Below are 57,671 nucleotides of genomic sequence, written 5' to 3'. Positions count from 1 at the left end.
TAATACGAAGTTTCTCTATGTCTCGCCCGAGCGCCTCCGGACAGACATTATGATCGTGCGCGCCAAGCTGATGAACGTGTGCCTGCTCGCCATCGACGAGGCGCATTGTATCTCGGCCTGGGGTTATGATTTCCGGCCTTCCTACCTGCTTATCGCGGAATTCAGAAAGCTTTTGCCCAAAGTGCCGGTCATGGCGCTCACCGCGACAGCTACCGAGGAAGTAAGGGCGGATATTCTCGACAAGCTCGAAATGCGCAATGCGAGGGTATTCAAACAGTCTTTCGCGCGGGCGAACCTCTCCTATTCGGCATTCGCGGAAGAAAGCAAAGAGCGAAAATTATTACAGATTTTGCGTAATGTGTCGGGAACGGCTATTGTATACGTTCGTACAAGAAAGCGCACAAAAGACCTGGCCGACTGGTTGAACCGACAGGGTATTTCTGCCACGAGCTACCATGCCGGCCTGCTTTTTAAAGACCGCTCCGACCGGCAAACTGCCTGGATCCAGAACCGCGTCCGGACGGTCGTGGCGACGAATGCATTCGGAATGGGAATCGACAAGCCGGATGTGCGCGCGGTGATCCATTTCGACCTCCCGGATAATCTCGAAGCCTATTATCAGGAGGCAGGACGCGCCGGAAGGGATGAGAAGAAGGCCTATGCAGTCGCGCTTTTCAATAAAATCGACCTGGAAGAGCTCACAGACAGTATCGAGCGGAAATATCCACCCATAGAAATGCTTCGTCGGGTGTACCAGGCTTTGGCCAACTATTACAAAATAGCGGTCGGTGCGGGTGAATTATCGGGATATGATTTTGATATACAGGAATTCGCGGGAATATTCGGCTTGCCGGTCAATGAAACGCATTATGCATTAAAATTGCTTGAAGAAGAGGGTTTTGTTCAGCTGAGCGAGAATTTCAGCGATGCTTCGAAAATCCATTTTCTCGTCGACAACCGACAATTGTACGACTTCCAGATACGCTACCAGGAGCTGGATTCGTTTATCAAACTACTCCTGAGAATGTACGGCGGGGAGCTTTTTAGGGAGTATGTACGCATTTCAGAAACAGAACTTGCACAGATCCATTTTGCTACCGTTCCTGAGATTCTGAGGAAGCTGAGATTCCTGGCCGAACGCGATGTTATCGACTACGAGCCCAGAAAAGACAAACCGCAGCTTACATTCCTGACACCGCGCTATGACTCCTCTTTACTGCCACTGAATATTTTTGAAATACAAAAAAGAAAGGACCGCGACCTTGGAAAGGCCCAGGCGGTAATCCGTTACGCGTCGCATACCCGAATCTGCCGGACCTTGCTTTTGCTTGAATATTTTCATGAATTCGATGCGCAGGAATGTGGTGTATGCGACATATGTATTCAAAACAAAAAGAATGAAACGATCCCGGACGCCGGCCTGGCCCTGCAAATCACCGATTTTTTGACCCGTGAGGGTCCGATGTTGCCTGCGGACCTCAGTCGTGCATTCGAGTACCTGCCAGGCGACGAGTTTCTGAAAACATTACAAGAACTAATCCAGGAGGAATCAATCCATTACAACGAACAAGGAATGTTGACCCCGACTAACAAAACTCAACTTTGAAAACCTCATTACTTACCACAGCACTATTCGTCCTGACGGCCCTTCAATGCGTTGTCGCCCAGCAGATTCCCGGTATGCAATTCAGTAACTACGGCGGCTTGTACCGGGCCAGCTACAATCCGTCGGTGCTCGGCGGGCCGCGTCATAAGTTTCAGATTAATGTCCTCACGCTCGGCGGAAGTATCAAATACCGCTACTTCCGCTTTATCGGGGAAAATTCGTTTTTATACCCCGTCCTCGCGCCGCATTCCACGAAGGAGCTTTATGGCCGCTCGCGTACCATGGGCTCGCTGACTTACAAAGACCCCATATTTCTGACAGGCGAAATTCGCTGGCCATCGGCTTCTTTTGCCTTGGGGAAGTACCACGGCGTAGCGGTGCAGCTGCGTACGCGTGGGTTTGTGCTCGGGCGAAACATTCCCGCCGCGATCGATAATTTGTATATGAAAAGGCTGGATACCGGCAGTACGCCACCACTTGCCAATGAGGCCTGGGGCGATTTCAGCCTTGTACAGCAGAGCTTTTCGGATCTGAGCTTTTCCTACGGAGCGCAATTGCTCGATATCGAGGGGCATAAATTCCGTGTTGGCGTTACTGTAAAGCGGGTTTTCGGGGCGCGGGTAGCTTATTTAAAGGGGAATGCCGATCGTTACAGCATTAACCCGGTCAAAGCCAGCGATCCGGAAATCAGTCAGCTGGAAATCGATAACCTTACCTATGAAAGCGGTTATAGCACGCCGAATCGCAAAATGGGTCTTGGTAATTTATTCGATTCCGGTAAGTATGGTTCGGGCTGGGGTTATGACCTGGGCTTTTCTTACGAAATCGGCTCGGTTTGGAAAGGCCGCAAGGAAGTTTACAACGACAGTCCCGACTACCTGTTGCGTCTGGCGGGTTCATTGACCGACGTTGGGTCTGTCAAATACAAGACATTGGATTCGAGGGTGGTGCGCGGAACGCATCATGACGTGGTGGTAGGTCAAAAAGAGCTTGAAACGATCAGCGACCGCGGGCCGGAGGGATTTATGAGTCTATTCCCCGGTGATTCCAGCGCTGCATTTGCCCAAAAAGCGAAATTACCTCAGGCTCTCAACCTGGAAGCTGACTTGCAGGTTTTCCACGGATTTTTTCTGAATCTTTCGCATACCAGCCGTTTGAAAAGCAGTGGTACTAACTCATTAGATATGTATGTGCCTAATACTTTTATCATTACGCCGCGCTTTGAGGATGAGGATTCGGGCCTATCGTTCCCGATCTCGTTCATTCAGGGAAATAACCGGCCGTCGATCGGCCTTGCAGGGCATTTTGGTCCGGTATTCCTCGGTTTCAGCAATGTAAACGGTCTCATGAAAAGCGGTGGCGCACGTGGAAGCATGATGTACATCGGTTTCACGGCGTGGAAAGCATCTCGAAAAAAAGACAAGGATTGATATGAAAACATCGTCTGCCCTACTCCTTTTTGCAGTTTTCTTCCCATTGATGCTGCAAGGGCAGCACGATCAACACGCCAATCACGCCGTGGTGGGTGATGTGGAGCCACAGCCTTTGCTGGCGCAGGCCATGCGTTTGCAGGAAGCGCTTTCTTTTTCGGGCAATGCATTGCAGGCGGCCGACGCTGTGAAGCTGAAAGCGCTGGAACGCGGGCCACTGTCGAAGGAAACGGCTGTGCAAATTCAGTCGATTCTCGATCATTATTGCCTGAATGTGGTGCATATCAACCCGGAAGGGAGGGTAAAAGTGGATCGTGGGGCGGCAAAAGCAGTACTGGTCCAGGGTGGGTGGACGGCGTTTCTGGTTAAAATCCACAATGAGGCAGGTATCACCGCCAAATTTGAAGCGACAAGCCCAAATGCGTTAAAACCCTATCACTCTCCTTCCTTCGAACACCGGGTCAAAAAAGAGCACGAGCTTACCGAAGGGCAGGTTGCAAACCGGTTTCTGGATATTCAGATCTATGCAGGAAGGCCATTACAGGCGAACTTGTCGGGTCTGAAACTCGAATATGCGGTGGTTCAGGTCTATTGCAAAGATGCGGGCAAGCGGGAAGCTGAAATCGGCTACAATGCCGGTCAGGGCTCGCAGGATATTGGTTTCAGGAATTCCACTCCTATTTTATTTGATGTAAAACCTGCGGTTAAGGTTAATTTCGATGTAAAAGACGACGATGGGACCGCCATTATGGCGTCTTTCCTCATTACCGACGGCCAGGAGCACGCTTCCGGCAAATTCAAAGGCATTTACCCGTTGCCATCGCGCCGCGTCGCGGCATTCGACGAATACCCCGATTTCTTTTTCCAGCCACAGATCTACCGCAAAAGCGGCGAACATGTGACATTGCCGCCGGGCAAATACAAGATCACGTACACTCGCGGGCCTGAATACATTCCGCAAACGAAAGAAATTACTGTTCCCGAAGGAAAAGAATCGATAAACATCTCATTCCAGCTGAAAAGGTGGATACAACTTGCAAAGCTCGGATGGTTCAGTGCCGATCACCACATTCACGCGGCGGGTTGCAGCCATTATGATAGTCCTACCGAAGGCGTTGATCCGAAAGAGATGTTCAGGCAGGTCCTGGGTGAGGATTTGAATATGGCGGCCAATTTGGCCTGGGGACCGAGCTGGTACCATCAGAAAACATTTTTTACCGCAAAAGATCACCCACTGTCAGGTAAGAAAACGGTCATGCGCAATGATGTCGAGGTTTCGGGCTTTCCGTCGTCGCATGCGGGGCACATTGTTTTGTTGAGGATTAAGGAAGACGATTACCCTGGTACCACCACCATTGAGCAATGGCCCAGCTGGACGGCTCCCGTGCTTTCCTGGGCCAAATCTCAGGACGGTGTGGTGGGTTATGCACATTCTGGTTGGGGTTTGGAGCCAATGGAGGCTACGAATAAGCTACCGAATTACATAACCCCGAAAATGGACGGTATCGGAGCCAACGAGTATGTAGTAACAGTCACCGACGGCCTGGTCGATTTTTTCAGCGCTGGCGACACGCCCGCGCCCTGGGAGCTCAATATGTATTACCACACGCTCAATTGCGGTTTCAAGACGAGGCTAAGCGGCGAAACGGACTTCCCTTGCATTACCGACGCACGCGTGGGCCAGGCGCGGAGCTATTTTAAACCCCAGAACGCCATGGATTATGATGGCTACGTGGACGCTATCCGGCTCGGCCGAAGCTATGTATCCGACGGCAAATCGCACATTATGGATTTCAAGGTAAACGGTGTGGAGGCAGGAACGGGCGAAAGTGAAGTTGTTCTGAAATCAGCGGGTGATGTAAAAGTGACGGCAAAACTGGCCGCTTACCTGCCGGAAAAGCAGGATAGTGTCGGCGGGAAAATTGCAAAAGCACCTATTACTGACAAGCCTTATTGGGATATCGAACGGTCAAGGGTCAAACAATCCCGGACGGTGCGTGCGGAGCTGGTATTCAACGGCGTGCCGGTGGATACCGTAACGATACAGGCGGACGGGAAGTTGAATGACATAGATTTTTCAACCAAAATTACCAGATCGGGCTGGCTGGTGGTACGCATTTATCCCAGTTCACATTCGAACCCGGTATTTGTAAAAATCAATAATCGGCCCATCGCCGAAAAGCAAAGTGCAGAATGGTGCCTTGCGGCTTTGGAACAATGCTGGAAAATGAAAGGGCCGAATATCCGTGCCGAGGAACGAAACGCGGCCACTACGGCTTATGAAAAAGCGCGGAAAGTATACCGTGAGCTGATAGCCGCGGCAGGCAAGTAGGCTTATTCAGGTGTGGTTTCGGCCTTTTTGGCGCGGAAGAGCCCTCCTATCCGGCTGAACATCCGTTTTTCAAACTCCCAGAAGAATGTGAATTTGCCCCAAATCCAACCCCAGGCAAGCAAAATAACCTGGTATAACGGCAGGATGATGAGGATATTGACGCCCCACCGGAGCCAGGCAGGTGAGTCGCCGGTCAGGCCGATTAATTCGAAAAGCCATCGTTTGACATAAAGGACCGAAAAACCGGTACACGCAAAAACGACCAGAATAATGAGTACATCCCACCCATTCCGGACGTTCCAGCGCTGTTTCAGTTTTTCGATCATCGGATGTTATTCGTGGAAGAAATCCAGGTGTTCGGGTTTGATCACCTCTTTATCCAAAGTTAAGAATTCTTCCCAAAAAGGATCGTTCGGAACACCGGCCCGGCAGATAACCGGCTCTTTTTTAACCGGATGCTCGAAATACAGTCGGCGTGCGTGCAAATTGATGCTGCCATCCGGATTGCCTTTGGGGTAACCATATTTGACATCCCCGCGGATGGGGCAGTTCATCGATGCCAGCTGAACGCGGATTTGGTGCGGCCTGCCGGTTACGGGCATCACTTCCAGCAAATGAAACTTGTTGATCTCTCCTATCCAGCGGTATGAAAGCTCGGCACGTTGCGATCCCGGAACCTCCTCGTCGTGGGCGGTGGTCACGTTGCGGGCTTCATTTTTGGTAAGCCAATGCACGAGTTTTCCTTTCTTTTCGGCAGGCTTGTTTTTTACAACTGCCCAATAAGTTTTCTGTACGTCGCGCTTACGGAAGATCTCGTTCATGCGTTCGAGCGCCTTCGACGTGCGCGCAAATACGACGAGCCCGCTGACGGGGCGGTCGAGACGGTGTACGGTGCCAAGGAAGACGGCACCGGGCTTGTTATATGCCTCTTTCACATAGTCCTTGACCATATCGAGCAGGCAAGTATCGCCGGTAACATCGGCCTGGACCAGGATGCCCGGTTCCTTATTGACGACGATCAGGTGATTATCTTCGTAAACAACCCGAAAAGGTTTTTTAGCCATACTATTAGTTTAATACTTTTTAAAAGGTCAGTATGATTCCGATTCGTTCGGGAATGATCTTCCTTTTACATCTGAAATATAATTGGTAATAGCGCTTGTCATGACGCCATTTAAATCGGCATAATGGCGCAAGAAGCGCGGTTTGAATTCCTTGTTAATGCCCAGTAAGTCGTGGATTACGAGCACCTGGCCATCTGCGTGAGGCCCGGCACCGATCCCGATTGTCGGGATTTGAATGCTTTCGGAAACCTGTTTCGTCAGCTTTGAAGGGATTTTTTCGAGTACTACTGAGAAGCAACCCACTTCTTCCAGTATTTTCGCGTCTTCGAGCAATTTCTGCGCCTCTGCTTCCTGTTTCGCACGGACAGTGTAAGTACCGAATTTGTAAATAGACTGCGGCGTAAGTCCCAAATGGCCCATTACAGGGACGCCTGCGCTCAAAATCCGCGTAATGGAGTCCTTTATTTCAAGCCCTCCTTCGAGCTTCACAGCATGCGCACCTGATTCTTTCATGATCCGGATCGCGGAGTTCAATGCCTCGCGGGAATTGCCCTGGTAGGAGCCGAACGGCAAATCCACGACAACCAGCGCCCGTTTCACCGCCCGCACCACCGAGGATGCGTGGTAGATCATCTGGTCAATCGTGATTGGCAGGGTCGTTTCGTGCCCGGCCATTACATTGGATGCTGAATCTCCCACCAGGATCAGCTCGACACCGGCAGCATCCACGATTCCCGCCATCGAATAGTCATAGGCGGTAAGGCAGGTTATTTTTTCGCCACGGTTTTTCATTTCCTGAATCACGTGGGTTGTAATGCGCTTAATATCAGCAGTATGTACAGACATGGTGGTTATCGGTAATGGTAATCGAAATTCGTCAATTTGACCGGTTTGGTCGAGTATTGTCAAGTGTGGTCAGGTATTGCCAGGGGTCGTCATGTTTTGTCGCGCTTTGCTGGTAGGAGACTTATGGGTATAATGCAAAACCCGCTGACTATAAATGACTATTTCTGACATTCCTGGTTTCTCTCCCCAGCGTTACCGGTGTATCAGCCAGTTTTCGGGGTTTAGCCTGGATGTGTTTTTCCAGACCTGAAATTGCAGTTCGGAGGTGCCGTCGCTGTCGGTGGCAACCCGGCCGATATTTTCGCGTGCTTTAACCTTTTGCCCTGCGCGCACCGCCACGCCGGTCATTTTAGCGTAAATCGTCATATAATTACCGTGCTGGATAGCCACCACACTGCCCATTCCGGGCAATTCGGTTACGTCGAGCACCGTTCCGTCGTACACCGACCGAACCGGCTCCCCGGCGGTCGTCTGAATGTCAATCCCCAGGTTATCCACCATCACACCTTTCAAAACGGCGTGCGGACGCTGCCCGAAATGGCTGGAAACAAAGCCTTTTACAGGCCATGGGAGGCGGTTTTGCGATGCTGTGAACGATGAGGCCAATGTGGTCTCCTCCTCACTCATACCACTTGATACGGCTGGCTCTTCCTCTACTTCTTTCGGGGCTTCAACCGCAGCCTCTCCTTTTTTCTCACGCTCGGCATTTTCCCGTGCGAGTCGCTCGCGTTCGGCTTTCCGACGCGCTTCCCGTTCTTCACGCTCACGACGTTCCCTTTCGAGGCGTTCGCGGCGCTCACGCTCGGCAATGCGGCGAATACTTGATTCCAAAAGATCGGTAGCGCGCTTATTTTCAGCTATTTGCTGCCTCAGTTCAACTTCCTTTTGAGAAAGCTCCTTAATGACCTCGTTCTGCTTTACTTTCAGGCCTTCCAGCTTGGTATTCTCTGAAAGTCGTGTGTCGAGAACGGTTTTCTGCTGATTCTTTTTGGAAGTAATCCGCTGGCGTTCAGCAACTACCTGCTTTTGTAAAACATCGATCTCCTTGGCTCTTCCCTGCCGCGCCTCGGTATATTGTTTCAAATATTTGTAGCGAAGCACAAACTGGTTGAATGTACCCGCCGAAAAAAGGAAAACAAGCTGATTGAAATAGGCGTTCCGCTTGGAAGCCTCGTAAATCATGTGGCCGTATTCTTCTTTCAATACGGCAAGGCTGCTATCCAGCGCCTGGCGACGCTTTTCGAGCACTTTCAATTCACGATCCAGGATTTCGAGGTCGTCGGAAAGAAGGTCTATTTGCCTTTTATAGGTATTGATCTGCTGATTCAGTGCTTTCAGCTGGCCGAGGTTGACGTTCTTTTGGGAAGAAGTCTGCTTGAGAATGTTCTGGATCTCTTTGATCTTTCCCTGGTTCTCAGCCTTTTCACGTTCCAGCTGCTCGCGGGTCTTCTGCGCAAATGCACCTGCGCATGCGCAGAGCACGAAAGTAAGCACTAACCAAAAACGACGGCTACCAGGGGTACGAAAGGGCATAATATTGATTCTTGCGGCCAAAAATACATCTCACGGCGGGCAAAGTTAAGCAGACTTTCTGTATTTTACCTTTTACGCTTGTAGCTCGAAGGAACATTAAACGGAAAACCGGGACTTTGTTTTACCAATTCCACCTTGCTGTGTTTGAGGCGCATGGTTGTTTCGAGCTTTTGCTGCTCTTTTGAAAGCACATTCAGGCTGATATGGCTCATAAACGGAAAGAGAAAGCCCCCTGTTTCCCTGAAATCCTCATAGTCCAGGGTAAAAGTGTTCTGCGTTGGTACTTCCATCGCTTTCAGGCGTGAAAGTTTCTGGTTCTTTTCGGCGACGTAGTTATCGACTTCCAGTCTGTCGACGAGCTGTTTGAGTACATAAAAGTCGTTTTCCTTTATAAAATGGCCCTCTTCCTGCATTTCGAAAGGCATATTTCCAATGATCACCGATTGCAGAAGATCAAAATTCAGGTCGAAGTTGTATTGTTTGCTGAGCTGCTCGTAGTTGAAAACGAAGTAATCGCGATGGATTTTGTCCATAAAAACAATGGAATCCCGCGTGATAATGCCCCGCGCCACTTCCAGCCCTACACCCGTTACCGAAAGCCAGATAATGCTGTCCTTCTTCATCCGGATATTGACATTGGTATTATCAAAATCCTGCTTCGCGCTTTTGAAAGAAAACTTGGATTTGGCTGTCAGATAATCAAAATCTACTTCGTTGACTTTTACCTCGGGCATCGGTTCCCGCGTGTCGGGTGCGACTGCAACGGTGTCCACCGCGGCGGTATCTGTCTTAATGGAATCTCTTGATGCTGGTCCCCTGGTGATCAGGGTCGTATCTTTAGCCGGATTTTGGGAAGTACTTTTGGAAGAACTTGGTTTGTGACAAGCCGTGAACCATATCAGAGACATGGCTACCAGCCCGACCGTAATTTTACTGCTCATGTAATGCACCTGTTGCTATTTTTTTGTCAAGAAGTTCGGTGGTCTCTCCCATTCTTTTGGCTTTTTTCCATTGGGCCACCGCATTGTCCCGTTCCCCTAGTTTGAACAGGACATCCCCGTAATGCTCAACAATTGTGCCACTCACACCGCTGCTGTCGAGCATTGCCTTTTCGAGGAACTCCTTTGCTTTTTTGTAGTCTTTGCGAATGTATAATACCCAGGCATAGGTATCGAGGTAAGTCGGGTTGTTCTGATGCTGCTGCACCAGTTTTTCCGACATTTTGAGTGCGAGATCGAGTTTTTCCTTTCTCAGGGACAGAAAATAACTGTAATTATTGAGGACATGATCATTATCCGGGTCCGCCTTCAGTGCCAGATCATAGGCCGCATCGGATTTATCATGGTCTCCCACGCCATTGAACGCGTCGCCAAGCTGGGCGTGGATTAATGGGACCAGCTGGGGATTTTCTCCGATCATTTTCAGGCTCTCTTCCAGTGAGGAAGTGGCTTCCTTATAATTTTTCTTCATCAAATGCGCTGTTCCGTTGAAATACCAGAACATGCCCTGATTCGGGAACAATTCCAAAGCCTTCTCCGAATGTACCAGCATGCTGTCGGGCTGGTTGAGCTGGCCGTCGAGCTGCATAATAGCACCCCAAACCTGAAAAACATTGGGATCGGAAGTGACAGCTTTGACATACAGCTGCCGGGCCTCTGCAAATTTGCCCTGGCGCGTCAGCAGGTCGGCATAAATGACGGTAGCTTTTGCTTCGTTCGGATGCGTTTCCGAGAGCTGGCGGGCTAGTGAAACGGCCTCAGTAACCTCGTTTTCGGTTTTCAACATTGTCAAATAGCCCGAAAGCACGCGGATTTTAGGGTCGGCGTCGAGGTTAGGATTGGCGAAAACCTGTTTCAGCTCCTGGTTGCATTTCTGTACATCACCATTGCGGCGGTAAATATCAGCCAGCAAGACGTGCGCCTGCGCCTCGTCCGGATTGATTTTCAATGCTTCTTCCAACGGCGCCACCGCTTCTACGATACGGTCGTTGGCGATCAGCATTTCGGCCAACTCCACGCGGTAGCTTACTTCACCCGGCTCGGCGTCGATCAGTTTTTTACCTTCTGCAAGGGCTTTGTCGAGATTGTTCTGGCGGAGATACAGCTGCTGTTTCTGGTGGGTGATCTCTTCGGTCACGCCCATCGATTTTTCCAGCTTATTGTAAGTCTCGATCGCCTTGTCGAACTGGTCGGCAAAGACGTAAACGGCAGCCAGTTCTATTCCATACTCGATATTTTCCGGGTTTTTGGCCACCAACTTTTCATAAATCTGGGCGGCCTCAGCGTATTTGCGGCGTTTCGCATACAGCTCCGCGAGCTGCTGGGAATAGAAAATATTTTCTTTATCCAGGTCATGCGCCTTTTTGGAAGCATTGATCGCATCGTCGTATTTTTCAAGCTTGATAAGCGCCGTAGCCACGAGGTAATGCGTGGTAGCGTCCTGCGGACTGAGGAGCGCGAGCTTTTCGAATACTGGTAATGCGCGGTCAGGCTCGTCCTTCATGATGAATTTCATCCCCTCGGCCGCCATCGACTCGCCTTCGAGTCTTGTAAGGACGCCTTCTTCCTTTACTTCCTGTTTATCACGATCCTTACGGCGCTGCGCGTGGGCCGGTGTCATCAGCCAGGAAGCCGATACGAGGCAAATAAGAAGGGTTATTTTCAAATATTCGGTCCTCATATTTAAATCGTGCGCCATCAGATCGTGCGACATGACCGGCTATTTCTGTGTAAATAACAAAGTTACCAAATTTTGTCAGTATGCTCTGCCCAAAAGTCTTGGCAAATAAGTATACTAACGTGGAAATATATATAATCTTATGCCAGGATACCGGGCTATCGCATCGCTTACCGCACCGAGTAAGCCGATTTTCCAAAACCTGGCAGGCCGGTCGGGCTGAGGACCTCCGCGCGGATATCGGCCGGGCTTGCGGCATCGGAGTGATAATAGCTTACGCGGACCTTGCCGTCGCTACCGGTTTTGAGCATAGGTGCCCAGAAAACCGTGGAGCGGAAATCGGGGTTCGGGTTAATTGGGCCCGTTGGGCCGTATTGTGGCGAGTAAAACTCCCGCGGGGTATGAAAACCGGCGATTTTGGTTACCAATACGCCCGGTACAATGTCCTGCGAATAGTCGTAATTCTCATTCCCGCGCTTGGTAAGTACGGCTATGACGCCATTTCCCCCCCTGCTGCCGTATATCGCCGCAGACGCCCCTTTCAGCACGTCGATCGACTCCACATCGAAAACGTTCAGAGAAGTGATCAGCGCTTTATCCACCGGCATGCCATCCAATACGAAAAGCGGCTCGCCTCTGTTGCCCCGTATCGATACGACCGCATTCATCCCCGATCCCATTACCGACACGCCCGCGACGCGCCCTTGGAGCATGTCGAGTATGCTCATATAGCCGGAAGCCATCTGAGGCGTCACTTTCAGGGTCGCATCTGCCGAATTATAAAGTTTACGCGAGTCGCGGGGTACTTCCTTTTTGGCTTTGATGGTGACTTCCCGCAGAAGCCGCTCGCGGCTTTCGCGAATTTTTCTGGAAATGTCCTGGTCTTGGGCGGCATTTTTGAGGAAATCGGCCAGCCGTTGCCCATCGACGGTTACAGGTTTGAAAGGAATTTTGACAACCGAAGCACGCGGCGCGTCGAATGGATTAAGCGTGAACGACAAACTCTGGTTTCCCTTTTTGTTCATACCCTGAATGCGGAGTTGCAGAGAATCACTGAAAGCCAAGTTGTAGACGGTAAAATGGCCATATTCATCCGTTTCTGAGGTCATGAAGTTGCTAAGGCTGTCGTTGCTGAGGAAGAGCGACATGGCCGTTTTTTCGGTTAACTTTTTATTGTTCCGTTTTACGTCGCCTTCGAGCGTAATGCCTTGCTCGACATATCGTTTTGCCGGTGGAATGGTGTCGCGGAGCACATCTTCCCATTTGAAACGGGTCCAGCCGTGGGTCATCATCACGTAATCGAGATGAATTTTGCGTTCGGTTTTCTCAGGGTCAAAATAGTAGGCGGGTTGTTCTATAATGCCTTTTAAATCAGAAGATAATAGTAAATATGAAGCAATATTCTGCTCGTAAGGCTGTTGCAATATCTGGCCCGCATCGGTAATCGACAGTGAGAGATTAGCTTCCACCGGCTTGCCCGACGAGTCGGTAACGGTCACTTCCAAATCGACTTTCTCGCGTGGTTTGTATTCGGGTTTGGAAGGCTTAATATCCACCCGCAGGCTTCTTGAATGATTGATAAACACCAGCCGCTCGCAAACAGGTTTGCCTGATTCGTCGAAAAGCGTAAGATGGATAATGCCGTCGGGCAATTCGGTGGTCGGCAGCTGCATCATCAGTCCCCGGCTACCTATTTTTCCCTTCGCCACAAATGCCACGATGCCCCGGGCATGGCCTACGACATGAACGGGCATTTCAGTTTTTCCGGGCACCTTAGCATAGGCTATCACCCTCATTTTAAATGGATTTGAAAGATTGTCGACCACCATGGTAAATCCGGTGTCGTGTACTTTTGGAAATGGAAATGGCGTCACTTTTCCGTCACTTTCCTTTACAAATGCGCGATAGGTCTCACCTGTTTTCGGTGCAAATTGAAACCGCCCCATACCCAGGTGTTCACTCCTGAATGAGGCTACGGTATCACCGCCCTGTGCCAGCACAAAGCCGGTTACCTCCTGCGCCAGACCGGCCTCGTTCACGGCTTTGAACGCCACGCGCGTGTTGATATCGGCAACCAGTTGCCCGCCCTCTGGGAAAAATTGCAGGTCGATCTTACCCATCGTGGTGCTGGTAGCAGTATTCTCTTCATAATTAAATACATACACATTTTTTTGGAAGAAGAAATCTTCGGAAGCGTTGCGCATCCAGTTGGTGTACGCGCGGATGGTGTATGCGCCCGGGGCGAGCGAATCGGTGAGCACGAACTCCCCATGACCGGTTCCCCCGTTCAATTGTACGCGTTTTAGAGCGGCATTCCTGCCCGAACGCTGCTCGATCAGATCGACGTAAAGGAGGTTGCTGGCGCTGTCGGCCAAGTGCAGCGATCCTTCGGTAAGGTATGCTTTAAACCATAGCGTGTCGCCCGTCACGTAGTAGGGTTTGTCGAGATGCAGGTAAGCTTTTTCGACTGGTAATGTGCTGCGGTATTTATTTAATTTGTTGGAAATGAATTGGATAAAATCGTCTTCCGACCATTGAAATGCTGTAATAAGTAGTGTAATGGCGGCGAGCAGGGCATAGTTGATGAAGTTTTTCTTCCACGGCATAATTGTCAAGGAGATTTGTTATATATGCAATTTACCTAAAATAAACTTGCTAAATGATTCTACTGATTAAGCTTGCGAACCAGTAAATAGACAGGGTAGCTTATCACAAGGAACAGCAATGCATACTGGCTGCTCGGTAAGTCCTGGACAATCGCACCTGCCAGGAAAGCGATGGATAAAATTAGCATTAGAACGGGCAGGAAAGGGTAGGCCGGCACCTTCCAGGGACGGGGTAAGTTCGGTTCTTTCTTCCGCAGTGCCAGTAAGGAAGCAAATCCGGAGGTATAACCTAATACGAAAAAGAATGTTGCAATGTCCGACAGTTTTTCCGTGGCATCTTTTCCGATAAGGATCAATGTGATAGCTACGGCGGAAGTGACCAGCATCGCCACCGCCGGCGTGCCGCCCTGGTTGACTGTCACGCCGGATTTCAAAAATAACCCGTCGCGGCTCATCGAGTAAAGCACGCGCGGATTGAATAATAGCTGCGCGTTGACGATACCGAGAATCGATATCATGAGAAACAGGGTCACGATTTTGCCGGAACCTTCGCCAAAAATCAATGTAATCGCATCAGCGGCGGCCAGTTTGGATTGCGCGAGGTCGTTCATCGGCAGGACGTGAAGAATCGCCAGGTTACAAAGCAAGTAAATAGCGATGATGACCAAAACGCCGCCGATCATCGATTTGGGCAGGTTTTTGGAAGGGTCGCGGTCTTCTTCGGAAAAATAGGCGGCGGTATGCCAGCCATCGTAGGTGTAAAATATCGCTTGCAAAGAGAAAATCACCGGCGCTATCCATGAGCCGGTTTTGATGATTTGGCTGGTAGTAACCTGCGCTTCTTCCAGAGTCACCTCATTGCCATAGATATAACAAACCGCGACAAATGCAAAAAGACCGATGCCTTTCAGCAAGCTCATGATATTCTGAAAACTACTCGCCAAGGCGAGTCCGATCCAGTGAATGACCGTGAGCGAGAGCAGGATCGCGGCGGCCACATAAGGCTCGTTTCCGGCCAGTGAGGGGATAAGCAACGCCAGGTATTCGCTCATGGTGTACACGCCGAAGCCGAGCGCCGAGCAGGTGCCCAGCCAGCTATTGATCCCCACGACAAAACCGGCGTAATTCCCGAACGCACGCTGTGCATACACGTACCATGCGCCCGCACGAGGGACAGAGGTGCCGAGCTCAATCGTGCACAGGGTCCCGAGAAACGCGTAGAGGCTCACCCCGACCCACAAAGCCATAATCAGGGCCGGATCGCCAAGTTGCGCGGCTATGGGTCCGGGTTTCCGCAGAATGCCGGTCCCGATGGTGCCGCCGACGGTCACCGCGACGCCAAACCCGACGCCCAGGATCTTGAAAAGTTCGTTTCGGGTACGAGGTTGCTGCATGGGTGGAGTGAAAATGTGCTTTTCGAAAATAGGAAACTTTTTCTGAATGTAACTCCTATCTTCGTCAGCAAATACCAGCGTGGCCACCAAATTCCGTCGTAACCGCTATGTTTCGGGCTAAGAACCTTTGGATCATTCACTTGCTGGGGTGGGTACTGTTCATGAGCCTGCCCCTGACGATCGTCTCTCGGGAGCCCGATGCGAATTTCCCGATGCTGGTACTCAAATCGGGCTGGTTCTGGTCATTTTTTCTCGTATACGCTGTATTGTTTTATGGCAATTTGCTGGTACTTACGCCAAAATTGTACTTGAAGCAGCATTATGCAGCCTATGCAGCAGTTTTTGTGGGTTTATTGATTCTGATTTACGTTTCGCAACCATTTGAAAAACTCATTTTCAGGAAGTTCCGGCAGGAGCAGGGCAGGGAGGCAAGGCCGGAAATGCCTCGTGGCGGATTTCGGAATGGTCCGCCGCCGGGCCTGCCTCCTGGTGAAGAACCGCGTCCGATGCCCGAGCGGGGCAGAGCCGTCGACTTTGTAAGTCTCACGCTGTTTATCGTCGCCTGGGCGGTGGCGATGGCAATACGCATTTCGCGTGAATGGCGGCAATCCGAGCGTAGAGCGATCCTTTCCGAGGCAGAGAAAGCGCATGCCGAGCTGTCGTTTTTCAAAGCGCAGATCAACCCGCATTTTCTGTTTAATACACTCAATAATATATATGCGCTGGCCGTCAGCAGCAGTGCGCACACGGCGCCGAGCATTCTCAAACTGTCGCAAATGATGCGCTACATTACGGAAGAGGCAACCGAGCATTACGTTCCGCTGGAAGACGAGCTGGCTTGTCTTGAAAACTATGTAGAACTGCAAAAATTGCGGTTGAATGCCAAAACAAAACTGGATTTCAACGTGCAGGGCCAGCCCGACGGCGTCAAAATCGCGCCGTTGATCCTGATGACGTTCGTGGAGAATGCATTTAAATACGGCGTTAGCAATCACCGCGAATCGGTCATACGCATTGCAGTGGAGGTGACAGGAAGCCATATTCAGTTTTTTTGTCAAAACCGTATTATTGAGCGGAGAGAGGATGTGGAGCGCACCGGCGTGGGGATTTTAAATACCCAAAAACGACTGGATTTGCTCTATAGCGGATCGTATGACCTTGATATCCGTAATGCAGAGGAGGTTTTTACAGTGAACCTAAAACTTTCGGGACGATGAAATGCGTGGTCATTGACGACGAGCCGCTTGCGTTGAGCATTATCGAAAAATACTTGGTCGCGTTTCCGGTGCTTGAACTCGTCGGAACGTTCGACGATGCGATCGAAGGCGGGCGATTTTTGAAAACCAATCCGGTCGATCTGCTTTTTATCGATATCAATATGCCCGATTTGTCGGGCCTGGAACTGGTTGCGAGGCTGGAAATACGGCCAATGGTCATTTTTACGACGGCCTACAAGAAGTTCGCCTATGAAGGTTTTGAACTGGAAGCAGTGGACTACCTTTTGAAACCTATTACCATTGAACGTTTTGAAAAGGCAGTCCAGAAGGCGGCCGAGCGTTTCGAGCTTGGGAAATCGAGGCAAGGCGATGAGTCTATTGTGGTCCGTTCGGAATATAAGGCGATCAGAATTGCATTGAACGATATCGCTTACATCGAAGGAATGGAGGATTATATCAAAATCCATTTGCTGAGTTCGCGGCACCCGGTCACGACGCTCATGTCATTGAAGGGGATTCTCGGAAATTTGCCTGAAAGCGGGTTCAGCAGAATACACCGGAGCTATATTGTGCCTAATCTGCAAGTAAAATCTATTCAAAATAAAAGAGTTAAGCTATTTTCCGGCATTGAATTACCTGTAAGCGACAGCTATATCGATTTTATTGAAAAGTGGAAAAATCGGTGAGCCGATTTTAGCCAATCGGCCGATTCACCGGTAAAATCGGGCCGTTGACCGACACATTGCACCTGTTCCGCAACAAAGCGTGAACTGAATACGATAATGTATTTAAACTCACAGAACTGCTGCAATTATGGAACGCAAAGAATTTTTGAAAAGAGGATTTTCAGCATTGGGCTTCGCCGCTATCATTCCGGTGATCAGCTGCTCGAACGATACCGTCGACCCCGTAGAAACCTCAACCGACACAACGGGTACCACTTCGGGAACCTGCACGCTGACCGTCACCGAAACGGAAGGGCCGTTCCCGACCAAAACGCCGACCAGCCTGGTTACCAACGACATTACCTCAGATCGCTCGGGGACAAAGTTGACGGTTAAAATCACCATCCAGAACAAGAATAGTAGCTGCGAAGGGCTCGAAGGTGCATTGGTGGATATCTGGCATTGTGACGCCGCCGGAAACTACTCGGAATATGGCGGGACTGGCATGCAGTCGACTAATTACACCAGCGTACACTTCCTTCGCGGCCGCCAAACGACCGATTCCGATGGCCTCGTGACTTTCACCAGCATTTACCCGGGCTGGTACTCGGGCCGCGCGGTTCACATTCACGTACACGTATATAATGCGAGCGGGAAATCGTTATTGGTGACGCAAATCGCATTTCCGGAAGAGATCAGCAAGGTTGTGTTCGCGCAAGGCGTATACGCGAGCCACGGGCAGGCGGATACGACGAATGCGAGGGATAATGTATTTGGCGACGGTGTAAGCACCGAAATGTCGACTGTCACCGGCAGTGTTTCCGCCGGATATGTGCTGACGCATGCGATTGTGGTGAGTGCTTGATGATGTTACCAACAACCGATGCTCAAATATACCTGGAAAGCCTTCGCGGGCGGTTTCAAGCGAACGGCTTCCAGAGTTTCAGGACTTTCAATTTTGAAGAATACCGAGCCGTCGCCCGAGAGGCATTCGGCACGCTGGAAGTCCTGAACGACGAGATGCTGATGCCGGAATGCAGTCACGAGTTGAAGGTGGAGCGGTTTTGCCAGGTCATTCTGCTGCCGATTGTCGGAGCTATTGAAGTCGGGGAAAAAGGTAGGGAGCCGACATTCGTTAATTCCGGCGAAGCGCTGTTCCTGCCTGCGGCAGAGGATAAGCATTATACCATTACCAATCCATATCCCGACGAGGCGATCAACTATTTGCAGGCCAGGATCAATGACGGCCAGTTTTTAAGCACCCCGATGTCATTGTCAGGCATCACCGCTCAGTTTGATTTACGTGAGACGAATGTCCTTCACTCGGTCCGAGGCTACAATGGAAGCTCCGCCCATTTGTTTATCGGCCAGTACGACGGCCGGGTGGAAGGTGTTTTTACCAGCGGGAACCCGAGGCACAACGCGTTCATTTTCGTGATCGAAGGCGCGTTTGAAGTGCAAAACCGGCTCCTCGAACGGCGGGACGGGCTGGCATTGGGCAATGCGGAGGAGATTGAGTTTGAGGCGTTGTCGAACGGGGCGATTATTCTTGTTATCGATGTTGGAGTTTAGGATTGATAGAGTATAAAAATCAATTCTTTGACCCTTTCGAAATAATCGTTCGCGGACAACAGTGGAACTCCCAGGAAAATGGAAGTAGCAGCGATAATGGCGTCGGGAAGCTTTAAGTTGTATTGACGGCGAATGTAAGTCGTAATTTCCTTGATTCCCGAATTAATATCAATGATTGTACATTCGTCCAGGAAAGTTTCAACAAAGGATTCTTCTTCAATGGTTATTTCTTGATATCCAAGTAATTCCAATTCCACTATAAAGGAAATGTATGCTTCCGTATCCTGAAAAAGGAGAGCCAGGTGATTATCTCCCTTAAAAAGGTTGATGGCAATGTTAGTGTCAATAAGGATCTTCGTTCCACTCATTACGCATACCTCTCTGGATTTCCAGAGCATTGTCGGTTAGTTTGATTACTCCCAAAAATTTTCGAGCGTCGAGTTTTTTGCTTTTTGAAGTTGATCCAACAGTCGGAAAAACTTTGGATCGGGCGGCAATTGGGAAAACGTCTTCTAGCATTTGCCCTTCTTTTAACACAAATTTCATGATTCGGTTGTGTTTGGTCAATATATTAAAGATAGGCAGAAAAAATTGAAGAAAATTATCCGATGAGTGAACAACCAGGCTCGATTATCAAGGGGAATTTATAAACAAAAAAGCGCGGATGCCGTTTTCACAGCACCCGCGCTTTCGCATTAAATGTATATTCCTTAAAGAACTGCCTCAGCGAGAACCAATACTTTGTTATTCAGCACTTCCACAACACCACCGTCGATGACGAAGTTTTGCTTTGCAGCGCCGGTATCGACTACCACATCACCTTTGCCCAGCGTGCTGACCAACGGCGCGTGACGGTTCAGAACCTGAAACTGCCCTTCGGTACCCGGTAATGTAACGGCAGTTGCCTCGCCGGCAAACACCTTTTTATCTGGGGTAATGATTTCTAAATGCATGATTCGAAAGTTTATCCTTATCTGCTTGCTTCCGCCAGCATTTTTTCTCCCTTGGCCTGAGCGTCTTCGATGGTTCCAACGAGGTTGAAAGCCATTTCAGGAAGGTGATCGTACGCACCGTCCATGATCAGGTTGAAGCCTTTGATAGTATCGTTGATATCAACCAAAGTTCCTTTCAAACCTGTGAACTGCTCAGCAACGAAGAATGGCTGTGAAAGGAAGCGCTCTACGCGGCGTGCACGTGATACAACCAGTTTGTCCTCTTCGGAAAGTTCTTCCATACCAAGGATCGCGATGATATCCTGCAACTCTTTGTAACGCTGAAGAATGTTTTTCACACGTTGCGCGCAGTCGTAGTGGGCTGCACCGAGTGTTTCGGCATTCAGGATACGTGAAGCGGAGTCAAGCGGATCCACCGCAGGGTAGATACCTTTCTCAGATACTTTACGGCTCAATACGGTCGTAGCATCCAAGTGGGCAAATGTGGTTGCCGGAGCCGGGTCAGTCAAGTCATCCGCAGGTACGTAAACCGCCTGTACGGAAGTGATTGAACCACGTTTTGTGGATGTGATACGTTCCTGCATCTGGCCCATTTCAGTAGCAAGCGTAGGCTGGTAACCTACCGCCGATGGCATACGTCCCAAAAGAGCGGATACCTCAGAACCTGCCTGGGTGAAACGGAAAATGTTATCGATAAAGAAAAGAATATCGCGGCCCTGACCTTCGCCATCTCCATCACGGAAATACTCAGCCATTGTAAGACCTGACAAAGCTACACGTGCACGTGCGCCAGGAGGCTCGTTCATCTGGCCGAACACGAATGTCGCCTGCGAATCTTTCAGTGTATTGTAATCAACTTTGGAGATATCCCAGCCGCCTTCTTCCATGCTGTGCTTGAATTCCTCGCCGTATTTGATGATACCCGCTTCGATCATCTCACGCATCAGGTCATTACCTTCACGTGTACGCTCACCCACACCGGCGAATACCGAAAGACCGGCATAAGCTTTCGCGATGTTGTTGATCAGCTCCTGGATCAATACGGTTTTACCTACACCCGCACCACCGAACAAACCGATCTTACCACCCTTTACGTAAGGAGCAAGAAGGTCGATTACCTTAATACCTGTGAAAAGTACCTCGGTAGCGGTTGCCAGTTCTTCGAATTTCGGAGCTGAGCGGTGAATGGAAATACCATTTGAAGTATCAAGGGGTTTAAGACCGTCGATCGCTTCACCGATTACGTTGAAGAGACGTCCTTTGATACCTTCGCCGATTGGCATTTTAATAGGTGCGCCAAGAGGCTTAACCTGCATGCCACGTTGCATACCTTCTGTACTATCCATCGCGATAGTACGGATACGGTCTTCACCAAGGTGCTGCTGGCACTCGAGAACTACTTTCTGACCATTTGGTTTGATGACTTCCAACGCATCAAGGATCGCAGGGATAAGTCCGCTGTCCTCAAATGATACGTCTACAACCGGGCCAATTACCTGCGTAATTTTTCCTACGTTTGCTGCGTTTGCCATTATATAATTTTGATTATCTCGGATGAGGTTTTTTTCAGACCGCAAAAGTAGGAGATAATTTGGTCAGTACCAATAGCAGACAAAGCGAAAATTTGGATATTTTTTAGAAAATCACCCGTTTTTCCCGAAAACTGTGTTTAATATTTCCGGAAAGTGGGTTTGAGAGGGGTGGAGCGGGAACTTTTTGGAGCATGTTCCCAACCGCTTCAAGGTTTGAGATAGTTATTAAAATCGCCTAAATTTGATTTGGACACCGCAAAATGCAGATGAACACGCAACTTCTGGAACGTATTACTTTCAATCCGAAACAATGTGGCGGTAAGCCTTGTAGGAGGAACATGCGTATCCGCGTGACCGATGTTATTGAGTTGCTGGCAGCCGGGCTTACTCCCGAACAGATTGTGACAGAAGAGTTACCTGACCTGGAACCGGAAGATATTACCGTATGTCTTCTCTACGCAGCTGCGAAGCTTAACCACCCCGTCCTGCAAGCGGCCTGATGATCATACTGGACGCCCAACTGCCTCCGACACTAGCTGTCTGGATTACTGAAACTTTCGAAATCCCATGTTTTTCGGCCCAATTTCTGAACCTCCGTCACGCCGGAGATGAGGAGATATTTGTTTTTTCCAGAACAAAAAATGCTAATTTAATAACTAAGGACGACGACTTCGTTTCATTATTAAACCGCTTTGGCAGTTCACCGAAAGTCACTTGGCTTACTTGTTGCAATACATCCAAAAATAGATTGAAAAGAGATTTTGAGGCAAATTTGGCATCGGCCCCGGCTTTGCTTGAAACGAACGATTTGGTGGAGATAACCGGTCTTTAACTGATTGCCGGTTTAAATAATACAATATGAACGATTTACTTTTCTGGAAGGTATGGTCTCCATCCGAACGGCGGATGGCTGTTGCTGCTTTCCTGGTGCTGCTTTTAGGGCTTACTTTCCTGGTTTGGCAATGCATGGATCCGCTGGGGAATGTGGTGCGGTGGAATGTGGTGAGCGAATTGTCGGAAACGACGGCCGTAGTAGATGTGCTGCAACTCGGGCAATGGCGATATGGTATTTCGACGCCGACGCATCTGGTAACCGAGCGTTTTATGTCGTCGGTGATGGAGGTTAATGCGGTGACGGTCTATCTGTTCTGGATCGGCGCGCTGACCGGCCTTTCGCTCGTGCTGGCCGCGCTGACGACCATGTCGCGGTTCTGGTACCTGGCCGGAACGATCGTTTTCATTATGTTCCTGGCATTCGCCCGATTGGAAACACTGGGTGTTTTTGGAACGGAAAACCGGCTTTTGTTTCTCATAGCCACCATCTTATACGGAGGGGTTTCGTACTATTTTCACGCATTCCGGCCCGATTTGGGCATTAGCACGCGCATCGCCGGGATCGCGGGCGTATCGATCACCTTGGCTGCGTTGGTTGCATTCGGTTCGGCATCGCCGGTCCCGGCCTTGACAGCCGCAGTGTACTCGTTTCCGCTGTGGCTCGTAGCGACGATGCTTTTCCTGCTCGTTTCCGCTACCGAAATCATGGCAGGGCTCGTCTGGCTCAGTACGAGCGGACAAGCAGGAAAAGGGCGATCCGGACTGGTGCAGTTTATCGTCATCAGTGTGCTCTATTTGGTTCTTTTATTATTGATATACCTCCAAAATACCCGCCAGATAGATTGGAACGTTACTTTGATCAATCCATTCTACCTCGCATTGGCGTCGGGCATACTAGGGATCTGGGGGTTCAGAAGACGGGCGGATTCTACCCGGGGCGTGATACCGTTTCGAAGCACAGGTTTCTGGCTTTATATAGGACTATTTATTGTCGCCTCATCTTTTGCCGGCTTAATGGCCGGTATGGCAAACGACCCGGTGCTTGAAACGTTGGAAGATGCAACCGTTCAGGGCCAACTGGCAATGGGCGTGCTCTTCCTGTTTTATGTATTGGTCAATTTTTACGAGGTTTTTCAGCAGAGACTGGCCGTTTATAAAGTTTTGTACAAACCACTCCGCTTCGGACTGACGCAGACACGGCTTTTCGGTTTCGCAGGGGTAGTAGTATTGTTTTCAATACAAAGACTTCTTCCCGTTAATCAGGCAATTGCGGGTTATTTCAATGGATTGGGCGATTTGCATTCCACCACGGAGGAGTATACGCTGGCCGAACAGTATTACAAGCTAGCATTGCAGCAGGAATTTCAAAACCATAAATCCAATTACGCGCTGGCTTCCATCGCATTGAAACAGGGCGATCGCAATGCAGCCGCTTACTATTTCAGGCAGGCATTGTTGAAAAATCCCTCGCCGGAGGCCTACGCGGGCCTGAGTGGGATTCTTGTTCAGGAAAACCTGTTTTTTGACGCCGTATACAGCTTACAGGAAGGCCTCCGCCGTTTCCCGGCCAATGGCGAACTGTTGAATAACCTCGGAATGCTCTATTCCCAAACCAATGTAGCGGATTCGGCCTACTATTACCTGGACCTGGCCGAAACCCATGCGGCACGGCCCGAAATACCGGCCACCAACCTGCTGGCAATCCTTGCAAAAAATACCGGTTCCGGCTTGCTCGATTCACTCGCAACAAGCACGGACAAGTACGATTACCTTTCCTGGCAGGCCAACTGGCTGGCAGTGCAGAATATGAGGCAACAGTTTCATCAAGAGGGTTTTAATAAGAGGTCTGTTCCAAACGATTCGCTTTTAAGTGTTTCTTCGCTGGCATATTTACTTAATTATGCCCAAAACCAGGCTGCATTTGATTCTCTACCGGCCGCATTGCTGCCTAAACTGGCCGCGAAGAATCCGGTACTGTCGCAGGATCTGTCGCTTGCTGCATTGTACTCCGAATTTTACAGCGGGAGTAAGCTGAAAGCACTGGAAACGCTCTCTGGCTGGGCGGAAGAGGAGGGAGAAAAGAGTGATTTGTACCATAAAATACTAGGACACTGGCTGCTGCAACTCGGGTTGTATGACCAGGCAATTGAAGCGCTTTCGGGCGTGGAAGGTGTTGAGGGAACAATCGGGATGGCGGTGGCTAATGCGTTGTCGGGGAAAAAGGAGGTCGCCGTGATATTACTGGATAAGATGCAGGATACGGAACAAAATGCGGCGGTGGAGCAATTGAAGCAGAGCCTGTTCTCGGGTGTTAAGCCTAAATCGGTAGCGGATTCTCTTTTTGCGGTTGTTGCCAAATCGCCTTCTGAGCAAAATATTCGGAAAGCTGTGCGGGCCAACCCTTTCGATGCGCGCATTGTTTCGGCGGCGTCGGAGTTTTACAGGAGCAAAAAGCAGGTGAAACAAGCATATCAGTTGGTACTGAATGCATTGCGATATAATGAATATGCCCCGGAACTTTGGGAGCAATATGCCCTCCTGAGCCTTGACCAGGGCTTGCTCGGACAGGCGGCGGAAGGCCAGCAAAAGGTTGAGCAATATGCACTGCCCGCCGGTTATCAGCGATTTTTGGCGCGCTATCAGCCGATGCGGGCACTTATCGAAAAACAAAGAGCGGAGTTTTGATGATTTAATATTTTAGCCATCTCAAAATTACACTTCACCAATGACAGCTTTGTCCTGGAAATCCAATTTCACTGAAACGGAATGCCGGATTTTCCGGGGCAAGGTCATAGCCGGGATACTGAAAACGACCCTTTGGAAATACGACGGCCGCGGCGAACTCGATGGCCATATGCTCACATTCAGGTCCAAAGGGTTTTTCCAATCTCACACCGAAATACTGGACATCGAAGGACAGCGGGTATTGGGCGGCATCGATTACAACTTGTTCGGAAGCAAGGCGTCAATCACCTTTGAGGGAATGCGTTACGAATGGCGGTTAGAATCGTGGCTGCGCGGGAAATGGGTCGTAGCAAATGGCGAATCCGAAGCACGTTTTGAGTCTGCCGGGTTCTGGAAGAGGGAGGGAAACGTAAGCAACGACAACATCCCGCCGCCGGTAATCCTGGCTTCTTTCTTTGTGCAATCTTTCTTTCATAAAATTTCGGCTGCATCCTGACTCATAACTGCTATATTCCAACTGAAAAATCGTCTTCATGAAAATCATAGAAACCAGCGAAATAGCGAAACGTTACATCATGGGTAGCGAGGTCATCCAGGCGCTGAAATCCGTTACAATTTCGGTTAATAAGGGTGAATATGTGGCGTTTATGGGGCCTTCGGGCTCGGGTAAGTCGACGTTGATGAACATTATCGGCTGCCTCGATACGCCTACAACCGGAAAATATATCCTCAACAACAAGGACGTGAGCGACATGACTGAAAACGAACTGGCCGAGATCCGGAACAAGGAAATTGGGTTCGTGTTTCAGACCTTTAACCTGCTTCCCAGGATGTCGTCGCTCGATAATGTGGCTTTGCCGCTCATTTATGCGGGATTGAGCAAAGCCGACAGAACGGAAAAAGCAATGCTGTCCCTGAAAAACGTTGGCCTTGAAAACCGTGCGGGACACAAGCCGAATGAACTCTCGGGTGGTCAGCGCCAGCGTGTTGCCATTGCCCGCGCGCTCGTCAACGATCCGAGTATCCTGCTCGCGGATGAGCCTACCGGTAACCTCGACAGCAAAACTTCCTACGAGATCATGGACCTTTTCGACCAGCTTTACAGCAAAGGAAATACGATCGTGATGGTAACGCACGAAGAGGACATCGCGCACTACGCGCACCGCGTCGTTCGCCTGCGCGACGGGCTCGTCGAGTCGGATACCATCAATCCGAACCCTACGAAAGTGAGCGCGTTGGTTTGAAGTCCCAAAGAAGTTTACAGAAACAAATAGTATAAGTATCTTTGTATCGGATAAAGGCCAATGGCCGAGAGAATCCGGATGAATGGCCCGACCGAGGCGCATCATCCGGATTATTTTTATAACAATATCATGAAGATCAATTTCAAAGACATTATCATATTCGAGGACGAGGATTTTTTAGTGGTGAATAAACCGCCGCACCTGGCTACGCTCGATGAGCGTACGGCCGACCGCGGAGGCAGCGTACTTCGTCTTGCCAAAGAATATAACCCCGATTTGCAAGCCGCCCATCGCCTCGATAAGGAAACTTCCGGCGCATTGGCATTCGCTAAAAATCCCGCTGCTTATCGCCATTTGGCCATGCAATTCGAGCACCGGGAGGTGACAAAACGTTACCACGCAGTCGTTAACGGCATTCATGATCTGGAAGGTGTGTCGGTTTACCTGCCGATCCTGCCATTGAAAAACGGAACGGCGGTGAAAATCGACCGTGCGGAAGGGAAGGAGGCAGAGACCATATTCAACACTTTGCAGGTTTACCGCGGCTACACTTTAGTGGAATGTATCCCCATTACAGGGCGTATGCACCAGATCCGCGTACATTTGTCATGCCTGAAAGCCCCGATCGTCAACGACCCGCAATACGGCGGCGAACCGATTTTCCTTTCAAGCCTGAAAAGGAAGTTCAATTTGAAAAAAGATACAGAGGAACAGTCTCTTATTCAGCGTGTTGCGTTGCATGCGCGGTCGCTTTCGTTTGCGGTTATGAACGGTGATCCTATACGTGTGGAGGCGCCTTACCCGAAAGATTTCGAAGTGCTTGTGAAACAGCTCAATAAATTCGGCGTGTAATAGCATGGTTTTTGTTGGATGTTAAAAGTTGCGTACGTTTAAATCATCTTTTTCCATTCAAAAACCTAAAACTATGCGGGCACACACGTTACGAAGTACTTCTTTCCTGCCACTGATGCTGTTGTTTGCATTGGTGAGCATGGCTGCCAGCGCGCAGACCGGCCGAAAAAACGACGTGATTATCAAGCGCGACAGTTCGCGTATCCAGGCGCTCATTACACAAATGAGCTACGAAAAGATCAATTATCGCGACCTTGGCAAGGCCGATAGCGCCGCTACCTACATTTATCTGGATCAGGTAGCCCGGGTGTTGCTGAAAAACGGCAAGATCATCAACGTAAAGGACTCGATTCCGCCGGGGCGCATTCCGCCCGACAGCGTCGGCCAGTATGCGGATTTGAACAATCTGCCGACTGATCCGTTCGAGAAAAGTGTAGTAATGGCTAATTCCGACCAGTTGCGCGATAAGTATGAATATCATCATAACCGCGCGATAGACGGCAAGCAGGGTGCCATCGTCTTCACATCAGTAGCTGTGGCGACACTGGTATCAGGCATTATTGTGGCAAGCACAGGCGATAGTCCCGATAACAAGACCATCGGCGCTTCCCTCGCGATCGCGGGACCGGCTGTGGGGGTTGTTTTTGGGTTAATCGGTTTTAAAAACTATAAAATTCATAGTAAGAAGGCCGAAAAGGTCAAGAATGAATTGCAGCGCAGGAACCAGCCGCTGACCACTTTCAGGATTACACCATACGTCGATCCGTTCAATAAATCGGCAAGGCTGGGGCTGAGGTTGTCTTTCTGATTGCGGTAAATTGATTACTTTCATAGGGTTAAAACAGTTACAAAAAGTCCTTCCCTCATGAAAGTAATTTTACCAAAGCTGAAAAATCAGCTTTTAGCCATGTTAATGCTATTATTTGTCGTTCAGGCAAATGCACAAACACCGCGTAAAGCGGATGTGATTAAGCTGCGCGACGAGTCCAAACTGGAAGTATTTATCCAGGAAGTGGATGACCAGGTAGTGAAATACAAAAAAATCAGCGACCCGGAAGGGCCGCTTTTTTCAGTTAAAAAGTCGGATATCGCTTCAATCCGCTACGGGAACGGTGAGGAGGAAACGTTTGAGGCGACGCTTGAAGTGCAGAACTACTATTCTCCCACGAAGCCGACTCCCGCCGCCCGGCAGCACGAGCCTGGCCCTGCTGCGCGAAAGGTTGCCAACGGACCGGTAAAGCCCTCGGTTCAGTTCGCCGAGGATGTCAGAAGTGCTTCGCCCGACCATTTACGGAGCATGTACACCTATTATAAAACGCGCTCGAAAGGCGGGATGGTCATGGGGATTGCAGGGACTTCCGTGGGCGTGATTGTGGCGGCAATCGGCACGGGCATTGTGGCCAGCGCTATGGACGACAACGGCAATTACAAGAGTTATCAGGACGAGCTGCGGGCGCGTAAAGGTGCCTACATGATGCTGGGAGGATTTGCCGGCGCAATAACGTTCGGTACTGTGGGCTTTGTGAAAGGAGGCAAGAACGGTGCCAAGGCCAGCCGCATCCGCCGGGAGCTGATCCGTCGCGGAGAACCTCTGACGATTAGTATCAGGCCGTCGTTCAACCCGTCGCAACGGGCAGGAAGCCTGACATTGGCATTGAATTTCTGATCAATAGGTCACAAAAAAAGCGGGCTCCGAAATGCTTCGGAGCCCGCTTTTTTTGTGACTTAAATTTCTTAGAATTTGAATGCGATACCCGCTTTCAATGGAGATGCGTTGTAACCAACTTCCGCAAATACGCCCATGTTAGGTTTGAAGTAGTAACGTGCTCCTGCGAATACGCCGAAGAAAACACCGCTTCCGTAGCCGTCATCGTAAACGCCTGACCAGCCATCAGGATCGCTGAAAGAAGAAACACGGTAACCGAGTGAAGGTCCTGCGTACAAATCAAGGTTGTCCAGTTTCAGGAAGTGCTTTCCGTAGTGGTAAGAGCCCCTCGCCGCAATGGTGAAGAAGTTATATCTCCACTTGTACCCAACGTAGCCGTAGTTCCAGGTCGTAAAGTCAGCCTGGCCACCAACGCTGATAAAGTCATGGATACCACCTTCGAACGAAGCACCTACACCGACGCCACCGCCGCCATATGTACCGCCGAGGTTAATACCAGCATTCAATAATTTATCTCCTTTTTCAAATTGGGCGAACGCCTTCTCGGAAGCTGCGCTGAAAAGGGCTGCAACTACCAGCATGAATAGAGTCTTTTTCATCGTAATAGATTAGTTATTGTTAAAGAATAATGGCACAAATTAAAGCCTTTATTTCAATGCTTCAAAACTTGTGCCATTTATAGTTATTAACCGGAGTTTCCCACTTTATAAGTGGTTTCGGTATCTTTTTTTAATCCAAAATCAGATGTGCTTCCGGAGCTTATCCTTAAAGACCTTTTTGAATTTGTCCAGTTTTGGTGCAATCACGAAGGCGCAGTAGCCCTGGTCGGGATTGTTGGCAAAATAATTCTGGTGGTAGTCTTCGGCAGGATAAAACTTCTGGAATTTAGTGATTTCGGTTACAATCGGATTCGCATAAGCGCCCGATTTGTCCAATTCCGCTTTGGCCGTTTCCGCCAGCTGTTTCTGCTCGTCGGTATGGTAAAAAACGACTGAACGGTATTGCGTACCCACATCATTTCCCTGGCGGTTCAGCGAAGTAGGGTCGTGGCTGCGGAAGAACGCTTCCAGCAGGTCGGCGTAACTGATCACCTTGGGATCGTACGTCACTTCCACGCACTCCGCGTGACCGGTATTACCTGTGCATACTGCCTTATAATTGGGATTGGGGTCGTGCCCGCCCGAGTAGCCCGAAACCACCTTCTTAACGCCTTCGAGTGATTCCATTACGGCCTCGGTACACCAGAAACATCCCGTACCAAATGTTGCGACTTGTGTGTTCGCGGTATCGACGTTGCTTTCGTCGAGTGCGGTTGAGGCTGCTTCTTTGTCCATTTTGCTCTTGTGTTTTTTGTCTGTCTGCGCACACGACACGAGGGCCATGCAACACAAAAATATAAACGTGAAAATCGGGATGGTGGTTCTCATCATAACAATACGGGTTATCACTGTTTCGGTAACGATTACGGGGCCAATAAAGTTTTATGACCGTAATCGTATAATATTTACGAAATTTGAACGCCAAAAGATCGGGATAGCATCCTATTCCGTCGACATCAAATCTCCGGTAGTTTATGACCTATCTTCATTTCAAAGCACTTCATATCATATTTGTAGTCAGCTGGTTTGCAGGGCTTTTTTACATGCCCCGCCTGTTTGTGTACCACACCGAGGCCAACGACAAGCCGAGCCCCGAACGCGAAATCCTTTTGGCACAATTTACGAAAATGGAGAAGCTGTTGTTCAATGCAATCATGACACCCGCATGCTGGCTTGCATTGCTATGCGGAACAGCGATGCTCTACATTACCCCCGCCTGGCTTGACCAGGGTTGGATGAAGCTGAAACTGGTTTTTGTGTTGGGCCTATTGGCTTACCATTCCATTACCCGTAAAATATTACTGGAACTCCGGCAGGGAAAATTCCGGTATAGTTCCTTTCAATTGCGTCTTTTCAACGAAGTAGCGACGATATTCCTGTTTTCCATCGTCTTTTTGGTAGTATTAAAAAACACCGTCGACTGGCTGTGGGGCGTGCTCGGTCTGATTGCTTTCGCGATTGTGATCATGACCGCCGTGCGGGTCGTCAAGAGAATGCGGGAAAAGAAGGCAGGAGTTTAGCGTATTTCAAAAAATAGCAAAGCCCTTTGAACATGTCGTCCGAAGGGCTTTTTACTTCAATAATCCCACCTGGCATTACTTGTATTTCGTTTTGTAACTAAAATTTAGTTATAAAGACTAAAAAATTTTAGAGTTTTTTGTATTCGTAAAATACGTGACCTGCTGAAAGCTTTTCGTCAGCAGAATAATGCTGCCAGGCGGCAATACTTCCGTCGCTGTCGCCTTCGAGCTCCAAGGCAATGACCGACGTTCCTGTTTTTTCATTGTTGCAGAAAAGCTGAACGGCATTGCCAGCACTATTGCTTTGCCAGGTGCCGGTGAGCTTGCTGGCATTGCCGGCATCGCGCATTTCAAAGCGACCGTCGGCCCGGAGTTCCAGTTTTGACAAACATACTTTTACATCACCCGATCGTTCAGGAAAATCGCGCGGCGTTTTGCCGTCGTTGTCGTTGATCGTAATGCGGTTCATATTTTCCCACATTCCTACGAGGTCTTTATTGAGATATTCTGAAATGTTGTTCGCTTCGCCGCCCGGTATTTCGCAGGAAAAGAAGAGCAGCATTAATGCCGCCAATGGCACGGCTGCCAGGAAGCGCAGTCGGCTGACGGCCCTGGATGGAGTTTGATGTAGCATGATAATTCGTGATTTGATTTGACCATAATATGAAAAGTAATGCAGGGGTGAGATTTGCGTAGATGACGACAGGTTCAGGAGCAGATGCGTGTAACGAAATCTCCCGGCCTGGCGTGCGGCCTGTGCGTCGGCGATGAATTCATGATTGACCGTGATCGCTTCCCGCCAGAAACGCATCAGCGGATTGAACCAGCAGCACGCGCTAAGCAGCCGGACTAGCAGCCAGTCGCCCGAATGCCCTTGCCTGCAATGCACGAGCTCGTGCGCGATGCATGTACGCAAGGACGCATTATCAGGCAGGTTTTGGTTGATAAAAATGTAGTTGAAAAAAGAGGAGGCAGGTATTTCATTGTCCACCAACACGAGCCGCACAGTTCCCAGTTTCCGGGAAGGGTATTTCCGGATCAGCCGGGCGACGGCGAAAATGTCTGCGAACAATTTATACAAATGCCAGGCTGCAATGCAACCATAAATTATCCAGAGGGTTTGTGAAAAACCGGACCCGTATGCTTGCGGGGAATCACCGGCAATGCCTTCAACCAATGCATACTCCGGGAAGAAACGCGCTGCCACTCCCGAAGGCTGCTCCCATTGGCCCGGCCAAAGCGGCAGTCTCAATGCAGGGGCTAGGATACTGAACACCATCCCGAAAAGCAGGTATAGCCGGTTGGCTGCAAAGAAGGTAAGCCTTCGAAAAGCGGCCCTGTAAAGCAGGATCACAAGCGCCAGGCAAAGGTTCACTTCCAACAGATAGGTACCGGCCATGGCGTTTACGATTTGGGAGGGTAGTATGAATCGATCAATTGCTTCAATTCATTTACTTCGTCTGGTTTCAAGGCGTTTTCCTGGACTATAAACGATACAATGTTCTTGGGAGAACCTTCGAAATAGTGCTTCATAAGGTCGGAAAACGACCTCCGGGCGTATTGATCCCGGGAAATGGCCGGGAAATAAACATGCGTTTTGCCATACGCCTTGTGATCGACAAAGGCTTTTTTTTCCAAGAGCCTTACGACAGACGAAACAGTCGTGTAAGGCGGCTTCGGCTCGGGCAATTTATCAAGAATGTCGTGAATCACGCCTTCTCCCAGCTCCCAGAGAATGCGCATGATGTTTTCTTCCGAATGACTAAGCGGTTCCATGATTCAAAGGTATAACTAAAATTTAGTTATCAAACTTATATTTAGTTGAAATCTTTAAAACAAGATATTTCTGATGTTCATGGAGAATGCTCAAAATGTAAATCCAAGCTCAAGCCTGGCAGAATAACGCCGGTGAAGGGCGTCATAAGGGTAGGGCACGTCTGCCGGCAACACATGATAACCGACATTCGTATCCACATAAATATGTTTAAACAGTCGTTGCTGAAAACCTATCGACGGTGAAATTGACCAGTACCTTTCATTTATATTAGGGAAGTAGCCGGTGGTTCCGTATTTGGTATGAAGCATCGCGATTTCGAAGGCTGTATAAAAACCGGAAAGATTATTGCCCGATTTGCCGCGACGGATCTGCATGCGCTGCAGAAAGTAATATCGCGGCTGCAGGCCCACTTTAATCGAAGATCCGCGCACAGAGTCCCATTTCCTATCGTAAAATTCAGCATTAGCACTCATGTCGAGCGAAAAGGGGCTTTTGCCGAATTTAGCTTCGCGCGCAATCCCTGTGCGCAACGACTGCTGGTCCAGACCTATGCTGAATTCCGGAAAGCGTAGTTTCCATTGATTGTGAATTTCCTCATCGCATAGCAGTACTTCGCATAACTGAGAAGGCAGGGAGCGCTTCCAGTCTCCCAGCGCAATTCCGACGGTCATTTGCGTTGAAAAAATAATATTTCGTTTGAAGTCGACGGGACTTTTGTTGGAATAAAGAGGGTGCCACGATGCTTCCCTCGGCCTTGGCTCCGTGTAGTAGGCTCCGAATGAAATATCGATATGTCCCCAATTCAGGAAGCGGCTCTGAAAGCCGGACGCAACTCCTACGATCCGCTTGTATGGGCTGCTATTGTACCGGTCTATCGATTTTAATGGGAGCTCGTAAGACATTGCCAGGTAAGCCCCGCTGAAATTGTTTGCATTCAGCCCTTTTCGGATCCTCGCGGGCATGGCATAGTACCAGCGTGCTTTCGCGCCCAGCCAAGTGTTACCGCGCCAGGGTTTGACAAATGTGCGGCTATAAATGGCATCGTTTGCTGCGTTTGTCTGGCCGCGCAAAGTTGCTTCTACCGACAGGAAGGGTAGCAACTTATACTCGTAGCTGATATCGACTCCAATACCGATCCCTCTGAGGTCGGAAGTCCGATATCCAGCCTTGACAATATGTTTCGTAGGCACACGCGTCATAAACACATTGTCGTACCGGTCGATAAACTTCTGCCGGACGCTCAGTGTATCGGGTTCTTCGCTGTAAGTCACGCGAATAGTGTCCTGCGCAGCGACAGTCAACGATTTCAGAAGGATCAATAGCAGCGGTAAGAAGTATTTCATGCAAACAGAAGTAAATGCGGCCCCGGCCTGATGAAAGAGGTGTGTTTTAATAGAAATGGTTGTATGGAAATGCCGATGATTTTAAAAATAGCTCGTTTGATAAGTTGTTAAAAATTCTTAAACCCGAATTAATTAGAACGCTGGTTGCTATTTTAGCAAATATCAATAGTTAAGGTGTTCTGAATGAAGACAAAACTGCATTTGTCAGCCATCTTTTACCGTTCGTTCGGATTTTATTTGTGGGCCATTCCGATGGCGGCCTGGCGCGCATTGGGCTGCCCGACGGCCCGGAATCTTTATGTGCTGATACCCGCGCTGGTCCTTTTCAAATTCTTTTTGCAAGGCATCACCATTTACATTTTCCGGCGCAGGTATGCACATTTGTTTTTCTTTTATGCCAATGCGAACCTATCTCAGCGGCAGCTTTTCGCCGCGGCATTTGTAGCGGATTTCGTACTCTTCTCTTTATCAATGGGTATTATCCAGTTAGCAAGTGAATGGATAAGATGAAAGGGCATGTGCTCGAAGCCGATAGCATGTGGCTGGAATATGAGGGATGCAAAATCCTGCAAAATATTTACCTTCAAATGCAGACAGGCCATGTGACAGGGCTGCTCGGGCGTAACGGGACGGGGAAGTCCAGCCTGATGCAAATGATTTTCGGAACGCTCCGGGGGCAAAACCAATCGGTAAGGTTCAATGGTGACTATGTATCACATCCCTATCAGCATCCGGGACTGATCAGCTACCTGCCACAGCACGCTTTTATCCCCTCAAACCTGCGCGTGAGCGAGGTATGCAGGTTGTATAAAGTCGATTTTACGGATCTGTGCCGCCATTTTCAAGATTTGGAGCAGTACAATCTTACCCGTGTTAAAGACCTGTCGACCGGTAACCGACGGCTGCTGGGAACGTTGCTCGTGCTGCTGATGCCCGTGGCATTTACCTTGCTCGATGAGCCATTTGCCGCGCTTTCGCCCCTTAGTATCGAGCAAATGAGAAGAGTGATTACTGAGCAAAAGGCCCGGAAAGGTATTCTGATTTCAGATCATGCGTATGAAGACGTCCTGGGCCTCGCGGATGCAACATACCTGATCGTGCCCGTAGGACGCAGTATCTTGCTTAAAGATGTTTATTCTGAACTGGAAGAGTTTGGATATTTATAAGACATTCATTAAAAAGCTACTTTTCAAAAATCAATGCTTCCGCGCTGGCGCCTAGCTCTTCCAATGTTTTCAAAATCGATTCCGTGAATGCATCCGGCCCGCAGACGTAAAAAGGCTGGTCGAAATTCGTGATGTGTTTTTGCAGAAAAGCCTTGTCGATACGGCCGTGATGGTAACCGCCTGCATTTTCGCCCGAAATGAGGTTGAAGAAATGCTCGCCGAGGATTTGTTCGAGCTCTTCTTTAAGGATAATGTCGGCCGTGGTGCGGTTGGAGAAGAACAGCTGGTTTACCCCGACCTGCCCTTTGGAATACAAATCCCTGAAAATGGCCAGAAATGGCGTAATACCGGCGCCTCCGGCCAGGAATACGCCTTCGCCTTTGTATTCGATGGCGCCCCAGGCGTCGCTGATCTCGAAACTGTCGCCCGGCTGCACGTGCGTCAGTGCATTGGTTACGCCCTCGTGGTCGGTGTAGGATTTGATCGTGAATTCGAGCGTATCCGACGTGGGCAGCGACGTGAATGTGAACGGCCGCTTTTCTGCAGCCCATTGATCTTTCAGGATCGAAAAATCGGTAGCCTGGCCGGGAGAGTACGTGAAACCCGCCGGTTTCTCTACGGTATAGGCATTTACGTTATGCGTAACAGGCTTTTTAGCGAGCAGTTTGACGGAATAGTCGGCCATGACGGTAGGTTTCGAATGCGTTGTGGATACAAACTTGATGCAAAATACGCACTCCCAGGGCCGCTGTCAAGAACGGTTTTTGTCGAATGGCATGGTTTAAGGCAACGACTGAAAGTAGCGGGTGTAGTGCCGAGGTAGGTGGCAATGTAATGATCGGGAATGCGACGGAAAAGCGACGATGGCTGACGGATATCGTATTTATGGAATTAGGCTATGGTTATAAAGGCGTTTTCAATGGCGGATTGAGCATGCGGTTTTGAGATCCTTGGCCCGGTGAGGTCACAGCGGCTGACATGAAGATTGATTCCGGATTCAAATGCTGTTTTTTAGCAGATCGGAAATCAGTTTTCCATTAATCGTCAATCCTTCAATATTGCATCCGGATATTTCGATACCGCTCAGATCGCAATGGACGAACCTGCTCTTATGCAAATCACAATGTTCGAAAAGGAGCGGCCGCTGTTCTGCCTCCGGGTCGTACATCGGGTGATCGGGCGGGCACATACCTATGTTCTGAAACACCGCCCCGCCCAGCTGTGCGCCTTCGATTTTGAGGTCGCTCAAATTCGCATCCGTAATCGATATATTACTCATGTTCACGTCGTTGAATGTCGAGTCGGACAGCATAACGCAGTGGGCAGTGATGACGGCACATTCGCTGTCGAGCGCAATTTGTTTGATGGTTTCCATGATGGTCGTTTGGTTTTGGCTAATGTAAAGTTAGCTTCCTAACAGCCAGTGTAAAAGGGCCAAATGCGACGAAATTGCGGTGCAATTGTGCCAAAAATCAGGCTTCTATCGTGTGTGATTTTTTTGTCCCGCTATTTGTCCCGAAAAGCAAAAACGCCGTTCCTGATAACAGAAACAGCGTTTTGTGCCGAAGGCGGGACTCGAACCCGCACAGGATTGCTCCCTCACGCCCCTGAAACGTGCGTGTCTACCAGTTTCACCACTTCGGCTTGAATTGGGTGGGCAAAGATAGCAATCTTGTTTTGGACTTTACAAGCGTTTCGAGTTTCAGACGGTGAAAAAATCTTAAAAATTTAAATTTTGACCCCTTCATACAGCGCCGGAATGTGGATTTTGCGGTATCCGGCCTTTTCCAGCTTCAATTTGAATGCGATTTGCGTCTCGTATTCACCATGCACAAGGAATACCTCCTTTACGCGCTCGGGTTTCTGGCACGAGAGAAATTCCAGCATTTCGTTGTAATCGCCGTGACCGGAGAAGGAATCCATCGTTTCGACGCGGCATTTGACCTCGAACTTCTCGCCGAAGATGTTTACATGCGTGTCCCCACGCTTCAACGCACCTGCGAGGGTGTTCGCAGACGCATAGCCCACGAGCAGGATCGTCGAGTTCGGGTCTCCGATGTTATTTTTGATATGGTGCTTGATGCGCCCCGCTTCGGCCATCCCGGAGGCGGAAATGATGATACAGGGTTCTTTGTGGTCGTTAAGGGCGATGGATTGCTGCACATCTGAAATATAATTGAGGTACGGAAATGCAAATGCGTCGCCGTCTTTCTCGATGTAATCGAGGATTTCGGGGTTGAAGCATTCGTCGTGTTCCTTCATAATGGCCGTGGCGCGGATCGCGAGCGGACTGTCGATGTAGACGGGGATTTGCGGTAGTTGGCCTGAACTCGAAAGCTGGTCAAGGGCATAAATGAGCTCCTGCGTGCGGTCGATCGCAAAGGCGGGAATAATGAGTTTGCCACGACGACGGACGCACGTTTCTTGTACAATGCGCAGCAAATGCGCGTGCATATCAATCTCTTTTTCGTGCAGCCGGTCGCCGTAAGTAGATTCGCAGATAATGTAATCGGCTTGTGGGAATTCCTCGGGCTTGCGGAGAATGCGGTCTTCGGGGCGGCCGATGTCGCCGGTAAACGTTACCTGCTTAAAAGTTCCTCCATCTGGAATACTCAAATGCACGGCGGCGCTGCCGAGCAAATGCGCGGCGTCGGTCAGGATTACCGATACTTCATTGTCTTCACCCAAAAAAAACGTCTGTCCGTAACGCACAGTTTTGAACAGGCTCAATGCGTGGGCGGCGTCTTCGGCATTGTAAAGTTCTTCAAGGAGCGGGCGCCCTTGCTTTTTGCGGCGTTTATTAATGCGTTCGAGGTCTTTTTCCTGGATATGGGCGCTGTCGAGCAGCATTACGCGACAAAGATCGGCAGTGGCAGCGGTGCAATAGATTGGCCCTTTGAAACCCTTGCGTACGAGGCGTGGGAGTAGGCCTGAGTGGTCGATGTGCGCATGGGAAAGGACTACGTAATCGACATCGGCAGGCTTGAAACCGAATTCCTGGTTGAACTCGTCGGTTTGAATGCCCTGAAAAAGCCCGCAGTCAAGTAATATTTTGGTTCCTTTTTCGGTGGTAATGAGGTGCTTGCTTCCGGTAACGGTGCGTGCGGCGCCAAAAAATTGGATCAGCATAAAGGTTTGGATTTAGAACGTTGGTGAAAAGAAGGAGGTCATGCCAGGACGTAGATCGCGTCGAGGTTGCGCCCAATGCCGTCGTAGTCGAGGCCGTAGCCGACTACGAATTTATTTTCGATCTCAAAGCCGACATAGCGCATATCCACAGGGGTTTTCAATGCTTCCGGCTTGTGCAGCAAAGTAGCGATTTCAACGGATTTTGGCGACATCGCCTTCACTTTTGTGATCAGCTGCGACATGGTAAGCCCGGTATCCACAATATCTTCAATAATGATCACATCTCGTCCGGCAATGTTGGCATCCATCCCGATAATTTCCCGCACCATGCCGGACGAGGTCGTTTGAGAATAGGAGGAAAGCCGAATAAAATTGATCTCGCACGCCAGCGAAATGCTCTTGACGAGCTCACTGGCAAAAAGAAATGCGCCGTTCAGTACGATAATGAATACCGGGCACGAATCCGCATAATCGGAATTGATGCCGGCAGCTAACTCAGAAATACGGTTTTCGATCGTTTCGCGCGAAATAAAAGGGACAAATGTTTTATCCAGAATGTTAATCATAATTTTGAAGTACGGATCAAGTTCCAAAAGACGACAAAGCGTTTTCTGGAAACTGGCTGCCGAATGCCGGCAGTCGGTTCGTGGCAAATACTCTGAGGATCAATATTAACTCTTTTTTTAAAAACCGGGCCGCTGACAAACGCAAAATATAAATCCGGCGTTAATAGGACAGATTTACCCTTGCTATGAAAAGCTTAGTTGCTAACACAATCATTTTCTGCTGCTTAACTGTAATTACAAGCCACATTGCAACCGCGCAATTGTATTCTTCGGCCGAACTGGACAAGAAGTATGCGATGGTTCTCCAAAATCCCGGAGTTCAGATCGAGTCGACCGAGGCGATCAATAAGTTGTATAATTACCAGTTTTACGAGGCAGATGCGGAGTTCCGGTGGCTCAAATACCGGTACCCGAAGCACCCTATGCCCCATTTTCTGATGGGTCTGGCCGAATGGTGGAAAATTGTACCGAATACGGAAAACGAAGCCTATGACAAAACCTTCCTTGCGCAAATGGATTCGACCATTACGCTGGCTGAGGAGCTGTATGACGACCAGGAAAATAAAATAGAACCGGCATTCTTTCTCGCTGCCGCATACGCATTCAAAGGCAGGCTCTACGCCGAGCGCGAAAGCTGGGCGAAAGCGGCATTTGCGGGGAAAAAGTCATTGAAGTATTTCGAACAATGCAAGGGTAATGGTGACCTCTCGCCTGAGTTGCTGTTTGGCGACGGGCTGTATAACTATTACGCCGAATGGGTCCCGAAAGAATATCCGATCCTGAAACCGGTCCTGGCACTCTTCCCAAAAGGAAACAAAAGGCTCGGCGAGCAGCAGCTGGAAAAGGTGGGGAACAATGCATTTTACACGCGTGTGGAGGCCCGCTATTTTCTCTTGCAGATTTACAGCATGGAAAACGAGTACAGCAAGGCTTACGAAATGGCTAAATATATGTGGCAAACCTATCCGAACAATCCGTATTTCGAGCGGTATTTTTGCCGGACTGCCTTTGTTACCGGAAAAATGGCGGAAGCGGAGCAAGCGGCACAGAATATTATTACAAAAATTAGTCAGGGAATGCCTGGTTATGAAGGAGTAAGCGGCCGTAATGCCGCTTATGTGCTGGCCTATTACAATATGAACTACCACCGCAATTACGACGCGGCGAGCGAGTATTATAAGAAAGCGATCGATTATTCAACGCAAACCAATTCGATGAATGCGGGCTATTATGTTTCCTCGCTGATCGGATTAGGAAAAATTGCGGAGCAAAAAAAGGATTATGACGAGGCGCTGCGCTACTACAAACTCGCCGATGACCGCGCGGATAAAAAATCCAGCCAGGACAAAGAGGCGAAGGCCGCGATCGCGAATTTGAAGAAGATGAAACGTGAGCAACGGAGAAGGCGTTAGGAGGCGCGTACTTGCTTGATGCTTCGACTTCGCTCAGCATGACACTAGTGTCACCCTGAGCGAAGTCGAAGGGCTTTGTGAGATGTTCCTTATTTCTTCAATTCCGCATAATGTTTGAAAAACAACGGAATCGTTTCGATCCCTTTATAGTAATTGAACAACCCGTAGCTCTCGTTCGGCGAATGCAGGGCATCGATATCAAGGCCGAAACCCATCAGGATGCTCTTGCAGCCTAGTTCCTGTTCGAAAAGTGCTACGATCGGGATGCTTCCTCCGCCGCGGGTCGGAATCGGCTTTTTGCCAAATGATTCTTCCATTGCCAGCTCCGCCGCACGGTATTCCACCGAATCTGTTGGCGTCACGTAGGGCAAACCGCCGTGGTGGGGTACTACTTTCACTTTCACAGAAGCCGGTGCGATGGATTCGAAATGCTTTGTGAAGATTTCGCATATTTCGTCGTCGTTCTGGTCGGGTACGAGGCGCATGGAGATTTTGGCGCTCGCTTTGGACGGGAGTACTGTCTTGGCCCCTTCGCCTATGTAGCCGCCCCAGATTCCATTTACGTCCAATGTCGGGCGAACGGATGTTCTTTCGATGGTGGTATAGCCTCTTTCGCCGGCTACGTCGTCGATAGCGAGATCCTTTTTATATTCTTCCAGATCAAACGGCGCGGCATTCAGAGCGGCACGCTCGGAGGTGCTCAGGTCCTGAACTTTGTCGTAGAACCCTGGAATGGTAATGTGGCCGTTTTCGTCTTTTAGTGAGGCGATCATTTCGCATAGCACATTGATAGGGTTGGCGACGCCGCCGCCGTACACGCCGGAATGTAAATCGCGGTTGGCTCCGACTACTTCCACTTCAACATATGTCAGTCCGCGAAGGCCGGTTTCGATCGACGGAACGTCATTTGCAATAATACTCGTGTCGGAAATAAGGATCGTATCGCATTGCAGCATTTCCTTGTGTTTCCGGACAAATGTCCCAAGGTTGGAGGACCCTATCTCTTCTTCCCCTTCAATCATCACCTTCACATTACACGCAAGCGTGCCTGTTGCAAGCATGATTTCGAGGGCTTTAATATGCATATAAAACTGCCCCTTGTCGTCGCAGGCGCCGCGTGCGTAAATGCGGTCGTTTTTGATGATTGGTTCAAACGGGGGAGAGTTCCATAGTTCGTAAGGATCGGCCGGCTGAACATCGTAATGGCCATACACGAGCACGGTAGGCAGGGCAGGATCAACGATCTTTTCGCCGTAGACAACCGGATGGCCCTCGGTTTCATAGATTTCAGCACGGTCGGCACCGGCTTCGGCGATGCGGTCGCGCACATATTCCGCGGCTTTAAGCATGTCGGGCTTGAACTTCGAATCGGCGCTTACCGACGGAATGCGGAGCAGGTCGAGCAGTTCATTTAAAAACCGGTCGCGGTTTTTTTCAATATATTCTTGCATTGAATGGTTGTTTTTAGTCTTAACTGAATCGGCGGTCAAGTTAAAAAAATAACCCCTAAGGTTGTGCCTCAGGGGTTGGGATTAACAGGGTTAGATTACGAATATCAGCTCCGGGCTTTCGATTTAGCGAAGATGTTCACTCGGTTTTCGTTGCCTTTGAGCAATCGGCCAATGTTTTTCTGGTGTGTAAAAACAACGAGGATAAACATCGTAAAGCCAAAAACAACAAGTAGCGGCTCGGGATGCCCGAAGACGCCCATCCACGAAAGTACCGGGAATGCCAACGTCGCGAGGATCGAGCTCAGTGATACGTATTGAGATGCAATTAGTGTCAGAATAAATATAGTAATGCAGACGGACGCAAGCTCGGGGTGAATGGCCAATACCATTCCGAGCAGTGTGGCAATGCCTTTGCCGCCTTTGAAATTCACAAAAATGGGGAAGATGTGACCGATAATAGCGATAATCCCGAAGATGATCTTGTACATCAGGAGTTCGGTCTCACCGATTTCGTTCATGTAGAAAAGCATGGAAGCGAGACAAGTGGCCGTCCAGCCTTTCAGTACGTCGATGAGCATTACAACAGTCCCTGCGCGTTTGCCCAATACCCGAAAAGTGTTGGTGGCACCCGCGTTACCGCTGCCGTGTTTCCTGACATCGATTCCAAAGTACCCAATACCGTACCAGACTGAACTTGGGATGGAACCCAGCAAATAAGCAGCAACAATCGCAACTATTAATAAGGCAATACTCATTTTGTACTATTCAATGATAAATTTAAACTACAAAAAGCTTTTCTCAAAAATACGATAGTTGGAGGATTATGCAAGCTATTGTAGTGCAAAACTAGCAGGATCGATACTATTTTTCAAAAATTAGCAGAAACTATTGCAAATACTGGCAATCACATCAGAATCCTTCTGTGGGTTCTGCTTTTTTCTTCTTTTCTTCTGCTTGGGAGGGAGCCGCCTTCTTCTTCGCAGTTTTCACGAGCTTCGCTTTTTTCAGGGCAGGCTGGTAGAAATCGTCGAAGCGGTTAACAAACATTTCCTTCTCTTCAGTTCCAATGCTTACCAGTGTCATGTCCTTGGATTTCACATTTTTAGACTTCGCAACGATCTCATCATTGAAATCGAGTTGTGATGAAACAACGCCCAGCTCACCCGCCTTGTAGTCGAAATAATACCACACATCGGGCGATGCTTCAATATACAGACTAAACTCATCGCCTTCCACACCGCGGCGGAGTTCCAGCACGCCGGTCATTTGTGCATTGATGTTGTTCCTCCCCAAATGCGACACGCCGATGGGCCCCTGCGAGTAGTATGCATTATGCACGGGTGACCAGTGCAGGTTCACATTAGAAAGCACCATGGGCACATCCAGGGCAGGCGAGGCTTCGAAAATCGGTTTGTAGCCTGCGGCCGTCAGTTTAATGTATGCGTCCGTCGCCTTCGGGCCGATCAGGGCGGATAGCTTTCTGTTCAGTTGATCGGCATCATCGTCGGCGGCAGTGCTGTTTGATTCTGCAAGGTTCGTTTCTACGATTTTTGCCGCTAATGCCGGAGCAATCGGTTCCAATGCCGGCATTTTCATGAGTAGCATTGTGTTGAAACGGAATTTGGAACTATCGACCTGCACTTCCGCGCTGCCGACGGTTTGGAGCCAGTTGGCTTGTATGAGTTTAAATGGTCCCGCGAATGTGGCTAAGCCGGTTTTATCGTCGAAAGACAATGCACTGCCCTCGTCGATAAGGCCGTCGGCGCCTGGTGGCGGGTTCACGCGGAATGCCTTTTTGTCCTCATCGTAGCTGAGGTTACCCTGGGCCTGGTAAATGTCCTCGTCGCCGTCCGAATCCTTGGGTGACAAGAAGCTCATGTACATGCCTTTGGCTTCATTGTAATGCAAGCCCACAGAAAGCGGGATCTCGTGTTCGTTTTTAAGGTCTTTATTAATCTTAATGGAAACCGATTCGCCCGGAGAATCCTGATACACGATCCACGAACTCTGGAAATCCTTCCGGAACTTGATCACGGGCTTCACGAAACCGTCCAGTTTCAGTGACGGCTCGTAAGCTACGAGGTTAATGGCGCCCTTATATTGAATGCGGGGTGAAAGGAACAGGTTCTCCGCTTCCTTAATGTCGGCACGGGCAGTGGTGTAATATTTGATGCCCGCCGCAGCTGGTTTATCCTTCGCCTTACGCTTGCCTTCTTCACCCGAGCCCACTTCCACGAGCTCGAAATTCTGCATTTTAATATTAAATGTGTCCTTCCGCGCGGTAATGTACTGGTAAGTGGCCGAGCCTTCGAAATGGTTGCGGGAATCGATGCGGATGTCGGCGTCGCGCATGCGGTGCGACACGTTCAGGGTGTCGATTTCGATGCGTGCCTTTTTCAACGGAACGATTTTCCCCTTGCTGTCTACGGCTACCATCCCGCCGTCGGGGATGATTTTTACGTCGGCAGTCTGAATGAAAGGTACACCCTTGATGTTCAAAGTCACTTTTGCAATGTCATAAATTGCCTCGGAACCATTGAAAGTCAGTCCTTCCTGATCCTGATCTGTCGAAGTATAGGAAGATGTTTCACCTAAACCCTTCATCAGGATCGTCTTTTTGGCCATGTCCCATTTGGCGCTTCCAATAAGCGTCTGGTACGAAGCGGTAGGGATTTGCATACCAGAAGAATCACTGCCAAAGCCCGACTCGTCGGTCACGAAATTGGCAATGCCGGTTTTAAAGTTGAAATCAACATTGACATTATTACCCGTCAGCAGCTTTTTGGTAGACTTTATATCCCCACTATTGATTGCAAATGCCGATTTATTGGCCAGGAATCCGTCTTTGTTGAACTTGATATCGGGTGAGGTAAGCTCCGAGTCAGCCCTTTTCAGCTTGCCATTGCCATACAAACCGGTCGAGCGCAACAGCAAACTTCCTTCCAGATTCGTCGTACCCTGGTGGAAGGCGAACGACTTGCCGGTGGTGCTGATAAACATACTATCCGCATTGGGATACCATTTCAACTCATAGTCTTTCAACGCAACGGCTGGGAAATAGCCTTTGCCTATGGTGGCCTCCTTGATGCTCGCTACATCGCCGGTGGCCATGAGTGAGTCGGATGTGAGCAAGATATTTTTGGCATTCATCGATGCCGACAGGTATTTCAATACCGCCTTGGAATGCAAGCCGGTATTGTCCATCGTCAGCGTGTCGGTGAACTTGGCCAATGCTTTTCCTTCATACAGTTTCATGTCGGTAACCGGCGGTTTGTAGTCGAAACCGAGCGAGTTATCGGGCATGCTTTTCAGGATCGTCTGAATGGGCGGGAGAATGCCGTTGGAATTAAATGTGCCATCAAAAATCACGTCTCGCTGATCCAGACCGTCCATATCGATCTTGGGAATCTTGAAAAACACTTCTCGCGGGTAAAGTACCGTTCCTCGTTCCGGCTGGTCGAAGTAGACGATCATACCATCCGGCACGACGAGCCTGGGCGATTTTTTAATGCCTTTCTGAATCCCCGATTTGTTTTTCGGGTCGCTGAGGTAGAAAGTCCCGCCTTTTTCGTACTTCACGTGCCCGCCGACTTCGCCTTTCTGTCCTTTGGCAAACTTATCGCGCGGCGTAAACGTGATCGAATCGGACGGTGCCACGTTCACGAAGAACTGGTTATAATCGAATTTGATGTTCTGGCCCCGGAACTGGTAGTTGGATGCCACCATCTGCCCGTTCAGGGTAAAATTGCGGTTTTTGCCGATAATCACCTTTTTGTCGGATGGAACGGCATATATTTTCAGCGAATCGCTGACGACGAACCTCGAAACGCCGAGTACTGTAAGCAAAGTATCAGGCATGTAAATCGTAGCATTTGCCACCTCATCGTTAGCCGCAAACTGGCCGCTTACCTGGAAATTGTCGTAATCGGCCTTATCCAGGTTGGCGAGCACGTACATGACGCCCTTTTTACTCAGCCCATATTCATCCGTTTCCTTGTTGTAGATGAAATAATCATCCAGCGCGAGCCTTCGTAACGCATTACGGATGATCGTCGGGTTTTGCTTGAACTTCGTAGCCAACTCTTCGGCCAGGAAAGAAGTCTTTTTGGTGGTCTGGACATAATTGGTGGCCATAATCAGCGGCTGGAAGCCAAACTCCTTGTTGATTTCCCTGAAACGTTCTTTTTTGAAATAATCGAACGATTCCAGTCGCACGGGGACTTCTGTTTTACCGTTGATACGCAAAAACTCTACTTTCTCGGTCGGGAAGCGCCAGCGCATGGCTTGCGACCAGATATTCATTTTGTGGTAGGAATCACGGTAAGGGAGCGGGCCGTAATCGGTTTTATCCATCCGGCCGAGCCTTACCAGCCCTTCGTCATCATTATATTTAAATGTAATACCCGGGTGGATCAACGAGTCGGCGCCCAGCGGCATCGAATACAGCGCAAAATTGGCCGTAAAAACAGAATCCTTCAACGCAAAACGCTTACTGCGCGCCGTAAATGCAGGTTTTTCCTGGTATTTAACCTTGATCGTCGAATACTTATCGTTCAAAGCCGAGCTATACCGGTCCAAACCGATGAGCGAATAGCCGCCATTGTAGTCGATATTTTTACGGGTTTCTTTCAGTTTGGCATCAATATCGTTCGAAACAAATCTGGGATACTGTGCAGGCTGGCCCTTAATGCGTTTGACACCCCGGTATTCCACCGTTCCTTTCACCGGCGCCGCCAGATAATTATCCGAATGCAGGGTACTGTTTTCAGCGACCAGTTTGGGATAGTTTATATTAAAAGAATAGGCGTCGAGATCCGCATAAATGCTTGAATCGCCAGCGGTTTGCCAGGTAAGCTTGCCGTTTTTACCCACAAACACACCGTCACGCAACGATACGCTGCCATTCGCGGGTCCAAAAACGACGGAATCACCCCCTGCTACCATAGCAAATGTGGCATTTTCAAGGTCCATCAGTGGCCCGGCTATCACGGGTAGGGGATTGGATTTTGGTGCGATCACGAAATTGGAATCCACTGGCGTATCCCAACCGTCGTTGGCAGCCTGGTTTTCTTTGGCTACGGAAGTGTCGGCCTTTGCATCGAACCTGTATTTGAAATTTCCGCCAAGCAAATAGAGCGTGTTGTAATTGCTCGCGTACAATTTGTTGCTTTCGGTGATCGGCAAGCTGGTTTGAAGGATCTTTTGGAAGGTCTTGGCGTCGTATTTATCACCCGCATTAGCCGCTACGTCCAGGAAACCGTCGAGCTTGTCGGGGGATTTCTTCGCTATTGCCTGCGTGTTCCGGATCAACAGCGCCAGCAATGGGCCCGCTTTCTGCCCTTTTGAAACCTGCGTTTTAACAATCCCGATAAATTTCGCCTGCTGCTGCGCATTAATTCCCGACATCCAGACGCTATCCAGCTGGGCCGTAGCACGGATGAATTGCGGGTTACGGCTGCCATCCATCATCTTGCGGAGCTGCGGCATGAACTGCGTGGGGTCATCCGATAGTTTGACGCCCTGTGCCGCAGCATTTTTTCCGATAAAAGTCAGCAGGTAAAGCAGTATAGCAAAGCGAAATATCTTCATGTTTGGTAGCTTTCAGCTTTCAGCAATAGCTAATGGACTATTTGATTTTTTCAAAAACAACGGTTGCCCACTGGTTGCGCGTATTAGACCTGAGCTTTTTCAGTCCGTTTTCCGCGGCGCATTTTTCAATATCGGCCTGGTCGGTCTCATAAAAGCCGCTGGTCACAAGCCAGCCACCCGGTTCCAGGTGTGCAACGTATGCGGGGATTTCAGCCAGCAGGATATTCCGGTTGATATTCGCCAGAACTCCTCCGAAAATTTTCCCCTCCGGCACATCCTGAATTGTTCCCTGAAACACTTCCGAACTGGCCGGTAGCTCATTCATCGCGAAATTTTCGCGGGTGTTCTCTACGGCCCATTCGTCGATATCGAAGCCCAGCAGATGCGATGCGCCCAATTTGTAGGCCAGAATTGCCAGAATTCCCGTCCCGCAACCCACATCCATGATCGAAAGACGTTCATGGGGCAGGTTAAGTTGCTCGTTCATTACCAACCATGTCGTTTCGTGATGGCCTGTGCCGAAAGACATTTTGGGCTGTATCAGCAAATCATATTTAAAAGAGGGATCGGGCTCATGAAACGTTGCCCGCACGCGCACCTGGCCATTCACCTCGATGGGCTCATAGCTTTTTTCCCATTCCTCGTTCCAGTTTCTTCTTTCTAACGATTTCCAGGTTGCCGCTATTGTCGTTAAATCCAGGTATTTGGCTGTAATTGCGGCGATGGCCTCCTCCTTAAATTCCTCTTCCTGAATGTAGGCGAGCAATCCTTCGTCTGTCTCTACAAACGATTCAAATCCCGCCTCTCCCAGTTCCGCCATCAATATCTCCGAAAATTCGGGATCCACTTTCAAGTCCAGTTCGATGTAATTCATTGTAATTGGTTATTAGTAAAAATTGGAAGTGAAGGTGTTGAAAATTTTCAGGAATGCAAGGACGATTAAGCCCGGTATTTTAAAATTGAATTTAAAATTACCGGTATTAATTGAAGTGAAGAGCAATAAAAATGCCCATTAACGTCGGTCAATGGGCTTGAACTATAAAAAAATGTCCTCTTACGGCTTCCTGCGCTTCGCAGCCAGGTCGTGCGCCGTATCATAATACGAGCGCAAATTCATCCAGTCAAAAACATCTGAGATATTCTCGACGCGGTTGCGCTGCATGATGCGGTCGCGGCGTTGCATGCGGACGAATTTGAAAAGGATATCGGCTAGTTGGTCGGCCGCTTGCGAGAAGGTCTGGGATTTGCGGTTGATGACGTAAATGCCCCTGTTTTCATAATCCCGCATGATTTGCATGATATAGTCGCCGAAGCCCGAAAGGTCGCTGGTGACGGTAGGAACGCCCCGCACTACGCATTCAAGCGGCGTGTAGCCCCAGGGTTCGTAATAGCTCGGGAAGACGCCCAAATGGCAGCCTCGTACGAACTGCCCGTAGTCCAGGCCGAACAGCGGGTTGGTCGATGCGATGAAATCGGGGTGGTAAACGATTTTGACACGGTCGCGCTCGTTGTTGACCAGGTTTGCGCGTTTGCAGAAGTCGGTAATGCCGTCTTCCTGTTTGAGATCGTGCGTTACAAATGCGGGAAGGTTGTCGGTTTTCCAGCTCTGGATGGTCCTTCTGAGACGCAGCCGCCAGTACTCATCCACAAATTGGTTCAGGTCGGGCATTTTGTGATCGGCGCCGGATGCGGTGGCGAGGAAAAGCTTTTCGCCGACTTCTTTCTCGATGGCGGTACAAGTTTCCTGCAACTCATTTAGCACCGCACGCGATTGCAAAACATCCGGGTTTACCGATGTATATGGTTGTTTGGTGACGATAAACATCACCACGGTCATATCCATATTTGCCTGCACCATTTTCCAGTTCAGGCGGGCAAGGGCTTCCAGCGTGAGGTCGTAACCCTTGTTGCTGTATTCGTAACGACCCGATGTGAAGAAATAGAGCGTTTTATCCAGATCGAAGGAATAGCTGGGAAAGAAATGCCCCATTACAAACTCGTGGATACGTTCCTTATGCTTCAAATGCAGGTTCTGAAACTCATGCACCGCCTGGAAGCGCACTACATTGAGCCCGTTCGGCGTAACGAGGTCGGGCATGCGGCCAAGGAACACCTCGCATTCGCGGGCGGTCACATCACTCACGGTCGTGAGCACATGCGCGCTGAGCGCGGCCTGGCGTTCGATGGAGCACTGTGCCAGGATACCATAGTTCTTAGCCTCCTGTTCCCAGTCGAAGAATGGGAGTTTGTTATAAAAACCAGAGACATTCTGTGCCAGGTAACGACCGAGCATGGTGGCGTGGGTAGTAAACGTCGTCGCGATCTTGACGTTCTCGCGTTTCAGCTCCGGCAGCCCGCTGCTGGCCATCCATTCGTGGAACTGGGCGAAAATCTCTTCGCGTTTGGCATTCTCATCGGCATATTCTTTCAGGAACATACGTACCAGCTCGCCAAAACAAAGTGTTTGATTGACAAGATGTTCGACGTTGATCGTCGGAATGCGGTTCTTTTCCCAGAGGTTAAATTTGATGGCATCGAGCTGCCCCATAATGCTGTCGACATCGAACAGCACGACCCGGGGCTTGCCAGTTACAAGCCAATAGCCGTAATAAACCGTGAAGCCCATTTCCCGCATTCGTTTAACGATCCGGCCCGCGGGCGAATCGTCAAGGTCGTGAATCTGCTCAAATTCGGAAGACGCTTTTTTTTCGAAATAAGGTCCCAACAAAAAGTAGTTCTCCTCCCATTTCTCGACCATGGCAGGCACTTTGGTCCTTATTACAGTATATATCCCTCCAACTTGATTACAAACCTCCCATGCAACTTCGAACAGGACGTTTTTCTTAGTGGTTTTGACAAATGGTTCCAATCAGGGTACAGTTTAAGCGTTACTAGGGTATTTAAAGGGATTATGCTTCCGGTTATGTCACAAAAATCCTTGTTATTACACAATAAATATGCAGAAAAATAATTCAGAATAACAATACTTGAATTTTTGTTTACTTAGCCGAAAAGCCGGTTTAAAACATCATTCCAGCGATAAAATATAACTAAGTCAAGAAAAGGCCCGTGCTGCCAATTTTCATATGCCGATCCAAATCAAAGCGTTATTGCTCGAAATTAAGACGGTTGTCGGCTAACTTTGTTCCAAAATACGTTACTTTGGTTGGATTAACATTTTGCATTGGTTAGATAGTGAAAAAAATTAAAATTGTTGCGCTTTCCTTTATTGTTATCATGTTTTTACTGGAAAGTTGCATGGCTCAGAGCGCGGAAACGGAGAATAATCTGCCCCCGAAGCGAGAATTTAGAGCGGTCTGGATTGCCACTGTCGACAATATTGATTGGCCAAGCAGCAAAAACCTCCTTCCGGAAGAGCAACAGGAGGAGTTCTCTAGTCTGCTCGATTTTCACAAACGTGTTGGGATGAATGCGGTGTTCGTGCAGGTGCGCGCGGCGGGAGATGCATTCTATGCCAAAAGCCCCGAACCGTGGTCGGAGTGGCTTACAGGCGTGCAGGGCCGGAAACCCGACCCGATGTGGGACCCGCTCGATTTCATGATTGCCGAGGCGCACAAGCGCGGCCTGGAATTTCATGCGTGGCTGAACCTCAACCGCCTGGTGCATAAATCTTCCAAAAGCGTTTCCGCCGAGAATATAAGCAGGCTCCATCCGGAGTGGATTTTAACTTATGACGGTTATAAACTCTTCGATTTCGGTATTCCGGAAGTCCGGAAGTTTATTACCGATATGACGGTCAACGTCGCAAAGAACTATGATGTCGATGGTATCCATTTCGACGACTATTTTTACCCTTACGCTACGCCCGGCCAGGTGATCCAGGATGATGCGACATTCCGTAAGTATTCCGACGGCTACACCAACAAAGCCGACTGGCGCCGTCATAATGTGGATTTATTGGTAAAGCAGATCCACGAAGCACTCGAAGCATTGAACCCACGGCTTAAATTCGGGATCAGCCCGTTCGGGGTATGGCGTAATAAGGATCGCGACGCGGAAGGTTCCAAGACGTTCGGAGCGCTGGCATCCTACGACGATCTTTTTGCAGACAGCCGCCGCTGGGTGAAGGAAGGCTGGATCGATTACATTGCGCCGCAGGTTTATTTCTCATCGGGTTTCAACAGGGTTCCCTACAAGAATTTGGTCGACTGGTGGACCGAGAATCGTTTTGACAGACATTTATATATAGGTATGGGCGCTTACCGCGTCGGGTATAAGGATAAGGACTCGCATTGGTCGAATCCTGCTGAAATACCTAACCAGGTCCGCTATTTCCGTGATAGCGAGGCGGATGGCTCTATTTTTTTTAGTTCAAGATCGTTAAGGGCCAATAGTCTGGGTTTTGTGGATTCGTTGAGAAGGGATCTTTTCAAGTATCCTGCATTGATCCCCACTATGCCGTGGAAGGACCGCGTTCCGCCCTTGTCTCCGAAAAGCCTCAAGGCGACATTGCTTTCCCGCGGGATAGAGCTGACCTGGGAGCAGCCGGACGCTGCCGCCGACGGCGACAAAGCGTGGTATTACGTCATTTACCGCTTCCCTCCCGAGGAGAAGGCCACCGCCCACGACCCGCGCCGTATTCTGGGAATGTGCTATGAAGGCGAAAAATTCGTGGATATGACCGCTGAGTCGGGCAAAAGATATGTATATTATGTTACGGCTGTGGATCGCCTGCACAATGAGAGTCGTCCTATCGGGCCGTTGCGCGTGGAAGTACACGATCAGAAGCTAGTCAGGTTTTAGGTATGAGCAACGCTATTCAATACGAATATAAACCCGGGCATTTCATTGCCTCGGCGCCTACGAAATACAACTCCGAAAATCTTCGTACTGAGGAAATGGTGCTCAATATGGGCCCGCAACACCCGTCGACGCACGGCGTATTGCGCCTCGAAGTGGTGACCGACGGCGAGGTGGTGATCGATGTGGTGCCGCATCTGGGGTATCTGCACCGCTGTTTCGAGAAACATGCGGAATCGTTGCCATTCAACCAGATCATCCCTTATGTAGATCGTATGGATTACGTGGCGGCGATGAACTCGGAGCATGCCTATGTGATGGGTGTAGAAAGAATGCTGGGCATTGAAAACGATATTCCCAAACGAATCGAATACATCCGCGTCGTGGTTGCGGAGCTTAACAGGCTGGCTTCCCACTTCGTTGCGCTGGGTACATACGCAATGGACATAGGTGCATATACGCCGTTCCTGTGGATGATGCGCGACCGCGAGCAAATCCTACGCCTGCTCGAATGGACCTGCGGCGCGCGGATGTTGTACAATTACATTTGGATCGGAGGTTTGTTCTACGACCTGCCGGTTGGTTTTGAAGAGCGGTGCGGCGAGTTTATGAAATACCTGAAACCAAAGCTCGTCGAATTGCAGCAATTGGTGGTGGATAACAAGATATTTATCCAAAGAACCGCGAATGTAGGCGTGCTGCCACTGGACGTTGCCATTAACTATGGCTGCACGGGACCAATGCTCCGTGGTTCGGGTTTGAGATATGATTTAAGAAAAGTGGATGGCTACTCGGTTTATCCTGAACTGGATTTTGAAGTACCTATCGGCGAAGGAAAGCTTGGAAAAACAGGCGATTGCTGGGACCGTACCTGGGTACGCGTAGTGGAATGCTGGGAGTCGGTGAAAATGATCGAGCAATGCCTCGTGCAATTGCAGGGAGATCATAAAAGGACCCGCGATTTTGACCCGCAGGCCGTTGTTCCGAAGAAAATCCGGCCGAAAGCGATGGATTTCTATGTGCGTGCTGAAAACCCTAAAGGAGAACTGGGCTTCTATTTCCGTACCGACGGCCGCTCGGATATTCCTGTTCGCTGCAAGGCGCGTGCTTGTTCTTTTAATAACCTTTCGGTAATCGGGGAAATTTCAAAAGGGGCATTACTCGCTGATTTGGTTGCTGTTATTGGTTCCATCGATGTGGTAATGGGAGAGGTCGACAGATAATATAGAGTGGTATATAAAATGAAAAGAGCCGCTCGAAGCGGCTCTTTTCATTTTATCAAACTTTTTAAGCTTCCGCAGCTACACCTACCAGGTCGTGTTTCGCCAAAAACTCAGCGATCTGAACTGCATTGGTGGCAGCGCCTTTACGCAAGTTGTCGGCTACGATCCACAGGTTCAGTGTTTTTGGCTGAGATTCATCGCGACGGATGCGGCCTACGAAAGTTTCGTCTTTGCCGTGCGCTGTCAAAGGCATTGGGTACAATGCATTTTTCGGATCGTCCTGCACGATTACGCCTTCGGTTTCAGCGAGGATCTGACGCACTTCGTCGAGGTCGTATTCATTTTCGAATTCGATGTTAACAGCCTCAGAGTGACCGCCGATCGTCGGGATACGAACGGTTGTTGCGGTTACTGCAATGCTGTCGTCGCTCATGATCTTCTTCGTCTCGTTTGTCATCTTCATTTCCTCTTTGGTATAACCATTATCGAGGAATACGTCGATGTGCGGAAGCACGTTCAGGTCGATCTGGTGCGGGTACACTTTGCCTTTGCTGTGGTCGCCGGCGCGCTCCGAGAACAATTGGTCCACGGCAGCCTTACCGGTCCCTGTTACCGATTGGTAAGTGGAAACAACCACACGTTTGATTTTATATTTTTTGTGCAACGGGTTCAGCACTACCACCATTTGAATGGTAGAGCAGTTCGGGTTTGCAATGATTTTGTCTTCTTTCGTCAATTCGACCGCATTGATTTCGGGAACAACCAGCTTTTTGGTGGGGTCCATACGCCAAGCAGAAGAGTTATCTACCACGGTAATGCCTGCTTCTGCAAATTTAGGTGCAAGGGCAAGAGAAGTGCTACCACCAGCCGAGAAGATCGCAATCTCAGGCTTGGCAGCAATCGCATCCTCGAAGCCGATCACCTTTATCTGTTTACCCTTGAATGTAACTTCCTTACCAACAGACCTTTCAGATGCGACGGCTAATAGCTCCGTCACCGGGAAATTACGCTCTTCGAGCACTTTAAGGATTTCGCCGCCCACCAGACCGGTAGCGCCTACTACTGCGATTTTCATTCTTGCATTAAGATTAAAAATGGATAGAATATGATTTACTCTTTGCAAATGGCGCACGCCGCCCCGCGAAAAGTGCCGCAAATTTACGCAGTTTTTTAGAATGATCGGAAAATTTGCCTGTTTAATGCATTAAAATTCAGGAAGGAACGTCCATAGCCCACATTTCAGACTAGTTTACTAGGCTTTTAAACTTTTGAAATCATACAGCCTTTCGGGGGTGATACAGGCGTCGAGCGGAATATCGAATGCATCAATATCCGCTATTTCATTTACTTCTTCAAAAAGAGAAAGGCCCATTTTGATGCAATCGGGGCGGGTTTGGGGTAGGAATCGATCATAATATCCGCCACCATATCCGAGGCGGTAACCTTTGCGGTCAAACGCAAGGAGGGGGACGAGGACGATGTCGATTTCTTCTGGCCGGATCTTTTCGGAAGTTACCGGATCAGGCTCGGGGATTCGCCATTGATTTATGACCAGATGGGTGAAGGGAGTTATCAGGAAATGCTCCATTTCGCGTGTACCGGGTACGATGTAAGGAGCGGCAATTCGCATTGTCGGGAATGAAATCCGGAATGACTCGATAATGTAGGACGTGTGGATTTCCCGTGACCCGAGTTGCGGAAGAAAGGTATGAAGGGTCTTAAAATGATTGATCAGAACAAATTTTTCAAGATTCTGCGCGATCAGGGCATTTTTTTCGATCAGCCAGCGCTCGTCAGCCTCTTTTCTTTTTTGTAAAAATTCCTTTCGCAACGCAGCCTTTTTCATCGGGTACTCTGGTCTTTTTGGGGATGTAATCGGAGGAAATTTCGCCTTTTTATTCTATTGTTCGTACTTTCACGGTCTGATTTCAAAATCTTTAACTATTGTATAGAATTTAAGACATGAGCAAAATTAAAGTTGACAATCCCGTCGTAGAACTGGATGGCGATGAAATGACCCGCATCATCTGGAAGTTTATCAAGGAAAAACTGATCCTCCCTTATATCGATGTAGATATCAAATACTACGATTTGGGCATCGAGTACCGCGACGAGACGAATGACCAGGTTACCATTGATGCAGCGAACGCTATCAAAGAATACGGCGTGGGTATCAAATGTGCAACGATCACTCCTGATGAAGATCGCGTAAAAGAATTCAACCTGAAACAAATGTGGAAATCGCCTAACGGAACGATCCGTAACATCCTCGATGGTACTGTGTTCCGTGAGCCGATCGTCATGCAGAACGTGCCTCGCCTGGTTACCAACTGGACGGCACCGATTATCGTAGGACGTCACGCATTTGGTGACCAATACCGTGCTACCGATTTCGTTGTGCCTGGAAAAGGTAAGCTGACGATCAAATTCGAAGGCGAGGACGGACAAGTGATCGAGCACGAAGTGTACCAATATAAAGGTGCTGGTGTAGCGATGGCTATGTACAACATCGACGAGTCGATCCGCGGCTTTGCGCGCTCATGCTTCAACGTAGCTTTGGACAAAGGATGGCCTTTGTACCTTTCTACCAAAAACACCATCCTTAAAAAATACGACGGCCGCTTCAAGGATATCTTCCAGGAAGTGTACGAGACTGAATACAAAGGAAAAGTACATTACGAGCACCGTCTGATCGACGACATGGTGGCTTCCGCATTGAAATGGGAAGGTAACTTCGTATGGGCTTGTAAAAACTACGACGGTGACGTTCAGTCGGATACCGTTGCACAAGGTTTCGGTTCACTGGGCCTGATGACCTCAACGCTGGTTACGCCGGATGGCAAAATCATGGAAGCTGAGGCTGCACACGGAACGGTAACCCGCCACTACCGCGAGCACCAGAAAGGCAAACCAACTTCTACAAACCCGATCGCTTCCATCTTCGCTTGGACCCGCGGTTTGGCGTTCCGAGGCAAGCTGGACAACAACCAACCATTGATCGATTTCGCTAACGCTTTGGAAAAAGTATGTATCCAAACTGTTGAAGGTGGACAAATGACCAAGGATTTGGCAATCGGACTGCACGGAAACGATGTGAAACATGGTGAGCACTACCTGTACACAGAAGAGTTCCTGGAAGCTATCGACACCAACTTGAAGGCTGCATTAGCATAATACTTACATTTAGTGGTACAAAGCCATCGGTTTCGCAAGAAGCCGGTGGCTTTTTTTGTGGCAGGTATTATTTTATTATATATTACTTGAAACGCGCTTAACAAACCCGACCTGGTGATCAAGATTTTAACCATAGCAGCCTCGCTTATCGTGCTGACCATGAGTGGTTTGCAGGCAGGTCGCTATGTAACCACGAGTCAGATTACAAGCCAGGACACCGTAGCCATCGCCGACTCCGCCCAAAAGGTGATGCAAAAAGACCTGATTGATGTTCTCAGAAAGTGGAAATCCAAGGACAAGTCGGACTCGGTACGTGTTCCGAAGATCAAATCGGGCAAGCCGATATTTTCTCTCGTACCCGCGGGTGGGTACACGCTCTCGTCCGGGCTTACGGGCTCGCTCAATGCGAATATTGCATTTTATACCAGCAGTCCCAAAACGACCAATATTTCGAGCATTACCACCAATTTCATTTACACTGAGTACAAGCAAATGACCATCCCCGTCCAGGCCAACATCTGGACGCGGCATAATAACTACAACTTTGTGGTAGACTGGCGGTTTTTCAAATATCCGCAGGATACGTACGGGTTGGGTATGGATTCCAAGATTCGAGATGCTACTGGATTGAAATATAAGCATTTACGGTTGCACCAGACAGTGTTGAAAAGGATTGGTAAATCGTTTTTTGTAGGGCTGGGTTTTGCCTATGATAAGAGATGGCAGATCATGCAGTCGGACAAGGAAGAGAAGCTGAACCAGGATATCAAAGAGTATGGATTAGGGAATAAATCGTCGTCAACCGGGCCGCTTTTTACGCTTGCCTACGACAGTCGCACAAATTCGATCAATCCATTAAAAGGGTTTTATACCAATATGCAATTCCGGCCGAACATGAAAGCGTTGGGCAGCACGAACACCTGGCAGGCGGTCGTGATCGATGTCCGCCGCTATTTCAACCTGCCGCGCGGTAGTCAGAACACCCTCGCATTCTGGAATTACAACTGGCTCACCGTCGGCAAGCCGCCGTATCTGGATCTCCCTGCCACCGGCTGGGACCCAACCAATAATATCGGCCGTGGTTATATTCAGGGCCGCTTCCGCAGTACCAATCTGCTCTATTTTGAATCGGAATATCGCTTCGCATTCACTAAGAACGGCCTCTTTGGCGGCGTTATCTTTGCTAATGCACAGAGCGTGTCAGATTGGCCCTCCAAAAGCTTCCGCAAAATCGCTCCTGCGGGAGGGCTGGGT

51 protein-coding genes and 1 tRNA gene (2 of these 52 only partly in view) are annotated in these 57,671 nt (G+C 49.3%); 24 read left to right on the top strand and 28 right to left on the bottom strand.

Annotation, left to right across the window (positions count from 1 at the left end; genetic code table 11):
* The 3 genes in view from IEY24_RS29155 to IEY24_RS29145 are tightly spaced (at most 1 nt apart) and all read left to right on the top strand, a layout consistent with a single transcriptional unit that may run on beyond the window.
* Positions 1-1,606, top strand: partial view of a RecQ family ATP-dependent DNA helicase gene (locus IEY24_RS29155; protein ID WP_188938796.1) — the 3' portion only. It extends 314 nt beyond the left edge of the window; only the last 1,606 of its 1,920 coding nucleotides appear in the window; the start codon falls outside the window, past its left edge; its stop codon occupies positions 1,604-1,606.
* Positions 1,603-3,036 (top strand): DUF5723 family protein, encoded by a 1,434-nt coding sequence (locus tag IEY24_RS29150; RefSeq protein ID WP_188938795.1) that lies wholly within the window; start codon positions 1,603-1,605, stop codon positions 3,034-3,036. The genes IEY24_RS29155 and IEY24_RS29150 overlap by 4 nt, the downstream gene beginning before the upstream one ends.
* 1 nt (position 3,037) lies before the next feature.
* Positions 3,038-5,368 carry a CehA/McbA family metallohydrolase gene (locus IEY24_RS29145; RefSeq protein ID WP_229223325.1) on the top strand — a complete coding sequence of 777 codons (2,331 nt, stop codon included), beginning with the start codon at positions 3,038-3,040 and terminating at the stop codon, positions 5,366-5,368.
* 2 nt (positions 5,369-5,370) lie between these two features.
* On the opposite strand, the gene IEY24_RS29140 is transcribed toward IEY24_RS29145, so the two are convergent.
* From IEY24_RS29140 to IEY24_RS29105, 8 genes are all read right to left on the bottom strand, one after another.
* Entirely contained in the window at positions 5,371-5,694 is a 324-nt protein-coding gene (locus tag IEY24_RS29140) for a DUF6787 family protein (RefSeq protein ID WP_188938794.1), read from the bottom strand.
* 6 nt (positions 5,695-5,700) lie between these two features.
* Positions 5,701-6,432 carry an RluA family pseudouridine synthase gene (locus tag IEY24_RS29135; protein ID WP_188938793.1) on the bottom strand — a complete coding sequence of 244 codons (732 nt, stop codon included), beginning with the start codon at positions 6,430-6,432 and terminating at the stop codon, positions 5,701-5,703.
* A 27-nt stretch (positions 6,433-6,459) separates the two neighbouring features.
* Positions 6,460-7,278: a 3-methyl-2-oxobutanoate hydroxymethyltransferase gene (panB, locus tag IEY24_RS29130; RefSeq protein ID WP_188938792.1), complete on the bottom strand. Its 819-nt coding sequence runs from the start codon at positions 7,276-7,278 to the stop codon at positions 6,460-6,462.
* 192 nt (positions 7,279-7,470) lie between these two features.
* Positions 7,471-8,811: a murein hydrolase activator EnvC family protein gene (locus IEY24_RS29125; RefSeq protein ID WP_188938791.1), complete on the bottom strand. Its 1,341-nt coding sequence runs from the start codon at positions 8,809-8,811 to the stop codon at positions 7,471-7,473.
* Positions 8,812-8,876: 65 nt separating this feature from the next.
* Positions 8,877-9,752 (bottom strand): lipoprotein insertase outer membrane protein LolB1, encoded by an 876-nt coding sequence (lolB1, locus tag IEY24_RS29120; RefSeq protein WP_188938790.1) that lies wholly within the window; start codon positions 9,750-9,752, stop codon positions 8,877-8,879.
* A complete protein-coding gene (locus IEY24_RS29115; protein WP_229223324.1) occupies positions 9,742-11,490 on the bottom strand; it encodes a tetratricopeptide repeat protein in 1,749 nt (582 codons plus the stop codon). The genes lolB1 and IEY24_RS29115 overlap by 11 nt, the downstream gene beginning before the upstream one ends.
* Before the next feature lie 167 nt (positions 11,491-11,657).
* On the bottom strand, positions 11,658-14,093 hold the full coding sequence (locus IEY24_RS29110; RefSeq protein ID WP_188938789.1) for a TonB-dependent receptor plug domain-containing protein: 2,436 nt from the start codon (positions 14,091-14,093) through the stop codon (positions 11,658-11,660).
* A gap of 59 nt (positions 14,094-14,152) precedes the next feature.
* A complete protein-coding gene (locus IEY24_RS29105) occupies positions 14,153-15,487 on the bottom strand; it encodes an APC family permease (RefSeq protein ID WP_188938788.1) in 1,335 nt (444 codons plus the stop codon).
* A 107-nt stretch (positions 15,488-15,594) separates the two neighbouring features.
* Here IEY24_RS29105 and IEY24_RS29100 point away from each other — a divergent pair, with 107 nt between their 5' ends.
* The 4 genes from IEY24_RS29100 (at position 15,595) to IEY24_RS29085 (ending at position 18,941) form a co-directional block, all read left to right on the top strand.
* Positions 15,595-16,704 carry a sensor histidine kinase gene (locus IEY24_RS29100; RefSeq protein ID WP_188938787.1) on the top strand — a complete coding sequence of 370 codons (1,110 nt, stop codon included), beginning with the start codon at positions 15,595-15,597 and terminating at the stop codon, positions 16,702-16,704.
* Positions 16,701-17,390, top strand: coding sequence for a LytR/AlgR family response regulator transcription factor (locus IEY24_RS29095; RefSeq protein WP_188938786.1), 690 nt, complete (start codon positions 16,701-16,703; stop codon positions 17,388-17,390). The genes IEY24_RS29100 and IEY24_RS29095 overlap by 4 nt, the downstream gene beginning before the upstream one ends.
* A gap of 127 nt (positions 17,391-17,517) precedes the next feature.
* Positions 17,518-18,234, top strand: coding sequence for a dioxygenase family protein (locus IEY24_RS29090; protein ID WP_188938785.1), 717 nt, complete (start codon positions 17,518-17,520; stop codon positions 18,232-18,234).
* A complete protein-coding gene (locus IEY24_RS29085) occupies positions 18,234-18,941 on the top strand; it encodes a pirin family protein (RefSeq protein ID WP_188938784.1) in 708 nt (235 codons plus the stop codon). The genes IEY24_RS29090 and IEY24_RS29085 overlap by 1 nt, the downstream gene beginning before the upstream one ends.
* Here the strand turns inward: IEY24_RS29085 and IEY24_RS29080 are convergent.
* From IEY24_RS29080 to atpD, 3 genes are all read right to left on the bottom strand, one after another.
* The gene (locus IEY24_RS29080) at positions 18,938-19,339 is read right to left on the bottom strand and encodes a type II toxin-antitoxin system VapC family toxin (RefSeq protein WP_188938783.1); all 402 of its coding nucleotides are present in this window, start codon (positions 19,337-19,339) and stop codon (positions 18,938-18,940) included. The genes IEY24_RS29085 and IEY24_RS29080 overlap by 4 nt on opposite strands.
* 312 nt (positions 19,340-19,651) lie before the next feature.
* A complete protein-coding gene (gene atpC / locus IEY24_RS29075) occupies positions 19,652-19,894 on the bottom strand; it encodes an ATP synthase F1 subunit epsilon (protein WP_090387034.1) in 243 nt (80 codons plus the stop codon).
* Between the two features lie 17 nt (positions 19,895-19,911).
* The gene (atpD, locus tag IEY24_RS29070) at positions 19,912-21,426 is read right to left on the bottom strand and encodes a F0F1 ATP synthase subunit beta (RefSeq protein WP_188938782.1); all 1,515 of its coding nucleotides are present in this window, start codon (positions 21,424-21,426) and stop codon (positions 19,912-19,914) included.
* A 266-nt stretch (positions 21,427-21,692) separates the two neighbouring features.
* Here atpD and IEY24_RS29065 point away from each other — a divergent pair, with 266 nt between their 5' ends.
* From IEY24_RS29065 to IEY24_RS29030, 8 genes are all read left to right on the top strand, one after another.
* On the top strand, positions 21,693-21,926 hold the full coding sequence (locus IEY24_RS29065; RefSeq protein WP_229223323.1) for a DUF433 domain-containing protein: 234 nt from the start codon (positions 21,693-21,695) through the stop codon (positions 21,924-21,926).
* Positions 21,926-22,258, top strand: a complete 333-nt coding sequence (locus tag IEY24_RS33165; protein ID WP_188938780.1) for a DUF5615 family PIN-like protein — start codon at positions 21,926-21,928, stop codon at positions 22,256-22,258. The genes IEY24_RS29065 and IEY24_RS33165 overlap by 1 nt, the downstream gene beginning before the upstream one ends.
* Before the next feature lie 26 nt (positions 22,259-22,284).
* Positions 22,285-24,945, top strand: coding sequence for a tetratricopeptide repeat protein (locus tag IEY24_RS29055; protein ID WP_188938779.1), 2,661 nt, complete (start codon positions 22,285-22,287; stop codon positions 24,943-24,945).
* A gap of 40 nt (positions 24,946-24,985) precedes the next feature.
* The gene (locus IEY24_RS29050; RefSeq protein WP_188938778.1) at positions 24,986-25,441 is read left to right on the top strand and encodes a hypothetical protein; all 456 of its coding nucleotides are present in this window, start codon (positions 24,986-24,988) and stop codon (positions 25,439-25,441) included.
* Positions 25,442-25,478: 37 nt separating this feature from the next.
* Positions 25,479-26,189 carry an ABC transporter ATP-binding protein gene (locus IEY24_RS29045; RefSeq protein ID WP_188938777.1) on the top strand — a complete coding sequence of 237 codons (711 nt, stop codon included), beginning with the start codon at positions 25,479-25,481 and terminating at the stop codon, positions 26,187-26,189.
* A gap of 129 nt (positions 26,190-26,318) precedes the next feature.
* Positions 26,319-27,041 carry an RluA family pseudouridine synthase gene (locus IEY24_RS29040; protein ID WP_188938838.1) on the top strand — a complete coding sequence of 241 codons (723 nt, stop codon included), beginning with the start codon at positions 26,319-26,321 and terminating at the stop codon, positions 27,039-27,041.
* Between the two features lie 73 nt (positions 27,042-27,114).
* The gene (locus tag IEY24_RS29035; RefSeq protein ID WP_188938776.1) at positions 27,115-27,849 is read left to right on the top strand and encodes a hypothetical protein; all 735 of its coding nucleotides are present in this window, start codon (positions 27,115-27,117) and stop codon (positions 27,847-27,849) included.
* Between the two features lie 57 nt (positions 27,850-27,906).
* Positions 27,907-28,707, top strand: a complete 801-nt coding sequence (locus tag IEY24_RS29030; protein WP_188938775.1) for a hypothetical protein — start codon at positions 27,907-27,909, stop codon at positions 28,705-28,707.
* A 68-nt stretch (positions 28,708-28,775) separates the two neighbouring features.
* Here IEY24_RS29030 and IEY24_RS29025 read toward each other — a convergent pair whose 3' ends face one another.
* A complete protein-coding gene (locus IEY24_RS29025; protein ID WP_106599476.1) occupies positions 28,776-29,306 on the bottom strand; it encodes a hypothetical protein in 531 nt (176 codons plus the stop codon).
* A 141-nt stretch (positions 29,307-29,447) separates the two neighbouring features.
* Complete coding sequence (gene msrA / locus IEY24_RS29020; protein WP_229223322.1) at positions 29,448-30,041, bottom strand: peptide-methionine (S)-S-oxide reductase MsrA; 594 nt, start codon at positions 30,039-30,041, stop codon at positions 29,448-29,450.
* Between the two features lie 239 nt (positions 30,042-30,280).
* Here msrA and IEY24_RS29015 point away from each other — a divergent pair, with 239 nt between their 5' ends.
* Positions 30,281-30,826, top strand: coding sequence for a CopD family protein (locus IEY24_RS29015; RefSeq protein ID WP_188938774.1), 546 nt, complete (start codon positions 30,281-30,283; stop codon positions 30,824-30,826).
* Positions 30,827-30,953: 127 nt separating this feature from the next.
* On the opposite strand, the gene IEY24_RS29010 is transcribed toward IEY24_RS29015, so the two are convergent.
* The 3 genes from IEY24_RS29010 to IEY24_RS29000 all read right to left on the bottom strand — a co-directional run bounded on the left by IEY24_RS29010 (position 30,954) and on the right by IEY24_RS29000 (position 33,946).
* The gene (locus tag IEY24_RS29010; protein ID WP_188938773.1) at positions 30,954-32,225 is read right to left on the bottom strand and encodes a M56 family metallopeptidase; all 1,272 of its coding nucleotides are present in this window, start codon (positions 32,223-32,225) and stop codon (positions 30,954-30,956) included.
* 5 nt (positions 32,226-32,230) lie between these two features.
* On the bottom strand, positions 32,231-32,602 hold the full coding sequence (locus IEY24_RS29005) for a BlaI/MecI/CopY family transcriptional regulator (protein WP_188938772.1): 372 nt from the start codon (positions 32,600-32,602) through the stop codon (positions 32,231-32,233).
* Between the two features lie 90 nt (positions 32,603-32,692).
* Positions 32,693-33,946, bottom strand: coding sequence for a hypothetical protein (locus tag IEY24_RS29000; RefSeq protein ID WP_188938771.1), 1,254 nt, complete (start codon positions 33,944-33,946; stop codon positions 32,693-32,695).
* Between the two features lie 183 nt (positions 33,947-34,129).
* Here IEY24_RS29000 and IEY24_RS28995 point away from each other — a divergent pair, with 183 nt between their 5' ends.
* Positions 34,130-34,456: a hypothetical protein gene (locus tag IEY24_RS28995; RefSeq protein ID WP_188938770.1), complete on the top strand. Its 327-nt coding sequence runs from the start codon at positions 34,130-34,132 to the stop codon at positions 34,454-34,456.
* Positions 34,444-35,112, top strand: coding sequence for an ATP-binding cassette domain-containing protein (locus IEY24_RS28990; protein ID WP_229223321.1), 669 nt, complete (start codon positions 34,444-34,446; stop codon positions 35,110-35,112). The genes IEY24_RS28995 and IEY24_RS28990 overlap by 13 nt, the downstream gene beginning before the upstream one ends.
* A 16-nt stretch (positions 35,113-35,128) precedes the next feature.
* On the opposite strand, the gene IEY24_RS28985 is transcribed toward IEY24_RS28990, so the two are convergent.
* Positions 35,129-35,797, bottom strand: coding sequence for a ferredoxin reductase domain-containing protein (locus IEY24_RS28985; protein ID WP_188938769.1), 669 nt, complete (start codon positions 35,795-35,797; stop codon positions 35,129-35,131).
* A gap of 86 nt (positions 35,798-35,883) precedes the next feature.
* On the opposite strand from IEY24_RS28985, the gene IEY24_RS28980 reads away from it, so the two are divergent.
* Entirely contained in the window at positions 35,884-36,057 is a 174-nt protein-coding gene (locus IEY24_RS28980) for a hypothetical protein (RefSeq protein WP_188938768.1), read from the top strand.
* Between the two features lie 52 nt (positions 36,058-36,109).
* Here the strand turns inward: IEY24_RS28980 and IEY24_RS28975 are convergent, their stop codons facing one another.
* From IEY24_RS28975 to hpt, 4 genes are all read right to left on the bottom strand, one after another.
* A complete protein-coding gene (locus IEY24_RS28975) occupies positions 36,110-36,487 on the bottom strand; it encodes a pentapeptide repeat-containing protein (RefSeq protein WP_188938767.1) in 378 nt (125 codons plus the stop codon).
* A gap of 185 nt (positions 36,488-36,672) precedes the next feature.
* Positions 36,673-36,756 (bottom strand) — tRNA-Leu (locus IEY24_RS28970).
* An 84-nt stretch (positions 36,757-36,840) separates the two neighbouring features.
* Positions 36,841-38,241: an MBL fold metallo-hydrolase RNA specificity domain-containing protein gene (locus tag IEY24_RS28965; protein ID WP_188938766.1), complete on the bottom strand. Its 1,401-nt coding sequence runs from the start codon at positions 38,239-38,241 to the stop codon at positions 36,841-36,843.
* Between the two features lie 38 nt (positions 38,242-38,279).
* Positions 38,280-38,807, bottom strand: coding sequence for a hypoxanthine phosphoribosyltransferase (gene hpt / locus IEY24_RS28960; protein WP_188938765.1), 528 nt, complete (start codon positions 38,805-38,807; stop codon positions 38,280-38,282).
* A gap of 185 nt (positions 38,808-38,992) precedes the next feature.
* Here hpt and IEY24_RS28955 point away from each other — a divergent pair, with 185 nt between their 5' ends.
* Positions 38,993-40,219, top strand: a complete 1,227-nt coding sequence (locus IEY24_RS28955; protein ID WP_188938764.1) for a tetratricopeptide repeat protein — start codon at positions 38,993-38,995, stop codon at positions 40,217-40,219.
* A gap of 89 nt (positions 40,220-40,308) precedes the next feature.
* On the opposite strand, the gene IEY24_RS28950 is transcribed toward IEY24_RS28955, so the two are convergent.
* The 5 genes from IEY24_RS28950 to IEY24_RS28930 form a co-directional block, all read right to left on the bottom strand.
* A complete protein-coding gene (locus IEY24_RS28950; protein WP_262892447.1) occupies positions 40,309-41,709 on the bottom strand; it encodes a dipeptidase in 1,401 nt (466 codons plus the stop codon).
* 65 nt (positions 41,710-41,774) lie between these two features.
* Complete coding sequence (plsY, locus tag IEY24_RS28945) at positions 41,775-42,425, bottom strand: glycerol-3-phosphate 1-O-acyltransferase PlsY (protein ID WP_188938762.1); 651 nt, start codon at positions 42,423-42,425, stop codon at positions 41,775-41,777.
* 154 nt (positions 42,426-42,579) lie between these two features.
* A complete protein-coding gene (locus IEY24_RS28940) occupies positions 42,580-47,259 on the bottom strand; it encodes a hypothetical protein (protein ID WP_188938761.1) in 4,680 nt (1,559 codons plus the stop codon).
* A gap of 37 nt (positions 47,260-47,296) precedes the next feature.
* Complete coding sequence (prmA, locus tag IEY24_RS28935; RefSeq protein WP_188938760.1) at positions 47,297-48,133, bottom strand: 50S ribosomal protein L11 methyltransferase; 837 nt, start codon at positions 48,131-48,133, stop codon at positions 47,297-47,299.
* 180 nt (positions 48,134-48,313) lie between these two features.
* Entirely contained in the window at positions 48,314-50,128 is a 1,815-nt protein-coding gene (locus IEY24_RS28930) for a glycosyltransferase (protein WP_188938759.1), read from the bottom strand.
* A gap of 389 nt (positions 50,129-50,517) precedes the next feature.
* Between IEY24_RS28930 and IEY24_RS28925 the strand changes: the two genes are divergently transcribed.
* Positions 50,518-52,023, top strand: a complete 1,506-nt coding sequence (locus tag IEY24_RS28925; RefSeq protein WP_229223320.1) for a glycoside hydrolase family 10-like protein — start codon at positions 50,518-50,520, stop codon at positions 52,021-52,023.
* 2 nt (positions 52,024-52,025) lie between these two features.
* Positions 52,026-53,243, top strand: a complete 1,218-nt coding sequence (locus IEY24_RS28920) for an NADH-quinone oxidoreductase subunit D (RefSeq protein ID WP_188938757.1) — start codon at positions 52,026-52,028, stop codon at positions 53,241-53,243.
* A gap of 64 nt (positions 53,244-53,307) precedes the next feature.
* Here IEY24_RS28920 and IEY24_RS28915 read toward each other — a convergent pair whose 3' ends face one another.
* Positions 53,308-54,318: an aspartate-semialdehyde dehydrogenase gene (locus tag IEY24_RS28915; RefSeq protein ID WP_188938756.1), complete on the bottom strand. Its 1,011-nt coding sequence runs from the start codon at positions 54,316-54,318 to the stop codon at positions 53,308-53,310.
* A gap of 177 nt (positions 54,319-54,495) precedes the next feature.
* Positions 54,496-55,089: a 5-formyltetrahydrofolate cyclo-ligase gene (locus tag IEY24_RS28910; RefSeq protein ID WP_188938755.1), complete on the bottom strand. Its 594-nt coding sequence runs from the start codon at positions 55,087-55,089 to the stop codon at positions 54,496-54,498.
* A gap of 116 nt (positions 55,090-55,205) precedes the next feature.
* Between IEY24_RS28910 and IEY24_RS28905 the strand changes: the two genes are divergently transcribed.
* Complete coding sequence (locus IEY24_RS28905; RefSeq protein ID WP_188938754.1) at positions 55,206-56,417, top strand: NADP-dependent isocitrate dehydrogenase; 1,212 nt, start codon at positions 55,206-55,208, stop codon at positions 56,415-56,417.
* A gap of 114 nt (positions 56,418-56,531) precedes the next feature.
* Positions 56,532-57,671, top strand: the 5' portion of a protein-coding gene (locus IEY24_RS28900; protein WP_229223319.1) for a BamA/TamA family outer membrane protein. It continues 108 nt past the right edge of the window; the window shows 1,140 of its 1,248 coding nt (coding positions 1-1,140); its start codon is at positions 56,532-56,534; the stop codon falls past the right edge of the window.

This window comes from Dyadobacter endophyticus, assembly GCF_014641595.1.
Classification (GTDB): domain Bacteria; phylum Bacteroidota; class Bacteroidia; order Cytophagales; family Spirosomataceae; genus Dyadobacter; species Dyadobacter endophyticus.
The sequence above is the reverse complement of the archived record's forward strand: the minus strand, read 5'-3'. Positions and strand labels throughout refer to the sequence as shown.

Excerpts from the sequence above, each read along its gene's own strand:
- IEY24_RS29145 (WP_229223325.1), top strand. The coding sequence starts at position 3,038 with ATGAAAACATCGTCTGCCCTACTCCTTTTTGCAGTTTTCTTCCCATTG.
- IEY24_RS29140 (WP_188938794.1), bottom strand. The coding sequence starts at position 5,694 with ATGATCGAAAAACTGAAACAGCGCTGGAACGTCCGGAATGGGTGGGAT.
- IEY24_RS29135 (WP_188938793.1), bottom strand. The coding sequence starts at position 6,432 with ATGGCTAAAAAACCTTTTCGGGTTGTTTACGAAGATAATCACCTGATC.
- panB (WP_188938792.1), bottom strand. The coding sequence starts at position 7,278 with ATGTCTGTACATACTGCTGATATTAAGCGCATTACAACCCACGTGATT.
- IEY24_RS29125 (WP_188938791.1), bottom strand. The coding sequence starts at position 8,811 with ATGCCCTTTCGTACCCCTGGTAGCCGTCGTTTTTGGTTAGTGCTTACT.
- lolB1 (WP_188938790.1), bottom strand. The coding sequence starts at position 9,752 with ATGAGCAGTAAAATTACGGTCGGGCTGGTAGCCATGTCTCTGATATGG.
- IEY24_RS29115 (WP_229223324.1), bottom strand. The coding sequence starts at position 11,490 with ATGAGGACCGAATATTTGAAAATAACCCTTCTTATTTGCCTCGTATCG.
- IEY24_RS29110 (WP_188938789.1), bottom strand. The coding sequence starts at position 14,093 with ATGCCGTGGAAGAAAAACTTCATCAACTATGCCCTGCTCGCCGCCATT.
- IEY24_RS29105 (WP_188938788.1), bottom strand. The coding sequence starts at position 15,487 with ATGCAGCAACCTCGTACCCGAAACGAACTTTTCAAGATCCTGGGCGTC.
- IEY24_RS29100 (WP_188938787.1), top strand. The coding sequence starts at position 15,595 with ATGTTTCGGGCTAAGAACCTTTGGATCATTCACTTGCTGGGGTGGGTA.
- IEY24_RS29095 (WP_188938786.1), top strand. The coding sequence starts at position 16,701 with ATGAAATGCGTGGTCATTGACGACGAGCCGCTTGCGTTGAGCATTATC.
- IEY24_RS29090 (WP_188938785.1), top strand. The coding sequence starts at position 17,518 with ATGGAACGCAAAGAATTTTTGAAAAGAGGATTTTCAGCATTGGGCTTC.
- IEY24_RS29085 (WP_188938784.1), top strand. The coding sequence starts at position 18,234 with ATGATGTTACCAACAACCGATGCTCAAATATACCTGGAAAGCCTTCGC.
- IEY24_RS29080 (WP_188938783.1), bottom strand. The coding sequence starts at position 19,339 with ATGCTCTGGAAATCCAGAGAGGTATGCGTAATGAGTGGAACGAAGATC.
- atpC (WP_090387034.1), bottom strand. The coding sequence starts at position 19,894 with ATGCATTTAGAAATCATTACCCCAGATAAAAAGGTGTTTGCCGGCGAG.
- atpD (WP_188938782.1), bottom strand. The coding sequence starts at position 21,426 with ATGGCAAACGCAGCAAACGTAGGAAAAATTACGCAGGTAATTGGCCCG.
- IEY24_RS29065 (WP_229223323.1), top strand. The coding sequence starts at position 21,693 with ATGAACACGCAACTTCTGGAACGTATTACTTTCAATCCGAAACAATGT.
- IEY24_RS33165 (WP_188938780.1), top strand. The coding sequence starts at position 21,926 with ATGATCATACTGGACGCCCAACTGCCTCCGACACTAGCTGTCTGGATT.
- IEY24_RS29055 (WP_188938779.1), top strand. The coding sequence starts at position 22,285 with ATGAACGATTTACTTTTCTGGAAGGTATGGTCTCCATCCGAACGGCGG.
- IEY24_RS29050 (WP_188938778.1), top strand. The coding sequence starts at position 24,986 with ATGACAGCTTTGTCCTGGAAATCCAATTTCACTGAAACGGAATGCCGG.
- IEY24_RS29045 (WP_188938777.1), top strand. The coding sequence starts at position 25,479 with ATGAAAATCATAGAAACCAGCGAAATAGCGAAACGTTACATCATGGGT.
- IEY24_RS29040 (WP_188938838.1), top strand. The coding sequence starts at position 26,319 with ATGAAGATCAATTTCAAAGACATTATCATATTCGAGGACGAGGATTTT.
- IEY24_RS29035 (WP_188938776.1), top strand. The coding sequence starts at position 27,115 with ATGCGGGCACACACGTTACGAAGTACTTCTTTCCTGCCACTGATGCTG.
- IEY24_RS29030 (WP_188938775.1), top strand. The coding sequence starts at position 27,907 with ATGAAAGTAATTTTACCAAAGCTGAAAAATCAGCTTTTAGCCATGTTA.
- IEY24_RS29025 (WP_106599476.1), bottom strand. The coding sequence starts at position 29,306 with ATGAAAAAGACTCTATTCATGCTGGTAGTTGCAGCCCTTTTCAGCGCA.
- msrA (WP_229223322.1), bottom strand. The coding sequence starts at position 30,041 with ATGGACAAAGAAGCAGCCTCAACCGCACTCGACGAAAGCAACGTCGAT.
- IEY24_RS29015 (WP_188938774.1), top strand. The coding sequence starts at position 30,281 with ATGACCTATCTTCATTTCAAAGCACTTCATATCATATTTGTAGTCAGC.
- IEY24_RS29010 (WP_188938773.1), bottom strand. The coding sequence starts at position 32,225 with ATGGCCGGTACCTATCTGTTGGAAGTGAACCTTTGCCTGGCGCTTGTG.
- IEY24_RS29005 (WP_188938772.1), bottom strand. The coding sequence starts at position 32,602 with ATGGAACCGCTTAGTCATTCGGAAGAAAACATCATGCGCATTCTCTGG.
- IEY24_RS29000 (WP_188938771.1), bottom strand. The coding sequence starts at position 33,946 with ATGAAATACTTCTTACCGCTGCTATTGATCCTTCTGAAATCGTTGACT.
- IEY24_RS28995 (WP_188938770.1), top strand. The coding sequence starts at position 34,130 with ATGAAGACAAAACTGCATTTGTCAGCCATCTTTTACCGTTCGTTCGGA.
- IEY24_RS28990 (WP_229223321.1), top strand. The coding sequence starts at position 34,444 with ATGGATAAGATGAAAGGGCATGTGCTCGAAGCCGATAGCATGTGGCTG.
- IEY24_RS28985 (WP_188938769.1), bottom strand. The coding sequence starts at position 35,797 with ATGGCCGACTATTCCGTCAAACTGCTCGCTAAAAAGCCTGTTACGCAT.
- IEY24_RS28980 (WP_188938768.1), top strand. The coding sequence starts at position 35,884 with ATGGCATGGTTTAAGGCAACGACTGAAAGTAGCGGGTGTAGTGCCGAG.
- IEY24_RS28975 (WP_188938767.1), bottom strand. The coding sequence starts at position 36,487 with ATGGAAACCATCAAACAAATTGCGCTCGACAGCGAATGTGCCGTCATC.
- IEY24_RS28965 (WP_188938766.1), bottom strand. The coding sequence starts at position 38,241 with ATGCTGATCCAATTTTTTGGCGCCGCACGCACCGTTACCGGAAGCAAG.
- hpt (WP_188938765.1), bottom strand. The coding sequence starts at position 38,807 with ATGATTAACATTCTGGATAAAACATTTGTCCCTTTTATTTCGCGCGAA.
- IEY24_RS28955 (WP_188938764.1), top strand. The coding sequence starts at position 38,993 with ATGAAAAGCTTAGTTGCTAACACAATCATTTTCTGCTGCTTAACTGTA.
- plsY (WP_188938762.1), bottom strand. The coding sequence starts at position 42,425 with ATGAGTATTGCCTTATTAATAGTTGCGATTGTTGCTGCTTATTTGCTG.
- IEY24_RS28940 (WP_188938761.1), bottom strand. The coding sequence starts at position 47,259 with ATGAAGATATTTCGCTTTGCTATACTGCTTTACCTGCTGACTTTTATC.
- prmA (WP_188938760.1), bottom strand. The coding sequence starts at position 48,133 with ATGAATTACATCGAACTGGACTTGAAAGTGGATCCCGAATTTTCGGAG.
- IEY24_RS28925 (WP_229223320.1), top strand. The coding sequence starts at position 50,518 with ATGGCTCAGAGCGCGGAAACGGAGAATAATCTGCCCCCGAAGCGAGAA.
- IEY24_RS28920 (WP_188938757.1), top strand. The coding sequence starts at position 52,026 with ATGAGCAACGCTATTCAATACGAATATAAACCCGGGCATTTCATTGCC.
- IEY24_RS28915 (WP_188938756.1), bottom strand. The coding sequence starts at position 54,318 with ATGAAAATCGCAGTAGTAGGCGCTACCGGTCTGGTGGGCGGCGAAATC.
- IEY24_RS28910 (WP_188938755.1), bottom strand. The coding sequence starts at position 55,089 with ATGAAAAAGGCTGCGTTGCGAAAGGAATTTTTACAAAAAAGAAAAGAG.
- IEY24_RS28905 (WP_188938754.1), top strand. The coding sequence starts at position 55,206 with ATGAGCAAAATTAAAGTTGACAATCCCGTCGTAGAACTGGATGGCGAT.